Origin of the sequence: Streptococcus oralis (genome assembly GCF_964238205.1) — a bacterium.
Lineage (GTDB): Bacteria > Bacillota > Bacilli > Lactobacillales > Streptococcaceae > Streptococcus > Streptococcus oralis_CZ.
Map to the genome: position 1 here is coordinate 256,108 of NZ_CAXSLF010000002.1, position 44,605 is coordinate 300,712.

Consider the following 44,605-nt stretch of genomic DNA (forward strand, 5'->3'; position numbering starts at 1 on the left):
ACCCTTCTTGAGGAGGAAGAAATGGAAGTCAACATAAAAGATCTTCATCCGAGTCAACTATACTTATCAAAAAAGAAATTACAAAATATCCAGATGCTTTATCAATCGGTAGAAAAGCACAATATCAATCCAATCAGTGTTCTTGCATTTGGAGATTATTTGTTGATTACAGATGGGCATCACAGGGCTTATCAGGCTTTATTGATAGGCCAGAATACGATTTCTGCTGAGTGGGATAGAGATGGAGGTGATGAACTCTATCATCTCTATGCGCAGGCTTGTGAGAAAAGAAAGATATACTCTGTTCTGGATTTAAAAGATCATATCTTACCTCAAGATGAGTATGAAGCAAAATGGTATAACTGGTGTGATGGTTTTAATCAAGCAGCGGAGCTAGTATTAGGATTAGAAAATGATGACAAAAATCATTCAGATAGATGATTCCTTGCGTCTAGTTCCCTATTTTTTAGCGGATCATCATGATGCAGCTTTGGCCTGGTATCAAGATGTGGATTTGGTGGAACTTGTAGACGGTATTAGAATACCTTATAGTCCGGAAAAATTAAATGCCATGTATTCCTATTTAGAAAGACACGGGGATTTGTTCTGGATTGAGTTTCGAGAAAAGGGAGAGTGGCTTCCAATTGGGGATGTCACCTTATCTCAGGAGAATCTTCCTATTGTGATTGGCAATACAACTTATCAACATCAGGGACTTGGACGCAAGGTTTTGAAGGCTTTGATTGATCTAGCTCGGCAAAAGGGTTGGAAACAATTGAAAGTTCAAGAAATCTATACTTTCAATCGTATCTCTAGAAGATGTTTTGAGTCTCTTGGATTTGTGGAAAGAGGCGCTACTGAAAATGGAGTGAGTTTTGTACTGACTTTGATTGAATGAATTCACTCCATCGTGATAGAAGATTCTAAAGATTGATTTCACCAAAAAAATTGTAACAGAAAGAAATATCAAAAATAAAAATTTCTCTTGCATTTTTTTAAAAATAGTGTATAATAGATGGGTATGTGTAAAGCATACTTGTGGGAGGTAAAAATCTCTAAATTACCGCCAAAACCACAAAGGAGGATTTAAAAATGGCTAAAAAAGTCGAAAAACTTGTAAAATTGCAAATCCCTGCTGGTAAAGCTACACCAGCTCCACCGGTTGGACCTGCTCTTGGTCAAGCTGGTATCAACATCATGGGATTCACAAAAGAGTTCAACGCTCGTACTGCTGACCAAGCTGGTATGATCATTCCAGTTGTTATCTCAGTATACGAAGACAAATCATTTACTTTCGTTACAAAAACACCACCAGCTGCTGTTCTTTTGAAAAAAGCTGCAGGTGTTGAAAAAGGATCAGGTACACCTAACAAAACTAAGGTTGCTACAGTTACTCGTGCACAAGTACAAGAAATTGCAGAAACTAAAATGCCAGATTTGAACGCTGCAAACATTGAGTCTGCAATGCGTATGATCGAAGGTACTGCTCGTTCTATGGGATTCACTGTTGTTGACTAATCAATAACATCCCTATATAACCCGCAAGACTTCATCATTTCGAGAAGTGACGTGGGAGATGAAAATCGATTGAACCACTTACAAGGAGAATAGAAAATGGCTAAAAAAAGCAAACAACTTCGTGCTGCTCTTGAGAAGATCGACAGCACAAAAGCATACAGCGTAGAAGAAGCTGTAGCTCTTGCAAAAGAAACTAACTTTGCAAAATTTGATGCAACTGTAGAAGTTGCTTACAACTTGAACATTGACGTTAAAAAAGCTGACCAACAAATCCGTGGAGCAATGGTATTGCCAAACGGTACTGGTAAAACAGCTCGCGTTCTTGTATTTGCACGTGGTGCAAAAGCTGAAGAAGCAAAAGCTGCTGGTGCAGACTTCGTTGGTGAAGATGACCTTGTTGCTAAAATCAACGACGGTTGGTTGGACTTCGACGTAGTTATCGCTACACCTGACATGATGGCTCTTGTTGGACGTCTTGGACGTGTCCTTGGACCTCGTAACTTGATGCCAAACCCTAAAACTGGTACTGTAACAATGGATGTTGCTAAAGCAGTTGAGGAGTCTAAAGGTGGTAAAATCACTTACCGTGCAGACCGTGCAGGTATCGTACAAGCGATCATCGGTAAAGTTTCATTTGAAGCTGACAAGTTGGTTGAAAACTTCAAAGCATTCAACGAAACAATTCAAAAAGCTAAACCAGCTACTGCTAAAGGAACTTACGTAACAAGCTTGACAATCACAACTACTCAAGGTGTTGGTATCAAGGTTGACGTTAACTCACTTTAATTAGTAAAGAATCAAAAGGTTGGGACATTTTGTCTCAACCTTTTTCTATTCAAAAAATATAAATACGTATAAACTTTCTAATCTATTTGATATTGTAAAGTATCTAGATAGAAAATTCAGAAAATTTGCTCTTTTCTCTTGAAAATTTTTGAAAAAATGGTATGATAGTAACAAGCTATTTTTAAGATAAGAGAAAGGGGAACGATGGAGAAAATCATTTTAGACTCACCTAAGACGGGATCGGATCTTGTTTTGGAAACACTTCGCGACTTAGGAATCGACACGATTTTTGGTTATCCTGGTGGAGCAGTACTTCCTTTATATGATGCTATTTATAATTTTAAGGGAATCCGCCATATTCTAGGTCGCCATGAGCAGGGCTGTCTTCACGAAGCTGAAGGTTATGCTAAGTCAACAGGAAAACTGGGTGTTGCAGTCGTCACAAGCGGACCAGGAGCTACAAATGCCATTACAGGGATCGCAGATGCTATGAGCGATAGTGTTCCCCTTTTGGTCTTCACAGGACAAGTTGCAAGAGCGGGAATCGGTAAGGATGCTTTTCAAGAAGCTGATATCGTTGGTATCACCATGCCAATCACTAAGTACAATTATCAGGTTCGAGAAACTGCGGATATTCCGCGAATTATTACAGAAGCTGTGCATATTGCGACTACAGGTCGTCCAGGGCCAGTCGTCATTGACCTACCAAAAGATGTTTCTGCGCTTGAGACAGACTTCATTTACTCTCCAGAGATAGATTTACCAAGTTATCAGCCAACACTTGAGCCAAATGATATGCAAATCAAGAAGATCTTGAAGCAACTCTCTAAGGCTAAGAAGCCAGTTTTGTTAGCTGGTGGTGGAATTAGCTATGCTGAGGCTGCAGGGGAGTTAAATGAATTTGCAGAGCGTTATCAAATTCCAGTTGTGACAAGTCTTTTGGGACAGGGAACAATTGCAACTAGCCATCCACTGTTTTTGGGAATGGGTGGAATGCATGGTTCCTTTGCAGCAAATATTGCCATGACTGAGGCTGATTTTATGATTTCTATTGGTTGCCGCTTTGATGATCGTTTGACTGGAAATCCTAAAACCTTTGCTAAGAATGCAAAAGTAGCGCATATTGATATCGATCCTGCAGAGATTGGTAAGATTATCGCAGTTGATATTCCAGTTGTCGGTGATGCGAAAAAGGCCTTGCAGCAGTTACTAGCTGAGCCAATCGTTCGTAACAATACTGAAAAGTGGATTGAAAAAGTTACCAAAGATAAGAATCGTGTTCGTTCATATGATAAGAAAGAACGAGTTGTACAACCCCAAGCAGTTATTGAACGCGTCGGTGAGTTGACCAATGGCGATGCCATTGTCGTAACAGACGTTGGACAACACCAAATGTGGACGGCTCAATATTATCCTTACCAAAACGAGCGTCAATTGGTAACATCAGGTGGTCTAGGAACCATGGGATTCGGAGTCCCGGCAGCTATTGGTGCTAAGATTGCTAATCCAGATAAAGAAGTTGTTCTCTTTGTCGGAGACGGCGGTTTCCAGATGACCAATCAGGAATTGGCAATCTTAAATATTTACAAGATTCCAATCAAGGTCATCATGCTTAATAACCATTCACTCGGGATGGTTCGTCAGTGGCAAGAAGCCTTCTATGATGGTCGAACTTCAGAGTCGGTCTTTGATAGCCTTCCAGATTTCCAATTGATGGCTCAAGCCTATGGAATTAAGAATTATAAGTTTGATAATCCTGAAACTCTTGAGAAGGATTTGGAAGTCATTATGGAAGATGAACCAATGTTTATTGAAGTAGACATTTCTCGGAAAGAACATGTTTTACCGATGGTCCCAGCTGGTAAGAGTAATCATGAGATGTTGGGGGTGAAGTTTAATGCGTAGAATGTTAACAGCCAAACTTCAAAACCGTTCAGGTGTTCTCAATCGCTTCACAGGAGTCTTATCGAGACGTCAAGTCAATATCGAAAGCATTTCTGTGGGTGCAACGGAAAATCCTAATGTATCACGAATTACCATTATCATCGATGTTGCCTCACATGATGAGGTTGAGCAAATCATCAAACAACTTAATCGTCAGATTGATGTGATTCGTATTCGTGATATCACGGATCAGCCCCACTTAGAACGAGAAGTAATTCTTATAAAGGTTTCAGCGCCTGCTGAAAAACGTGCAGAAATTTTGGCTATTATCCAACCTTTCCGTGCAACAGTAGTCGATGTAGCTCCAAGTTCCATTACCATTCAGATGACTGGGAATGCAGAGAAGAGTGAAGCTTTGATTCGAGTGATTCGACCATATGGTATTAAGAATATCGCTCGTACGGGTGCAACTGGATTTACCCGCGACTAAAAATCCAACCTCAATTTGTTAAACTAGCCTAATAGGCAATAAAAATAGAAAAGAGAGAAAAAACTATGGCAGTTCAAATGGAATACGAAAAAGATGTAAAAGTAGCAGCACTTGACGGTAAAAAAATCGCCGTTATCGGTTATGGTTCACAAGGTCATGCTCACGCTCAAAACTTGCGTGATTCAGGTCGTGATGTGATCATCGGTGTACGCCCAGGTAAATCTTTTGACAAAGCAAAAGAAGATGGTTTTGATACATACACAGTAGCAGAAGCAACTAAATTAGCTGATGTTATCATGATCTTGGCTCCAGACGAAATCCAACAAGAATTGTACGAAGCAGAAATTGCACCAAACTTGGAAGCTGGAAATGCTGTTGGTTTTGCACATGGTTTCAACATCCACTTCGAATTCATCAAAGTTCCTGCAGATGTTGACGTCTTCATGTGTGCTCCTAAAGGACCAGGACACTTGGTACGTCGTACTTACGAAGAAGGATTTGGTGTTCCAGCGCTTTACGCTGTCTACCAAGATGCAACAGGAAATGCTAAAGACATCGCTATGGACTGGTGTAAAGGTGTTGGTGCAGCTCGTGTAGGTCTTCTTGAAACAACTTACAAAGAAGAAACTGAAGAAGATTTGTTTGGTGAACAAGCAGTACTTTGTGGTGGTTTGACTGCCCTTATTGAAGCTGGTTTTGAAGTCTTGACAGAAGCTGGTTATGCTCCAGAATTGGCTTACTTTGAAGTTCTTCACGAAATGAAATTGATCGTTGACTTGATCTACGAAGGTGGATTCAAGAAAATGCGTCAATCAATTTCAAACACTGCTGAATATGGTGACTATGTTTCAGGTCCACGTGTAATCACTGAACAAGTCAAAGAAAATATGAAAGCAGTTCTTGCGGACATCCAAAATGGTAAATTTGCCAACGACTTTGTAAATGACTACAAAGCTGGACGTCCAAAATTGACTGCCTACCGTGAACAAGCAGCTAACCTTGAAATTGAAAAAGTTGGTGCAGAATTGCGTAAAGCAATGCCATTTGTCGGTAAAAACGACGATGATGCATTCAAGATCTACAACTAATTTTTAAGAATATAAACAGAAGGCGAGTTGGGGGGAACCTAACTCGCTTTTTATCTTGAAAACTCATCTAGGAGGAGATTATGCTAAGTGCAAAAGATGTGGTGAAAGCCCACAAGGTTTTGAATGGTGTAGTAGCCAATACACCACTTGACTACGATCATTATTTATCCGAAAAATACGGAGCGAAAATTTATCTTAAAAAGGAAAATGCTCAACGTGTCCGTTCTTTTAAAATTCGTGGGGCTTATTACGCTATTTCCCAATTGACAAAAGAGGAACGTGAACGTGGTGTAGTGTGTGCTTCAGCGGGAAATCACGCTCAAGGAGTTGCCTACACATGTAATGAGATGAAGATTCCTGCAACAATCTTTATGCCAATTACGACACCTCAACAAAAAATTGGTCAGGTTCGTTTTTTTGGTGGTGATTTTGTAACCATTAAATTAGTAGGGGATACTTTTGATGCTTCAGCCAAGGCTGCTCAAGACTTTACCGTAGCTGAAAATCGTACTTTTATTGATCCCTTTGATGATCCCTATGTTCAAGCTGGTCAGGGGACAGTAGCCTATGAAATTTTAGAAGAAGCTCGTAAAGAATCTATTGAATTTGATACTGTCTTGGTACCTGTTGGAGGCGGAGGTCTCATTTCAGGTGTTTCTACTTATATTAAAGAAACAAATTCTCAGATTGAGGTCATTGGAGTAGAGGCTGAAGGTGCTCGTTCTATGAAGGCTGCCTTTGAAGCTGGAGGACCGGTTAAACTTAAAGAAATTGATAAGTTTGCGGATGGAATTGCAGTGCAAAAGGTAGGACAGTTGACCTATGAAGCAACACGCAAACATGTAGAAACTCTTATCGGAGTAGATGAAGGCTTGATTTCTGAGACCTTAATTGATCTCTACTCTAAACAAGGTATCGTAGCAGAACCTGCGGGTGCTGCTAGTGTTGCAGCTCTAGAAGTATTATCCGATTATATTAAAGGCAAGACTATTTGTTGTATCATTTCTGGAGGGAATAATGACATTAACCGTATGCCAGAGATGGAAGAACGTGCCTTGATTTATGATGGTATCAAGCATTACTTTGTAGTGAATTTCCCACAACGTCCGGGAGCACTTCGAGAGTTTGTAAATGATATCTTAGGACCTCATGATGATATTACTCGTTTTGAATATATCAAACGAGCTAGCAAAGGAACTGGTCCAGTACTAATAGGGATTGCACTTGCTGATAAACATGATTATGCTGGATTGATTCACCGGATGGAAAAATTCGACCCGTCTTATATTAACTTGAATGGGAATGAGACCCTATATAATATGCTTGTTTAATATGCTATGAAATTTTTATCATATTATTTGCCTAACCTATTTACTAGTGCTATAATGTAAGTGAAGAAAGGGGGAGATTCCCATGGTTTTAAAAGTTATACTTGTTCTAATTATTCTAATGCTTATTGTAGGAGCTATATTAATGAGCTCAATCTATGTTGTTCGACAACAATCAGTAGCTATCATTGAACGATTTGGTAAGTATCAAAAATTGAGCAATAGTGGTATTCACCTAAGAGCACCATTTGGGATTGATAAAATTGCAGCTCGTGTACAACTGCGTCTCTTGCAAAGTGAAATCGTTGTGGAAACCAAGACTCAAGATAACGTATTTGTGACGATGAATGTTGCGACACAGTACCGAGTAAATGAACAAAATGTTACAGATGCTTACTATAAACTAATGAGACCTGAGGCTCAAATCAAATCTTATATTGAAGACGCATTGCGCTCATCAGTTCCTAAGTTAACTTTGGATGAATTGTTTGAGAAAAAGGATGAAATTGCATTAGAAGTTCAAAAACAAGTAGCGGAAGAAATGTCAACGTATGGGTACATTATCGTCAAAACGCTCATTACCAAAGTAGAGCCGGATGCGGAAGTCAAGCAATCTATGAATGAAATCAATGCTGCTCAACGTAAGAGAGTAGCAGCACAAGAATTGGCCGAAGCAGATAAAATTAAGATCGTAACAGCGGCCGAAGCAGAGGCAGAAAAGGATCGCCTACATGGTGTGGGGATCGCAGAGCAACGAAAAGCAATTGTTGATGGACTTGCTGATTCTATTAAAGAGTTAAAAGGAGCCAATGTTGAATTAACTGAAGAGCAAATCATGTCAATCTTGTTAACTAACCAGTATTTAGATACATTGAATAATTTTGCAGAAAAACAAGGTAATAATACAATTTTCTTACCAGCAAATCCTAACGGAGTTGAAGATATACGAACCCATATATTATCGGCTTTGAAAGCTAAGTAAATGTAATCTTAACGTCTTATTTGATTGGATATATGTTTTTTTATTGACAAATGCCATAAAAACGTATACAATTAAATATCGTAAAGAATAAAATAGGAGAAAAACATGGCTAAGACTAACTTTGAAAAAGTAGAATCAGTTGTTAGCTGGGTTCGTGATAAGAAGATCACTGGTTATCGTATTTCTAAAGAAACGAATGCACGTGAAATGTCTATCATTGCTCTAGCTCAAGGACGTGCAAAAGTTAAAAATATTTCCTTTGAAACAGCCCTTGGATTAATTGATTTCTATGAAAAAAATCATGAAAAATTTGAAGATTAATCTTTGGATACAAGCAGACTCTAATTAGGGTCTGCTTTTATTTATGGAATGGAGAAATAGCCATACTATGACCTACTCAACAAATCTATTTGTTAGAATGAACTAGGTTGACAGGGAGCTGAGTGATCTCATACTCTTCGAAAATCAAATTCAAACCACGTCAGCTTCGCCTTGCCGTACTCAAGTACAGCCTGCGGCTCGCTTCCTAGTTTGCTCTTTGATTTTCATTGAGTATCACTCATGAAAATCAAATAAAAGATTAGTAATATAGCTACAAGTAATACTTGCTCAGGAAACAGAAGAAGGGATAAAAGTGATTTTTAAAGTATATAAAAAGAGGTCGGGATAAAAAACTCCGACCTTGATTTTTATGTTTATAAGCCTTTGACTCAATGTTGATTGGGGTTTGAATAGGAAAACAACTCTTGGTTTAAGAGGTTTATCCAATCGCTTTTATCTTATCCTAAATAGCGTTGTAAAAATTCTCTTGTACGTTCCTCTTTAGGATTTGTAAATAAATCTTCAGGTTTGCCTTCTTCTGCAATCACACCTTTGTCCATAAAGATGACACGGTGTGATACGTCACGAGCAAATTCCATTTCGTGGGTAACAACGATCATTGTCAAGCCTTCTTGAGCTAGTTCTTGCATGATTTTTAGAACTTCACCGACCATTTCAGGGTCAAGGGCTGAAGTAGGCTCGTCAAAGAGAATGGCATCAGGATTCATAGAAAGCGCGCGAGCAATGGCTACACGTTGCTTTTGACCACCAGAAAGTTGTTTTGGTTTAGCTTGCCAGTAGCGCTCTCCCATTCCAACCTTTTCAAGGTTTTCTTTAGCAATTTTCTCTGCTTCTGATCGTTCACGTTTGAGGACAGTAGTCTGTGCAACAATCGTATTTTCAAGAACATTGAGATTTTCAAAGAGGTTAAAGGATTGGAAAACCATGCCTAGTTTTTCACGATAGTGAGTGAGGTTATACCCTTTTTCAAGTACGTTTTCACCGTGATAAAGGATCTCACCTTCAGTTGGTGTTTCGAGAAGGTTGATAGAACGTAGGAAGGTTGATTTACCACTACCGGAACTACCGATGATAGAAATCACTTCTCCTTTATGAATAGTGAGAGAGATGTCTTTTAGGACCTCGTTTTGCCCGTAGGATTTTTTGAGGTGTTTGATTTCAAGGATTGGTTGACTCATTATTTCAAATCCTCCGTTTGCATTTGGTTAGCACCTGTTGTATAAGTATCCATATCCATACGTTTTTCGATGAAGCGTAGGATACGCGTTACTGTGAAGGTGAGGACAAAGTAGATAACTGCGATGATGGTAAAGGTTTGGAAGTACTGGTAGGTTTGTGTTGCTACTGTATTTCCTGAGAAGTAAAGTTCTACAACAGAGATAACGTTCAATACAGAAGTATCCTTGATGTTGATGACGAACTCATTACCAGTTGCTGGTAGAATATTTCGAACAACTTGAGGCAAAACAATCTTACGCATGGTCTGGTTATGAGTCATGCCAAGTGCAGTTGCTGCTTCAAATTGTCCCTTATCAACAGCCAGAATACCACCACGGACGATTTCGGTCATGTAGGCACCGGTGTTGATTGAAACGATAAAGATAGCAGCTAGCGTACGGTCTAGATTGATTCCGAAAGCTTGAGCAGTTCCATAGTAGATAACCATAGATTGTACAATCATAGGTGTTCCACGGAAAATTTCGATATAGATATTGAGAATCCAACCGATTAGTTTTTGGATGCCAAAGATAAATTGGTTTTCAGATAGAGGTGCCGTACGGAAGACACCGATAGCAAGACCGATAGCGAGACCAACGATGGTACCGATAATTGAAATGAGAAGAGTAATACCAGCACCACGCAAGAGTTGTTGCCAGTTTTCAGTCAGAATTTTAGCGACTTGACCAAAGAAATTACTGTTGCTTTCTTCTGTCGTTGTAGATTCTGCTGGCTGCTCTTTGATCATACGATCCATGAGCGCAACTTGTTCATCTTTAGAAATGGTTTCAATACTGGCATTGATTTGGCTGATACGTTCGTCATCCTTACGAAGACCGATAGCGATAGAGGTATCTTCTTCACCAGTTTTAAAACCAGGTTCAGGCTGAATCATTTTGAACTTAGCGTTTGCTGATTCGGCGGTGAGAGCTTCTGGTCGTTCAGAAACATAGGCATCAATGACACCAGCTTCAAGAGCTTGACGCATTTGGGCGAAATCTCCCATGGCAGTTTCCTTCTGAGCACCTGAGATTTGTGAAATCAAATCATAAAGGTAAACACCTTGTTGAGAAGTGATTTTTGCTCCGCTAAAGTCCTCTAGTGATTTGGCGTTTGCATAGGCAGAATCCTTTTTGACCAAAAGTACTGGTTCGCTAGTATAGTAGCTGCTTGAAAATGCAATTTCTTGTTTGCGTTCAGCAGTTGGGCTCATACCTGCAATGATCATATCAATCTTACCAGAAGTAAGGGCTGGAACAAGTCCTTCCCACTTGGTTTTAACAACCAAGGGCTCTTTGCCTAGGTCCTTAGCAATCTTTTTAGCTATTTGGACATCGTAACCATTAGCATATTGGTTGGTTCCATCGATTTTGACAGCGCCGTTACTGTCGTCATCTTGAGTCCAGTTAAAGGGTGCGTAGGCTGCCTCCATACCGATGCGTAAATATTCATCGGCTTGGACCTGGCTAACTAGTCCTAAAGTAAGGGCTAGGCTAGCAAGGATAGTTAAGCATAATTTTTTCATGATTTCTCCTATTTTTAGTCTAAAATTGCTTCTCTCTATTGTATCGAAAAAGCGGAACTTTTTCAATCTTAGTAAACCCTTACTTGTGAAAAATGATATAATAGTGAAAAAACTTGAAAGGGAGTATACGATGAAAAAAAGATGGCTATTTACTTTGGTGTTTACCTGTTTGCTATTGGTACCGCGCCTGGTCTTTGCTGTAGACTTTGATATCCTATCTTATAAGGGAGATTTGAATATTCATGCAGATAATACAGCAGTTTTCCAACAAACAATCACCTATCGTTTTAAAGACGATTTTAATGGTCAATCGGTCGGACTAGGAAAAGCAGGGAAAATGCCAGAAGGCTTTGAGATTGATGATGATCCAACTGTGCTAGTATCAAAGAATGGGGAAATTATAGAAGATGCCCTTTCCTACACAAAGGAAAATGGGAAAGGCTATCAAGTAATAATTTTAAATCCAGGAAAAGCTGGAGATACTGTACGTGTAACTATTACCTGGCAATTGAAAAATCTTCTTTTCTTATATCAGGATATTGCTGAGCTGAATTGGCAACCACTGACAGATAGTTCAGGAGACATCAAAGACTTAGAATTTCGAGTAACTTCAGATAGTCCGGCAGAGAAAGTCTTTTTTCATACTGGGAAGCTCCTCAATGAGGGTAGTATCGAAAAAGTAAATGATATTTATCGGGTGAAGATGAAAAATCTTCCTAGAAAACGTCAAGTTGAGCTACATGCCTATTGGCCCAGGGAGGCTTTCTCGGTAGCTCCAAGCCAAGGACTGGAAGAAGAGCGTTTAAGAGATTTTAAAAAAATTGAAATAGAAATAAAAGCTAGCAAAGTGCAAGCCAGCCTCATGATAAAGTGGATTTTTCCAATAATCTTTATCGTGTTATTGATGATGACCATCATGTATTATCGAGCATTTCGTAAACATACGGCCCTCAAAAAGGTACATCCCAAGGATCATCGACTCTACGAACCTCCAATGGACCTACCTCCAATGGTTTTGGCGGAGGCTATTTACTCTACCTCCTTGGAGGAAATCAGTCCCTTGAATAAGAAGAAGTTTGGCAAATTCTCTTTTGAACGATTGATTCAGGCGACTTTGCTAGACTTAGTTGATCGGGGGCATTTATCCATTTTTCAGGGTGAGGAGGAACCCTGTTTGAAAATCAATAGTGAAAAAGGCTTGTCGAATTTTGAAAAAGAATGCTTGCGGATGACTCTCTCAACTAATAAAGAACTAGCTCTTTCAGACCTTTTTCCAGAGTATCAAGTTTCTTCAGGACTATTCCATGGAGCTAAGGAAGCTGATGAGCAGCATATTCGAGAATTCGGCTTGCATCTCAAGCGTTCCTTCGAGAGACGGCTTGAACGTATGCAAAGTTGTGTTCGAGACAAGGTAAAAATTCTACGTCTTCCAAGCTATTATCGTCCTTTGACTGATAAAGAAAGTAGTCTTGTGAATGGGATGAAAGTCTGTTCAGCTATAACAGGTTTAATAGGCCTTCTTATCTTCTATTATAGCCTGCGAACACGTGGTTATTTTTCATTTCCTTTACTTTCCCTAGGTTTAATAGGCTTACTTGCCAGTGCCTTAGTTTATTTTGTGACTCGAGGTCCATCTCGTGATGGAGTCTTAAACGAAGAAGGGGCAGAAGCCTATTACCTTTGGACAAGTTTTGAAAATATGCTTCGTGATATTGCTCATCTTGATAAGGCTGAACTAGAGAGCATTGTACTTTGGAATCGTCTTTTGGTTTATGCAACTCTGTATGGATACGCAAAGAAAGTGAATAAGATCATGAAGCTCCACAATATTCAACTTGAAAACGAAACTATGAATCTTTATGTATCTTGTGGCTGGGATAAACAGTTTCATACATCTGCTGCTCACATTAATCAATACACTTCGGTCGCAAATACAGCAAGTACCTTCTCTGTATCATCTGGAAGCGGTAGCTCTGGTGGAGGTTTCTCAGGCGGTGGCGGTGGTGGAAGTATTGGTGCTTTCTAAAGAAAACTCAACACAGCCTTTAAAAGTATGATATAATGGAGGATAGAAAAAGGAGTTATCTATGTATCTTATTGAAATTTTAAAATCTATCTTTTTTGGGATTGTTGAAGGAATTACGGAATGGTTGCCGATTTCAAGTACAGGTCACTTGATTTTAGCAGAAGAGTTTATCCAGTATAAAGATCAAAATGAAGCCTTTATGTCTATGTTTAACGTAGTTATTCAACTGGGCGCTATCTTAGCCGTTATGGTTATCTACTTTAACAAACTTAATCCCTTCAAACCAGGTAAGGATAAAGTTCAAGTTCGTAGAACTTGGCAATTATGGTCTAAAGTATTTGTTGCGACTCTCCCTCTTCTTCTAGTCTTTAAGTTTGATGATTGGTTTGATACTCACTTCCACAATATGGTTTCAGTAGCCATTATGTTGATTGTTTATGGGGTTGCCTTTATCTATCTTGAAAAACGTAACAAAGCGCAAGCGATTGAGCCAACAGTCACAGAGCTAGACAAGTTGCCTTATAAAACGGCCCTCTATATCGGACTTTTCCAAGTCTTGGCTCTTTTACCTGGGACTAGCCGTTCAGGTGCAACTATCGTCGGTGGTTTGTTAAACGGAACCAGTCGTTCGGTGGTAACTGAGTTTACCTTCTATCTAGGAATTCCAGTTATGTTTGGAGCTAGTGCCTTGAAGATTTTTAAATTTATCAAGGCAGGAGAAGTTTTGAGTTTTGGTCAATTCTTCTTGCTCTTAGTAGCCATGGTAGTAGCTTTTGCAGTCAGCATGGTTGCCATTCGTTTCTTGACCAGCTATGTTAAAAAACACGACTTTACGATGTTTGGTAAATACCGCATTGTCCTTGGTAGTGTCTTGCTACTTTATACCTTTGTACGATTATTTGTATAAGAAAAAAACCTTGAGGGAAGATTCCTTCAAGGTTTTTAAAATCCTGTCATAGTGACTCCCAATAAGCGAACACCCTTGTCTTTATCGCTAAGTGTTTCGTAGAGTTGGATAATGCTTTGTGCGATTTCTTCAGAGTCTTGTGTTTGTTGGCTCAGTGTTTTTCGTTTTGTCAAAGTAGAAAAGTCAGCATAGCGGATTTTCAAAATGACGATTTTACCACTTTTTTCATGTTTTTGAAGACTAAGGGCCACTTTTTCCGAAAGGAGAGTTAGCTCTTTTTTTATATCTTCATCTAGACTTAGAATCTTACTGTAAGTTTTTTCTTTACCAATAGACTTACGGATACGATTTGATTTAACGGGAGAGTTATCTATACCTCGAGCTTTGCGATAAAGGTCAAAACCGAGTCTTCCGAAACGATCAATGAGAGTGATTTCAGAAATCTCTAAAAGGTCAGTACCCGTATATACACCCATTTGATGGAGTTTTTCAACTGTTTTCTTGCCAACACCGTGAAATTTAGCGATATCCATTTGTTGGAGAAAATCTACGGCTTCATCAGGAAGAATGACCGTCAAACCACGAGGTTTTTGATAGTCACTAGCCATTTTAGCTAAAAACTTATTATAAGATACACCGGCAGAAGCGGTCAGATGGAGTTCTTGCCAAATATCCTGCTGAATTAAGCGAGCAATCTTGACAGCAGACTTGATACCGAGCTTATTTTCAGTCACATCTAGATAGGCTTCGTCGATACTCATAGGTTCAATCCTATCCGTATAACGTTTAAAAATAGCTCGAATCTGTTGACCAACAGCAGTATATTTTTCGTAGTTTCCGGAAATGAAAACGGCTTGTGGACAACGTTCATAGGCCTCTTTGGAACTCATAGCTGAGTGGATGCCAAAGGTTCTCGCTTCATAACTACAAGTCGAAACAACTCCGCGACCTCCTGTTTTTCTTGGGTCACTACCGATAACAACGGGTTTCCCTTTTAGTTTGGGATTGTCTCGAATTTCTACCGCAGCAAAAAAGGCATCCATGTCAATATGGATGATTTTACGAGATAAATCATTCATTAGTGGAAAAATCAACATGGAGAAACCTCTCAGTGCTAGTTTGTTTAATTTTATTATACTCTTTTTCTGAAAAAATGAAAATCAAATAATCTCTTTCAAAAATATAATACAGTTTGCGGTATATTTTTAACTGTATTAGAAAAGAAAGTGTTAAAAAAGTGAGTTTTTAGTTGTTGAAATCGTTTACTGTGTGTTATACTGAATACATGAATGTAACAGATGACTGTTACTAGAAAGAAAAAAGAGGACATTAACATGGTTGTTAAGACAGTTGTTGAAGCACAAGATATTTTTGACAAAGCCTGGGAAGGCTTTAAAGGTGTTGACTGGAAAGAAAAAGCAAGTGTATCACGCTTTGTACAAGCTAACTACACACCTTACGATGGAGACGAAAGCTTCCTTGCAGGACCAACAGAACGTTCACTCCACATCAAAAAAATCGTAGAAGAAACTAAAGCACACTACGAAGAAACTCGTTTCCCAATGGACACTCGTCCAACTTCTATTGCTGATATTCCTGCTGGATTTATCGACAAAGAAAACGAATTGATTTATGGTATCCAAAACGATGAACTCTTCAAATTGAACTTCATGCCAAAAGGTGGTATCCGTATGGCTGAAACTACTTTGAAAGAAAATGGATATGAACCAGATCCAGCTGTTCACGAAATTTTCACTAAATACGTAACAACTGTTAACGATGGTATCTTCCGTGCTTACACTTCAAACATTCGTCGTGCTCGTCACGCTCACACTGTAACTGGTCTTCCAGATGCATACTCACGTGGACGTATCATCGGTGTTTATGCACGTCTTGCTCTTTACGGTGCAGACTACTTGATGCAAGAAAAAGTTAACGACTGGAACGCAATCGAAGAAATCGATGAAGAAACAATCCGTCTTCGTGAAGAAATCAACCTTCAATATCAAGCATTGCAACAAGTTGTACGCTTAGGTGACCTTTACGGAGTTGATGTTCGTAAACCAGCGATGAACGTTAAAGAAGCTATCCAATGGGTAAACATTGCCTTTATGGCTGTCTGCCGTGTTATCAACGGTGCGGCTACATCTCTTGGACGTGTGCCAATCGTATTGGATATCTTTGCAGAACGTGACCTTGCTCGTGGTACATTTACTGAATCAGAAATCCAAGAATTTGTTGATGATTTCGTTATGAAACTTCGTACAGTTAAATTTGCTCGTACAAAAGCTTATGACCAATTGTACTCAGGTGACCCAACCTTCATCACAACTTCAATGGCTGGTATGGGTAACGATGGTCGTCACCGTGTTACTAAGATGGACTACCGTTTCTTGAACACTCTTGACAACATCGGTAACTCTCCAGAACCAAACTTGACAGTTCTTTGGACTGACAAATTGCCATACAACTTCCGTCGCTACTGTATGCACATGAGCCACAAACACTCTTCTATCCAATACGAAGGTGTTACAACAATGGCTAAAGATGGATATGGTGAAATGAGCTGTATCTCATGTTGTGTATCTCCACTTGACCCAGAAAACGAAGAACAACGTCACAACATCCAGTACTTCGGTGCTCGCGTTAACGTTCTTAAAGCTCTTCTTACTGGTTTGAACGGTGGTTACGATGATGTTCATAAAGACTACAAAGTATTTGATATCGAACCAATCCGTGACGAAGTTCTTGAATTCGAATCAGTTAAAGCTAACTTTGAAAAATCTCTTGACTGGTTGACTGACACTTACGTAGATGCTTTGAACATCATCCACTACATGACTGATAAGTACAACTACGAAGCTGTTCAAATGGCCTTCTTGCCAACTAAACAACGTGCTAACATGGGATTCGGTATCTGTGGATTCGCTAACACTGTTGACACATTGTCAGCTATCAAATACGCTACAGTTAAACCAATCCGTGATGAAAATGGCTACATCTACGATTACGAAACAATCGGTGAATACCCACGTTGGGGTGAAGATGACCCACGTTCAAACGAATTGGCAGAATGGTTGATCGAAGCTTACACAACTCGTCTACGTAGCCACAAACTTTACAAGAATGCAGAAGCTACAGTTTCACTTTTGACAATCACATCTAACGTTGCTTACTCTAAACAAACTGGTAACTCACCAGTCCACAAAGGTGTATACCTCAACGAAGATGGTTCAGTGAACTTGTCTAAACTTGAATTCTTCTCACCAGGTGCTAACCCATCTAACAAAGCTAAAGGTGGATGGTTGCAAAACTTGAACTCACTTGCTAGCCTTGACTTTGGTTACGCAGCTGATGGTATCTCATTGACAACTCAAGTTTCACCTCGTGCTCTTGGTAAGACTCGTGACGAACAAGTTGATAACTTGGTAACAATCCTTGATGGTTACTTCGAAAACGGTGGACAACACGTTAACTTGAACGTTATGGACTTGAACGATGTTTACGAAAAGATCATGTCAGGTGAAGACGTAATCGTACGTATCTCTGGATACTGTGTAAACACTAAATACCTCACTCCAGAACAAAAAACTGAATTGACACAACGTGTCTTCCACGAAGTTCTTTCAATGGATGATGCATTGAGCTAAGATTCATAAATAGTAAATAAAAACCAGTCACTTTGACTGGTTTTTTTGCTATAAAAAAATATTTAAAAAAATGGTCAAAATTGGTCAAATCTCTTGACTAATACTGACCAAAGTGATATACTAAGAACATAAGGATAAGGAAATCCTTAGAAAACCTTGATTTTAAGGTGATTGTGTAATTTATCTTAAGGTCAAAGTGTGGGTAAAACCTAGAAAAGAGGTGCAACCTATGTTTAACATTAGTATTTTTAGAATTCCAATTACAAAATCTACATTGGATAAAGAAAAACCAGAAATTATACGTAGAGTAGCAAGTAGCTAGTCTAAATTTTTTAAAACAAAGGTCAGGGAAAGTCAAATTAATTTGACTAACTAATTTTGAAAACAAACGAGGTATGAAATATGAACAACAACTTTAATAACTTTAACAACATGGATGATTTATTTAACCAATTAATGGGCGGTATGCGTGGATACAGTTCTGAAAATCGTCGTTACTTGATTAACGGTCGTGAAGTAACACCTGAAGAATTTGCTATTTATCGTCAAACAGGACAACTTCCAAGTGAAGGAAGTGACCAAGCTCAGTATGTTCAAGGTAAAGCTATGAAACAAGATGGCATTCTTGCAAAACTTGGACGTAACTTAACAGCAGAAGCGCGTGAAGGTAAGTTAGATCCGGTTATTGGACGTAACAAGGAAATTCAAGAAACATCTGAAATCCTTTCTCGTCGTACAAAGAATAACCCAGTTCTTGTTGGGGATGCTGGTGTTGGTAAAACGGCAGTAGTTGAAGGATTGGCTCAAGCTATTGTGAATGGTGACGTTCCAGCAGCAATCAAGAACAAAGAAATCATTTCTATTGATATTTCTGGACTTGAAGCTGGTACTCAATACCGTGGTAGCTTTGAAGAAAACATTCAAAACTTGGTAAACGAAGTCAAAGAAGCTGGAAATATTATCCTCTTCTTCGACGAAATTCACCAAATCCTTGGCGCAGGTAGCACAGGGGATGGTCAAGGATCTAAAGGTCTTGCTGATATCTTGAAACCAGCTCTTTCACGCGGGGAATTGACAGTGATTGGTGCAACAACTCAAGATGAATACCGTAATACAATCTTGAAAAACGCTGCCCTTGCTCGTCGTTTCAACGAAGTAAAAGTTAATGCTCCATCTGCTGAAGATACTTTCAAGATTCTTCAAGGTATTCGTGATCTTTATCAACAACACCACAATGTTATCTTGCCAGATGAAGTATTGAAAGCTGCTGTTGATTATTCTGTTCAATACATTCCACAACGTAGCTTGCCAGATAAGGCTATCGACTTGGTCGATGTGACAGCTGCTCACTTGGCAGCACAACACCCAGTGACAGATGTACATGCTGTGGAACATGAAATTGAAGAAGAAAAAGCTAAACAAGAAGCTGCAGCTGCTAAAGAAGATTACGAAGCAGCCCTTAATGCAAAAATTCGTATCGAAGAACTTGAAAAACAAATTGCCAACCATACTGAAGATCATAAGGTTACAGCAACAGTTAATGATGTAGCTGAGTCTGTTGAACGTATGACAGGTATTCCTGTTTCACAAATGGGTGCAACTGATATTGAACGTTTGAAAGATATGGGCCACCGTTTGCAAACTAAGGTTATCGGTCAAGATAAAGCCGTTGAAGCAGTGGCACGTGCTATTCGTCGTAACCGTGCAGGTTTTGATGAAGGAAATCGCCCAATCGGTAGCTTCCTCTTTGTAGGACCTACTGGCGTTGGTAAGACTGAGTTGGCTAAACAATTAGCTCTTGATATGTTCGGAACGAAAGATGCCATCATTCGTTTGGATATGTCTGAATACAGCGACCGCACAGCCGTTTCTAAATTGATTGGTACTACTGCTGGTTATGTTGGTTACGATGACAATAACAATACCTTGACTGAACGTGTTCGTCGTAATCCATACTCAATTGTCCTTCTTGATGAGATTGAAAAGGCAGACCCTCAAGTGATTACTCTTCTTCTTCAAGTATTGGATGATGGTCGTTTGACAGACGGTCAAGGTAACACGGTAAATTTCAAGAATACGGTGATTATCGCAACTTCAAATGCTGGCTTTGGTTATGAAGCCAACTTGACAGAAGATGCAGACAAACCAGAATTGATGGATCGTTTGAAACCTTACTTCCGTCCAGAATTCCTCAACCGTTTCAACGCTGTGATTGAATTCTCACACTTGAGCAAAGAAGACCTTTCTAAGATTGTTGATTTGATGTTGATTGATGTCAATAAGACACTTTCTAAGAAAGAAATCGACTTGGCAGTGAGCGATGCAGCCAAAGAATACATGACTGAAGAAGGTTATGATGAAGTTATGGGTGTTCGTCCACTCCGTCGAGTAGTTGAACAACAAATCCGTGATAAAGTAACAGACTTCCATTTGGATAATCTTGATGCTAAACACCTTGAAGCCGACATGGAAGATGGTGTCTTGGTCATTCGTGAAAAAGCCTAAATCAAGAATTCGAAAATAAAAAAGGAACCAGCTGAAAAGCTGGTTCTTTTTCTATTGTTAAATAACATGACGTTCAAAGGCATCATCTGAAATTCCTTGTTCAAGAATCAATTTTGCCCACTCCTTAGCAGAGAAAAGGCTATGATCCTTGTAGTTACCACAAGACTCAATGGTTGTTCCTGGGACATCTTCCCAAGTTGTTGTTTCAGCGATTTCCTTTAATGAATCCTTGATGACAGTAGCGATTTCTGCGCTAGTATGACGTCCCCACATAATCATATGGAAACCTGTACGACAACCAAATGGGGAACAATCAATCATACCATCAATGCGAGTACGGATGAGCTTAGCCAAGAGGTGCTCAATAGTATGAAGGCCAGCAGTCGGGATAGAGTCTTCATTTGGTTGAACCAAGCGGATATCAAAGTTAGAAATGATATCTCCCTTAGGACCTGTTTCTTCCCCAATTAAGCGGACATAAGGTGCTTTGACAATGGTGTGATCAAGTTCAAAACTTTCAACAATAACTTCTTTTGACATGGTATTTCCTTTCAACTTTCTCCTTTCATTATATCATAAAGATTTACTTAAAAACTGCTAAGAAAGAGATTTTCCAAATATGAATACCATAAAAGAGTCTGACTGTAAAAAATAATTTTAAAATGGCAATTGTTTTCAATTCAATTGGAAAAATTCTGAAAATTGTATTGACACTTGGCTGAAAAGGGACTATAATGTATAAAAAGTCAAAAAGGAGTTTATTATGAAATTTTCAAAAGTAATGGCCCTAGCAGGAGTGACTCTGTTAGCGTCAGGTGTTTTGGCAGCTTGTTCAGGCTCAGGCTCTAGTGCAAAAGGTGAGAAAACTTTTTCTTATGTTTATGAAACAGATCCAGACAGCCTCAACTATCTGACAACTGGTAAGGCTGCGGTTGCTAATATCACAAGTAATGTCGTTGATGGTTTGATGGAGAATGACCGCTACGGTAACTTCGTGCCATCTTTGGCAGAAGATTGGTCAGTGTCTAAGGACGGGTTGACTTACACTTACACAATCCGTAAAGATGCTAAATGGTATACTTCTGAAGGCGAAGAGTATGCACCAGTTAAAGCGCAAGACTTTGTAACAGGTCTTAAGTATGCGGCTGACAATAAGTCAGAAGCCCTTTATCTTGTTCAAGAATCTATTAAAGGTTTGGATGCTTATGTAAAAGGTGAAGTTAAAGATTTCTCAGAAGTTGGAATTAAGGCTGTAGATGATCAAACAGTTCAATACACTTTGAACAAACCAGAAAGCTTCTGGAACTCTAAGACAACCATGGGAATTCTTGCACCAGTCAATGAAGAATTTCTTACTTCTAAAGGAAGTGACTTTGCTAAAGCAACAGATCCAAGCAGTATCCTTTATAATGGTCCTTTCTTGTTGAAATCATTGGTAGCAAAATCTTCAGTAGAATTTGAAAAGAATCCAAACTACTGGGATAAGGACAATGTTCATATTGATAAAGTAAAACTTTCATTCTGGGATGGTCAAGATAATAACAAACTTGCAGAAACCTTTAAAGATGGTGGTTTCTCAATGGCTCGTCTCTTCCCAACAAGTGGAAGCTACTCTGAACTTGAAAAAGAGTTTAAAGACAATATCGTTTATACACCACAAGATTCTTCAACCTTCTTAGTTGGTACAAATATTGACCGTCAGTCTTACAAATATACTTCTAAGACTACAGACGAGCAAAAGACTTCAACTAAGAAAGCTCTCCTTAACAAAGACTTCCGTCAAGCCATCGCCTTTGGTTTTGATAGAACAGCCTATGCTTCTCAAGTTAATGGAGCAAGCGGAGCAACAAAACTTCTTCGTAACTTGTTCGTACCACCAACATTTGTTCAAGCAGATGGTAAAAACTTTGGTGAATTAGTTAAAGAAAAATTAGTAACCTATGGTGATGAGTGGAAAGATGTCAATCTAGATGACGCTCAAGATGGTCTTTACAATCCTGAAAAAGCGAAAGCAGAATTTGCTAAGGCTAAGACAGCTCTCCAAGCAGAGGGTGTTCAATTCCCAATCCACTTGGATATGCCAGTTGACCAAACGAATACTACAAAAGTTCAACGTGTTCAATCATTGAAACAATCACTTGAAGCAACGTTAGGAACTGACAATGTTGTCATTGACATTCAACAACTTCAAAAAGATGAAGTCCTCAATGTTACTTACTTTGCTGAAACGGCTGCCGGTGAAGATTGGGACCTTTCAGATAACGTTGGTTGGTCTCCAGACTACATTGACCCATCTACTTACCTTGATATCATCAAACCATCAGTAGGTGAAAATACTAAGACTTACCTAGGATTTGATTCAGGCACAAACAATGCAGCTGCTAAACAAGTTGGTTTGGAAGATTACGAAAAGATGGTTGTTGAAGCTGGAAATGAAGACACAGATATTTCAAAACGCTATGATAAATATGCTGCTGCTCAAGCTTGGTTGACAGATAGTGCTTTGATTATTCCAACAACTTCTCAAACTGGACGTCCAATGTTGTCTAAGATGGTGCCATTCACACTTCCATTTGCTTACTCAGGTAACAAGGGAACAAGTGAAGCACTCTTGTACAAATACCTTGAACTTCAAGATAAGCCAGTAACTGCTGATGAATATCAAAAAGCTCAAGATAAATGGAAGAAAGAAAAAGAAGAATCTAATAAAAAAGCGCAAGAAGACCTTGCAAATCATGTTAAATAATAAAAAAGAGGCCGGACAAAAAGTCTGGCCTTTTGATACCCTTCCTGAGACTTTAGTTTAGCATGTTGATTATTGGTTTAATCCCTGCATTGAAGTAGTAGATTAGAATTTCTAAGTCATGCCCCTGTTCATAGATAATCTACGTAAACATAAGGTATCTTTTATCTATAATATTAAACAGTTTTCCCGACTATTTATCATGTGTTTGGGATAAGGTTGCGATTGAGGTATTTAACCTGTTCAGTTGTTTCTCTACATATTTTTAAAAAGTTTGATAGAAACTATATAGAAAAACTGAGGTGTTATTCTCAGTTTTTTCTATATTTTATTGCTGTCTTCGTGGATTTTGTTGGGGTTGGTTTTGTTGTTGAGAATTTGTAGATGAGTTTGGTTGCGTTGCATTTGGATTAGTAGTACCATTCGTATTTTCGTTTGAAGAGCTTTCACTTTCAGTTGTTGAAGTTGAACTTGAGCTAGAGCTCTCTGTTGTCGAACTTGCTTGAGTTGATTGTGGAATCCAGTTGCTACGTGCCCCATTCTTGAAGACGTAATCACCGCTTCTATAAAGTCCTTCTGGCATTGTCCAGTCATCAGGATGATCTTCCTCTGCTAGATACTGCATCATAGAACGATAGATACTAGTGGCAACGGTAAAGCCATCACCAACGATTGGAGTAAGGCGGTTTGAGTAACCAGTCCAGACTGCCATTGAATATTTACGGGTATAACCAACAAACATTTCGTCTGGAGCAACAAATTGACTTGTTTTAATGTGGTTTTCAATCTCTTCATCAGTGTAGTTTGATGTACCAGTTTTACCTGCTTGTGGAAGCCATGAAATATAAGCGTCTCGACCTGTACCAGAGTATAATACTGTTTTCATCATTTCTGTCATCATATAGGCGGTTGTTTCTTTCATAGCACGAGTACCTTGATCAGAAAACTCTTTTGAACTACCGTCGCTAAAGACAACTTTATTGATATACATTGGTTTGTGATAGATACCACCGTTAGCAAATGCAGCATAGGCGGCAGCCATTTTTTCACTACTTGCACCGTACTGTTTACCTGATTCAGTCGTGTTACTTGAAATTGCGTTTGCATATACCATGGTTGGATAATCAATGCCAAGTCCGTTTAAGAATTTTTGGGCTTTATCTAGTCCAACTCTATCGAGAGTTTCAACTGCTGGTACGTTACGAGATTGTTGGATAGCAGTTTGAAGAGTGATGTTACCATAATAGCTACGATCCCAGTTGTAGACTGGAGTGCTAGTACCTGGGAAGTTATATGGTACATCCTTAAGCATATAAGCAGTTGAGTCATAGATATCGTACTCAAGTGCAGGTGCATAGTCCGTAATTGGTTTCATAGTTGAACCCCAGTCACGGTTTGTTTCCACTGCTTGGTTAGTACCAAAGGATACATTGCTAGCTTGGTGACGAGACCCGAGTTGGGCAATCACTTTACCATTTGATACATCAATGATAGTAGAAGCTGCTTGGATATCATCATCAGGATAGTTTACGTATTGATCAGTATTATAGACGTCCCAAAGGTGTTTTTGTACCTCTGGGTCAACGTTGGTATAGACTTCCATACCTGTTGTTAATAGATTATAACCTGTTTCTTGCTCCACTTGATCAATAACCTCTTTAAGATAGTTATCCATGTACTGTGGATAGCTATTAAGAGATTTTAGACTTTGAAGTCCATCTGTGATTGGAGTATTGATGGCTGTTTCATATTGTTCGGCTGTAAGGTAACCTTGTTTTTGCATTTCTGACAAAACGAGGTTCCGTCTTTCAAGGGCTGCTTCAGGGTTAGAATAAGGATCGTATTGGTTTGGAGCCTGTGGCATACCTGCTAAGAGTGCTAGCTGAGGAATGGATAAGTCTTTGAGGTCCTTACCATAATAGTTTTCCGCAGCTGTCTGCATACCATAGTTACCATTTGACATGTAAACTTTATTGACGTAATAGGTCAAGATTTCTTGCTTAGTTGCAGTTCGCTCTAGCTGGATAGCTAACCAAGCCTCTTGAACTTTACGGGATAGAGTTTGATCAGCTGTTGATGTTGAAAAGTAAGTTAATTTAATTAACTGCTGAGTCAAAGTTGATCCACCTTGAAGACCACTATTGCTTCGAAGGTTACGAAGGAATGCTCCTGCTATACGAATGCTATCAATTCCTCTGTGGTTAAAGAAACGGTGATCCTCGATAGAGACAATCGCATTGACAAGATCAGTAGGAATATCACTACTTTGAGCATTAACACGACGTTCCGAACCTAAATCTGCGATTAGTTCATTTTTGCTATCATAAATTTTACTTGATGTAGTTGCAACAAGTTTACTCTCGGAAAGTTCAGGAGCCTTGTTTGCATAGTAAAGAAATACACCACCACCAAGTAGGAAAGCTGCGATAAATAAGCTAATTACACCAATGCCAAGGTATTTAGCGATGCGTAAGATAGTTTGTTTGTTCATATTGTTTTACCACCTAGTAAATGTTGTTTGACTGTATCAAGGTAAGGAATTTGTGGAAAGGCAGACTGCTCAATCACATAACCGAATTCTTTGATATAGTCAAGCGGCATTGACTTTTTCCCCATATCCTGATGATAAAAACGGATGAGGTCAAGTGCCGGCAATAAATACGTTTCTTGATAAGAAGAAAAATGAAGAAGGACAAAGCAAATCCCTTTTTGATCAAGGACTTGTTCCATATGCCGAATCTGATGAGGATGGAAGTTCTTCATCGGAATCGCATGTTTTTGCTTGGTTTCCTTGGCTTCGAAATCGATGTAAAACCCTTCATAAACTCCAGAATAATCGGTAGTTGATGCTTGTCTAAAATAAGCTTCAACAATCTTAGCACGACTACGCTGAGGATAGTCTACGCGGACAATCTGAACAGGAGTTGGTTTTTTATGGATAACAGCCAAACCGTGTGTCAGATAATACTCGTTTGTAGCATTGATCATCTTTTCAAAGGTCATCCCACGATTTGCGAAATTTTTAGTTTGTGAGGTGACTTGGTGTTTTTTTTTTGATGAAAGTTTATGAGGATAGTTGACCATAATTCTCCTTATTGGTACAATAACATCACTCTATTATACCATAAAAGTGAACAGAAAGGGTGAAAAAATGCATACAGCCTTGGTTTTAGGCTATTCTAGCTTTGATTTAGGATTGTTTAATGACAAAGATATTCGTTTAAAAATTATTAAAAAAGCCATTCGTAGAGATTTGGAAAAAATGGCTGACGAAGGGTTGAAATGGTTGGTGTTTACGGGAACTCTGGGATTTGAACACTGGGTTTTGGAGGTGGCCAGAGATATGAAAGAAGACTTTGGTTTCCAACTTGCGACTATCTTTGATTTTGAAACTCATGGGGAAAACTGGAATGAGGGAAATCAGGTTAAACTTAGTGAATTTAAACAAGTTGATTTTGTAAAATACGCCTATCCGAACTATGAACACAAGGGTCAATTACGAGACTATCAACTTTTCTTACTTGAAAATACAGATGGTGCCTATCTTTTTTATGATGAAGAAAATGAAACAAAACTGAAGTATTTTTACGAACTGATGAAAAAGAAAGACAACTATATTACAAAAAGATTAACATTTGAGGAATTAAACGAAGTAGCTGAAAATTTTTCCGAAAATTGAGCCTTTGACCTTGCTTTTTGTTTGCCTTTTTTTATATAATAATACTAGCAACTGAGAATGGAGAGAGACATGGCAAGTATTATTTTTACAGCAAAAGATATTTTTGAGCAGGATTTTGGAAGAGAAGTACGTGGATATAGTAAAGCAGAGGTTGATGAATTCTTGGATGACGTCATCAAGGATTATGAAACTTATGCAGCATTAGTAAAGTCACTCCGTTTAGAAATTGCAGAGTTGAAAGAGGAATTGGCGAAAAAACCTCAAGTGACTCCAGTAGCTTCTGAACCAGCAGAGCTTGGAAGTACAACTTCTATGACAAACTTTGATATTTTGAAACGTTTGAATCGTCTTGAAAAAGAAGTATTTGGCAAACAAATCATGGATAATTCTGATTTCTAAGAATACTTCTGTTGTGCAATTTTTGGATAATCGCGTGAAGAGAGTTTCTTTTCATGAGGAAAGTCCATGCTAGCACAGGCTGTGATGCCTGTAGTGTTTGTGCTAGGCGAAACCATAAGCCTAGGGACGAGAAATCGTTACGGCAGTTGAAATGGCTAAGTCTTAGGATATGTCAGAGTAGACTTGAAAGTGCCACAGTGACGGAGTCTCTCTGGAAACAGAGAGAGTGGAACGCGGTAAACCCCTCAAGCTAGCAACCCAAATTTTGGTCGGGGCATGGAGTGCGCGGAAACGAACGTAGTACTCTGACTGCTAGCAGCTAGAGCTGCTAGTGGTAGACAGATGATTATCGAAGGAAGTGGTCCTAGTCACTTCTGGAACAAAACATGGCTTATAGAAAATTGCATATAGGTTGGGGCTGAGATATATTCTCAACCTCATTTTTTAAAGTGAATAAAGAAAGGTCTATAAAAGACTGAAATGAAAACAACATTTAATTTAATTGCGACTGCTGCGGCGGGTTTGGAAGCTGTAGTTGGACGTGAAGTGAGAGATTTGGGTTATGATTGTCAAGTTGAAAATGGGCGTGTTCGTTTTCAAGGTGATGTTAAAGCGATTATCCAAACCAACCTGTGGCTAAGAGCTGCAGATAGAATCAAAATTGTTGTGGGAACTTTTCCTGCAAAAACATTTGAAGAACTCTTCCAAGGTGTTTTTGCTCTAGATTGGGAGAACTATCTCCCACTTGGAGCCCGTTTCCCAATTGCCAAGGCTAAGTGTGTCAAGTCAAAATTACACAATGAGCCAAGTGTGCAGGCAATTTCTAAAAAGGCAGTTGTTAAGAAACTACAAAAACACTATGCACGACCAGAAGGTGTTCCCCTGATGGAGAATGGTCCAGAGTTCAAGATAGAAGTTTCTATTTTGAAAGATATAGCGACTGTTATGATTGATACGACTGGTTCAAGTCTCTTTAAACGTGGTTACCGTACTGAAAAAGGTGGTGCTCCAATCAAGGAGAATATGGCAGCTGCGATTTTGCAACTGTCAAACTGGTACCCTGATAAGCCTTTGATTGATCCAACCTGTGGTTCGGGAACCTTCTGTATTGAGGCGGCTATGATTGCGCGCAAGATGGCACCAGGTTTGCGTCGTTCATTTGCCTTTGAAGAGTGGAACTGGGTTAGTGACCGCTTGATTCAAGAAGTCAGAACTGAGGCAAGCAAGCAGATAAATCGAGAGATTGAACTGGATATTATGGGTTGTGATATCGATGGTCGTATGGTGGAAATTGCCAAAGCCAATGCCCAGGCAGCAGGAGTATCTGGAGATATTCTCTTTAAACAGATGCGCGTACAGGATTTGCGTACGGATAAGATTAATGGAGTCATTATCTCTAATCCACCATATGGTGAACGTCTGTCAGATGATGCAGGAGTAACTAAACTTTATGCTGAAATGGGTGAGGTTTTTGAGTCGCTCAAAACTTGGAGTAAGTTTATTCTGACAAGTGATGAAGCCTTTGAAAGTAAATATGGTAGTCAGGCAGATAAAAAACGAAAACTCTATAATGGTACTTTGAAAGTTGATTTGTATCAATATTTTGGTCAACGTGTCAAAAGAAATTTGACAGATTAGAAAGGAGCTACCATGGATCAGAAGGATAAAAAAGAAGAAATGTTAGAACCGGAGAAAACATCTCAGGAACCTCAGTTTGACTTTGAGGAAGCTAAGGATCTGACAGTTGGACAAGTTATTCGAAAAAATGAAGAAATCGAAGCAGGTGTAACTCCTGATGATACGATTTTGGACAAATACATTAAACAACACCGTGAAGAAATCGAAGCTGATAAATTTACAAACATTCAGGCGAAGAAAGAGGAACTTCAAAGTCTCGATGATTTGATCCAAGATGCTAAAGAAACGATTGAAGAAGAGGTGGAACCAGTAGAAGAAGTCTCTGAATCAGAAAAGTTTGCTGAAGAAGAGGGAGTAGCAACTGAAGAAGTTCTCCTTTCGCCATTAGAAGAAACTTTAGTTATGGATAAAAATCTTGTAGAGGAAGTATTTGAACCAGAACAGGTAGAAAATGAGGAAACTTCACAAGAAGAACCCCAAATTCTAGCTCGCTCTCTTCAAGAAGAGGATGAGCCACGACGCAAAAAACTGTGGGTCATCTTGTCAGCTCTTTTAGCCATTGTTGTCTTGATTATTGGGGGTAGCTACTACGTTTATCGTCAAATTACGCGTTCTTCTCAAGAAATTCAGTCTCAGTCATCTGATGCAGGTTTAGTAAGCAATCAAGCAATACTCGATCAATTTAACAGTCTCTATGACACTTTTTATACTGATGAGAATAAAACTGCCCTAAAAAATAGTCAGTTTAGTCAATTGAATCAGCTCAAAGAACTTTTAGATAAACTTGAGGGAGCTAGAGAGCATACTCTTGCTAAATCAAAATACGATAGTCTTGAAACACAAATCAAGGCAGTACAAGATGTTAATGCTCAATTTGAAACGCCAGCTATTACAGATGGTGTTCTAGATACAAATGCTAAAGTAAAAGCAGATGCTAAATTTACCGAAGTTAAGACTGGGAATACTGAAATTGATAAACTGCTAGATAAGGCTATTAGTCTCGGTAAGAGTCAACTTTCAAGTTCTACAAGCTCAAGCAGTAGTCAGTCAAGTTCATCAAGCCAAACAGAGTCAAGCTCAGCAACTGAAAGCAATGCTAGCAGTTCTGCTAATGCATCAACTTCAGCGGGTGAAACAGCCTCAGCAAATAATATCCTAAATAGTGGACTAGCAAGCAATGGTGTGAACCTACAAAGAAGTGTCAGTCGAGTACCGTATAATCAAGCCGCTGTAAGTGATAGTAGTAATCCTGCTTGGACTTTTGCAGATGGTGTCCTTGAACGCATTCTTGAGACTTCACGTGCGCGTGGCTACATTACAGGTAACCAATACATTTTAGAACCTGTGAATATTGTTAATGGCAATGGTTATTACAACCTTTATAAACCAGATGGTACCTATCTCTTTACCCTTAATTGTAAGACAGGTTACTTTGTAGGGAATGGTTCTGGACATGCAGATGATTTAGACTACTAGTCAAATTGTTACAAAATTCTTTCTTTTCACAGATAAACATGATAAAATAAAACATATTAAACAAGAGGAGTGTCACATGACAAAAGCTAACTTTGGTGTTGTTGGTATGGCCGTAATGGGTCGTAACCTTGCCCTTAATATTGAATCCCGTGGTTATACAGTTGCTATTTATAACCGTAGTAAAGAAAAAACTGAAGATGTGATTGCTTGCCACCCTGATAAAAACTTCGTGCCAAGCTATGATATCGAAAGTTTCGTAAATTCAATTGAAAAACCACGTCGTATCATGCTTATGGTTCAAGCAGGACCTGGTACAGATGCGACGATTCAAGCCCTTCTTCCACACTTGGATAAAGGTGATATTTTGATCGACGGAGGAAACACTTTCTATAAAGATACCATCCGTCGTAATGAAGAATTGGCGAACTCAGGTATCAACTTTATCGGTACTGGTGTATCTGGTGGTGAAAAAGGTGCCCTTGAAGGTCCTTCTATCATGCCTGGTGGACAAAAAGAAGCTTACGACTTGGTGGCTGATGTTCTTGAAGAAATCTCAGCTAAAGCACCAGAAGATGGAAAACCATGTGTGACATACATCGGTCCTGATGGAGCTGGTCACTATGTGAAAATGGTCCACAATGGTATCGAGTACGGTGATATGCAATTGATCGCAGAAAGCTACGATCTTATGCAACACTTGCTTGGTCTTTCTGCAGAAGATATGGCTGAAATCTTTACTGAGTGGAACAAGGGTGAATTGGACAGCTACTTGATTGAAATTACAGCTGATATCCTTGGACGCAAAGACGATGAAGGTCAAGATGGACCAATCGTAGACTACATTCTTGATGCTGCAGGTAACAAAGGAACTGGTAAATGGACTAGCCAATCAGCGCTTGACCTTGGTGTGCCATTGTCACTCATTACTGAGTCAGTATTTGCGCGCTACATCTCTACTTACAAAGGAGAGCGTGTACATGCCAGCAAGGCTCTTCCAAAACCAGCTGCTTTCAAATTTGAAGGTGATAAGGCTGAGTTGATTGAAAAAATCCGCCAAGCCCTTTACTTCTCAAAAATCATCTCATACGCACAAGGTTTTGCTCAATTGCGTGTAGCTTCTAAAGAAAACGACTGGAACTTGCCATTTGCGGACATCGCATCTATCTGGCGTGATGGATGTATCATCCGTTCACGTTTCTTGCAAAAGATCACAGATGCTTACAACCGTGATGCAGATCTTGCTAACCTTCTTTTGGATGAGTACTTCTTGGACGTAACTGCTAAGTACCAACAATCAGTTCGTGATATCGTAGCTCTTGCTGTTCAAGCAGGTGTACCAGTACCAACATTCTCAGCAGCTATTACTTACTTTGATAGCTACCGTTCAGCTGATCTTCCAGCGAACTTGATCCAAGCACAACGTGACTACTTTGGTGCCCACACTTACCAACGTAAGGATAAAGAAGGAACCTTCCACTACTCTTGGTATGACGAAAAATAAGTAGGTCAGCCATGGGGAAACGGATTTTATTACTTGAGAAAGAAAGAAATCTAGCTCATTTTTTAAGTCTGGAACTCCAAAAAGAGCAATACCGAGTTGATCAGGTAGAAGAGGGACAAAAAGCCCTCTCCATGGCTCTTCAGACAGACTATGACTTGATTTTACTGAATGCTCATCTAGGGGATATGACAGCCCAGGATTTTGCAGAACAGTTGAGTCGGACTAAGCCAGCTTCGGTTATTATGGTCTTGGACCATCGAGAAGAATTGCAAGACCAACTTGAAACAATCCAGCGTTTCGCTGTTTCATACATCTATAAACCAATCATTATCGATGATTTGGTCAGTCGTATTTCAGCTATCTTCCGAGGTCGAGATTTCATCGACCAACACTGTAGTCAGATGAAAGTTCCGACAGCTTATCGCAATCTGCGTATGGATGTAGAACATCATACCGTCTATCGTGGCGAGGAGATGATTGCTCTGACACGTCGTGAATATGACCTCTTAGCTACCCTTATGGGAAGTAAGAAGGTTTTGACTCGTGAACAATTGCTGGAAAGTGTTTGGAAGTATGAAAGTGCGACCGAAACCAATATAGTGGACGTTTATATCCGTTATCTACGTAGTAAACTTGACGTCAAAGGTCAAAAGAGCTACATTAAAACCGTGCGTGGTGTTGGTTACACCATGCAAGAATAGAAAAGCAGTTGCAGTTTTGTAACTGCTTTTTTTGAGTCGTTGAAATGTTGACATATGATTTGATTTTTGCTATAATCATTTTGGAGGATACAAAAATGAAATTTTTGAAAAAAATGATGCAAGTCGGTCTAGCAGTCTTTTTCTTAAGTCTGTTAGCAACAAGTACAGTATTTGCAGATGATTCGGATTCTGAAGGCTGGCAATTTGTTCAAGAAAATGGTAGAACCTACTACAAGAAGGGTGATATCAAAGAAAAGGCCTGGAGAGTGATTGATGGGAAGTACTATTATTTTGATCATGTATCAGGAGAAATGGTTGTCGGCTGGCAATATATCCCGTTTCCATCTAAAGGTAGTACAATTGGTCCTTACCCAAATGGTGTGAGATTAGAAGGTTTTCCAAAGTCAGAGTGGTACTACTTCGATCAGAATGGAGTGCTACAAGAGTTTGTTGGTTGGAAAGCATTAGAGATTAAAACTAAAGACAGTGTTGGAAGAAAGTACGGGGAAAAACGTGAAGACAATGAAGAGAAGCGTTATTACACGAACTATTACTTTAATCAGAATCATTCTTTAGAGACAGGTTGGCTTTATGATCAGTCTAATTGGTATTATCTAGCTAAAACTGAAATTAATGGAGAAAACTTTATTGGTGGTGAAAGACGTGCTGGTTGGATTAACGACAATTCGACTTGGTACTATCTTGATCCAACAACCGCTGCAATGCAAACTGGTTGGCAGTATCTTGGTAACAAGTGGTACTATCTCCGTTCATCAGGTGCTATGGCGACCGGTTGGTATCTAGATGGTTTAACTTGGTATTATTTAGATGCTCAAAATGGTGATATGAAAACTGGCTGGATTTATGTCGATAATACTTGGTATTACCTCCGTTCATCAGGAGCTATGGTGACAGGCTGGTTCCAGGTCAATGGTAAATGGTACTATGCCTATAGTTCAGGTGCCTTAGCTGTAAATACCACAGTAGGTGGCTACCAGGTCAACTATAATGGTGAATGGGTACAGTAATGAAAACAAGCGATTGTGAAAGGAAACAATCGCTTTTTTTGTGAAAATATAATAAAATAGAAAGGAATAAAGTTCTAAAATTTTATCTAGAAAAAGACGGTTTTCGTCTGATAGAAGGATTAAATGACAAAAGAAGTTGGTGTCGGTCAGGCACATAGTAAAATTATTTTAATAGGAGAGCATGCAGTCGTTTATGGCTATCCAGCCATCTCTTTGCCTCTTTTAGAGGTAGAGGTGACTTGTCGGGTAGTTCCTGCAGCGACACCATGGCGTCTTTTCGAAGAGGATACCTTGTCTATGGCTGTCTATGCTTCTCTCGAGTATTTGAATATCAAAGAAGCTTGCATTCGTTGTCAAATTGACTCGGCTATTCCTGAAAAACGGGGGATGGGGTCCTCAGCAGCCATAAGTATTGCAGCCATTCGTGCAGTATTTGATTATTACCAAGCAGAACTTCCGCGAGATGTTTTAGAGATTTTAGTCAATCGGGCGGAGATGATTGCCCATATGAATCCTAGTGGATTGGATGCTAAGACCTGTCTTAGTGACCAACCTATCCGTTTTATTAAGAATGTTGGTTTTGAAGAATTAACCATGGATTTATCAGCTTATCTGATCATTGCAGATACAGGAGTTTATGGACACACTCGTGAAGCTATTCAAGTTGTAGAGAGCAAGGGTAAGGAAGCCTTACCTTTCTTGCATGCACTAGGAGAGTTGACCCAGCAAGCAGAAGAAGCAATAAAAACAAAAGATGCCGTGAAGCTGGGAGAGTTTTTAACAAAAGCACATGGAAATCTAAAAGAAATAGGAGTTAGTAGCCTTGAGGCTGATGCCTTGGTGGAAACTGCTCTTGAACATGGAGCCCTAGGAGCCAAGATGAGTGGTGGTGGTCTAGGAGGCTGTATTATCGCCCTGGTTTCTAATGTAAGCCAAGCGCAAGAACTAGCAGAAAGATTAGAAGAGAAAGGAGCTGTTCAGACATGGATCGAAAGCCTGTAACAGTACGTTCCTATGCCAATATTGCCATTATCAAATATTGGGGGAAGAAAGCAGAAAAAGAGATGGTTCCTGCAACTAGCAGTATTTCTCTAACCTTAGAAAATATGTATACGGAAACAACACTTTCTCCTTTACCAGCAGATGCAAGCTCGGATGCTTTCTACATCAATGGTCAGTTGCAAAACGAAGCTGAGCATGTCAAAATGAGTAAAATCATTGATCGCTACCGTCCCGAAGGAGCAGGTTTTGTTCGTATTGACACCCAGAACAATATGCCAACAGCGGCAGGTCTTTCTTCAAGTTCCAGTGGCTTATCTGCCCTGGTCAAAGCCTGCAACGCCTATTTCCAATTAGGATTAGATCGTAAAGAGTTGGCCTTGGAAGCTAAATTTGCATCGGGTTCTTCATCTCGTAGTTTTTATGGCCCCTTAGCAGCTTGGGACAAGGATAGTGGAGAGATTTATCCAGTCGAGACTGACTTGAAACTAGCTATGATTATGTTGGTTTTAGAAGACCAGAAAAAACCAATCTCTAGTCGAGATGGCATGAAACTCTGTATCGAAACTTCGACAACTTTTGATGAGTGGATTCGTCAATCTGAACAAGACTACCAGGATATGTTAGTCTACCTCAAGGAAAACGACTTTGAGAAGGTTGGAGAATTAACAGAGAAAAATGCTCTCGCTATGCATGCTACGACAAAAACAGCAACTCCATCCTTCTCTTACCTGACGGATGCGAGTTATGAGGCTATGGATTTCGTTCGTCAGCTTAGAGAACAAGGAGAATCTTGTTACTTCACCATGGACGCAGGGCCTAATGTAAAGGTTCTTTGTTTAGAAAAAGACTTGGAACATTTGTCAGAACTCTTAGGACAACGCTATCGCTTGATTGTATCAAAGACAAAGGACTTGAGCCAAGATGACGATTGTTAAAACTTGTGGGAAGCTCTACTGGGCTGGTGAGTATGCCATTTTAGAACCAGGACAGTTGGCACTGATAAAGGCTATTCCCATCTATATGATGGCTGAGATTAAAACATCTGATGCTTATCGACTCTACTCAGATATGTTTACCTATAGTGTAGATATGCGCCCAGATTCTTCTTATGCCTTGATTCAAGAAACAGTTGCCTTGGTGGAGGAATATTTGACTGCCCAAGGAGTTGACTTGCGTCCTTTTTCCCTAGATGTTCGTGGAAAAATGGAACGTGAAGGTAAGAAGTTTGGTCTGGGTTCTAGTGGTAGTGTCGTTGTTTTGGTTATCAAGGCTATGCTTGCTTTCTATGAAAGAACAGCTGAAAGAGACCTCTTGTTTAAACTGGCGAGTGCAGTCCTTCTCAAACGTGGGGACAATGGTTCCATGGGTGACATTGCCTGTATCGTTTCAAAAGACCTAGTCCTCTATCAGTCATTTGATCGGGAGAAAGTGGCACAATGGCTAGGAAAGGAAGACTTGCCAACTGTATTGGCACGTGATTGGGGCTTTTCTATTTCTAGTGTTGAACCTGCCTTGAAATTTGATTTTCTGGTGGGTTGGACCAAGGAAGTAGCTGTGTCTAGTCATATGGTCAAGCAAATCAAGAACAATATGAACGCTAGCTTTTTGCAGGCTTCAAAAGAAACAGTAAACTCTTTGGTGAAAGCATTGCAGGAAGGGCAAGAAGAAACCATTATTGCCTTGTTAGAACAAGCCAGCCAACTTTTAGAAGGCTTGAGTTCAGATATTTACACACCTTCGCTCAGACAATTAAAAGATGCCAGCAGAAACTTAAAAGCTGTTGCTAAAAGTAGTGGTGCTGGTGGTGGAGACTGTGGGATAGCCCTCAGTTTTGACCAAGATTCGACCACATTACTGAAAAAACGCTGGGCTGATCTTGGGATTGAGCTCTTGTATCAAGAAAGGATAGGACATGACGACAAATCGGAAGGATGAACACATCCGCTATGCCCTTGAACAAAAAAGTTCTTATAATAGTTTTGATGAAGTTGAATTGATTCATTCTTCGCTACCCTTGTATGATATAGATGAGATTGATCTTTCGACAGAATTTGCAGGGCGCAAATGGGACTTTCCTTTTTATATAAATGCCATGACAGGTGGTAGTGACAAGGGCAGAGAAATCAATCAAAAATTGGCTCAGGTGGCAGAGGCCTGTGGGATTTTATTTGTAACGGGTTCCTACAGCGCTGCCCTAAAGAATCCATCGGATGACTCTTTCTCTGTCAAATCAAATCACCCAGACCTCCTCTTTGGAACCAATATTGGCTTGGATAAACCTGTTGAACTGGGGCTACAAACGGTCCAAGAGATGAATCCTCTTCTCTTGCAAGTCCATGTTAATGTTATGCAGGAATTACTCATGCCAGAAGGCGAACGGCAATTTAGATTGTGGCAAAGCAATCTGAAAGATTATGCTGAGCAAATCTCTGTGCCCCTTGTTTTAAAAGAGGTCGGCTTTGGCATGGATGTGAAGACTATTGCTAAGGCGTATGAGATGGGGATACGTACGGTTGATTTGTCTGGCCGTGGGGGAACTAGTTTTGCCTATATCGAAAATCGTCGTAGTGGTCAACGGGACTACCTCAATGATTGGGGGCAATCGACCATGCAAACCCTTCTGAATGCCCAGGACTGGAAAGACAAGATGGACCTTTTGGTAAGTGGAGGTGTTCGCAATCCACTAGACATCATCAAATGCTTGGTCTTTGGAGCAAAGGCAGTTGGGCTGTCACGCACCATGTTAGAGTTGGTTGAAAACTACCCAGTGGATGTCGTTATTACTATTGTTGAAAGCTGGAAGGAAGACCTACGTCTAATCATGTGTGCCCTTAATTGTAAAAGAATTGAGGATTTGCAAGAGGTCGACTATCTCCTTTACGGAAAATTAAAAGAAGCAAAAGATCAACTATAAGGAGGTCGGGATTTTAGTCCCGGTCTTTTTATCATTCCTCAGACTGATGTGACATTTTGGTTTTGTGATACAATAAAATAGAGAGGACGGATACATGCGAAAATTTCAAATTTTTCTATTTATTGAAGCTTGTTTATTGACAGGAGCTCTGATTATGATGGTATCAGAGCATTTTTCCCGTTTTCTGCTCATTTTGCTCTTGTTCTTACTGCTGATTCGATACTATACTGGAAGACAGGGAAATAACCTCATATTAGTGGCAGTGAGCATCCTATTTTTCTTTATCATCATGCTCAATCCCTTTGTCATTTTAGCCATCTTTGTGGCCTTGATATACAGCCTGTTCTTGCTTTATCCTATGATGAACCAGGAAAGAGAAGATACCAATTTGATTTTTGAAGAGGTAGTGACAGTAAAGAGGGAGAAAAATCGCTGGTTTGGAGATCTCCACCACTTCTCAAGTTACCAGACCTGCCGCTTTGATGATATCAACCTTTTTCGTCTTATGGGGAAGGATACCATTCATCTAGAACACGTGATTTTGAGCAATCATGATAATGTCATCATCTTGAGAAAACTAGTCGGTACGACTAGAATTATTGTACCAGTGGATGTAGAAGTCAGTCTTAGTGTTAATTCTCTGTACGGAGATTTAACCTTTTTTGACCAGCCTAAACGAGCTTTGCGCAATGAGCAATTTCATCAAGAAACCAGGGATTATCTCAAGAGTCCAAAGAGTGTTAAGATTCTTTTGACAACTATGATTGGAGATGTTGAGGTGGTGCGAGGATGAAAAAGCAACCCTATATTTTAATCGGTCTCACCTCGTTTCTTTTTGTTGTCTTTCTCTTTCGAAGCATTTTTAAAGTTCTGGATTTAGAGTGGACTTCTCTCTTTCAAGATATAGAAAAGACAGAAAAAGTCGTATTTTTAGGCTTGATGTTTAGTCTTGCCCTGGCATTTTTATTAGTTCTATTCTGGACAATTGTTGACGAAATTTCAAAAAGAAGAATCCAAGCAAATCTCAAACGCCTGCTAGCTGGCAAAGATATTGAAAGTCTGGGAGATGCTGACTTAGACGCAAGTTTTAGAAACTTATCAGGAAAGCTTGGTTTGTTGACAGAAGCTATTCAAAAAGCAGACAATCAGGCCTTGGTCAAAGAAGAAGAAATTGTTGAAAAGGAGCGCAAGCGAATCGCACGTGACTTGCATGATACGGTTAGTCAAGAAATTTTTGCTGCCCATATGATTTTATCAGGACTCAGCCAACAAGCTTCCAAATTAGACAGAGAGAAGATGCAAACACAACTCCAAAGTGTGACTGCCATTTTAGAGACAGCTCAAAGAGACTTGCGCATTCTTCTTTTGCATCTACGACCGATTGAACTGGAACAAAAAAGCTTGGTGGAGGGGATTCAGCTACTCCTCAAAGAGCTAGAAGAAAAAAGTGAGCTGAAGGTAAGCTTTAAATATCAGGTAACTGCATTACCTAAAAAGATTGAGGAGCATGTCTTCCGTATTGTCCAAGAATTGATTAGTAATACACTTCGTCATGCACAAGCTTCCTGTCTAGATGTTTACCTTTATCAAACGGAAACAGAATTACAGTTGAAGGTTGCAGACAATGGTCGTGGTTTTCAGCTGGATGATGTTGATGAACTGAGCTATGGTCTGCGAAATATCAAAGAACGAGTGGAAGATATGGCTGGGACTATACAATTACTAACAGCTCCCAAGCAAGGTTTAGCAGTGGATATTCGCATTCCCTTGCTTGATTTGGATAGATAAGAGGAAGTAAGATGAAACTATTATTGGTAGATGACCACCAAATGGTGCGTCTGGGTTTAAAAAGTTATTTTGAATTACAAGATGATGTAGAGGTTGTAGGAGAAGCAACCAATGGTGCGGAAGGGATTTCCATGGCCTTAGAGCTTCGTCCAGATGTGATTGTCATGGATATTGTCATGCCTGAAGTCAATGGGATTGACGCGACACTAGCTATTCTCAGAGAATGGCCAGAGGCTAAAATCTTGATCGTGACATCTTACCTAGACAATGAAAAAATTATGCCGGTTTTGAATGCTGGGGCTAGAGGATATATGCTTAAGACTTCGAGCGCAGACGAATTGCTGCACGCTGTTCGTAAGGTGGCAGCCGGTGAATTTGCAATTGAACAAGAGGTGAGCAAGAAGGTAGAATATAACCGTAATCACGTCGAACTACATGAGGACTTGACTGCGCGTGAACGGGATGTCCTTCAACTAATTGCTAAGGGTTATGAAAATCAGCGGATCGCAGATGAATTGTTTATCTCCCTCAAAACTGTAAAAACTCATGTTTCAAACATCCTTGCTAAACTTCAGGTTAGCGACCGCACCCAGGCAGCAGTATATGCCTTTCAGCATCACTTAGTAGGGCATGAGGATTTTTAGATGAATCTTTTGGTGCCAAAGCAAGGTTTATTTTTCAAAAGTAATTCAAAAGATTTACTTTTAGTTAAGAACGTATCTATATAATTCATAAGTATAGAATAAATGGATCAGGAAAACTGGTCTATTTTATTTTATTTTTACGATTTTTTACTTATTCTATTAACACGCATAAAATGTTTCGTTTAAAGTTATTAAAGAACTAGGAAGATTATCTAAGTGATACATTCTGTAATATTTATGCCATATCTAATAAAGTTTTTTATTATAATGTATAAAGGAGTCTATTATTTTACAAAAAACATTTTTATTATTAAAAAAATCCACAGTTATAGTGGATAAAAATATTCCGACAAAAAAAAATCAGTTCTAAAAGACTATTAAAATATAAAAATAGTTGAAATATTAATTTGAAGTGCTATACTAGTATATGTAAAAAATTACAAATATTTTAAGGAGAATAAAATGAAGTATCATTTTAATGAACGCCAACGCTTTTCTTTACGTAAGTATAGCTTTGGTTTAGCGTCTGTTCTTTTGGGAACTGCCTTCTTTTTGAGTGGGCAAGTCGCTAGCGCTGATGAGACAAATGTTTCAGAAACTTTGTCCACTTCCGTAGTATCTGCTAGTCCAGATAGTTCAACTAGCACATCGGAATCTTCAGTGTCAGAAACTTCTGAATCAAAACCTACAGTAGCTGAAAAGCCTTCTGTAGTATCAGAAATTTCTGAGTCAAATTCTACACTTGCAGATAAAGCTGTTGTAAAACCAGAAACAACTGAAGTTTCTTCAGATTCTGAAAAAGGTACAACAGAAAGTCCAAAATCTGAGAAATCAGAAGCATCAGCTAAAGAATCAAGTGAAGATACGGCAAAAACAACTGAAGGTAAAGCTGAAGTTGCTGAAAAAGACGATAAGTCTACTGACAAAGCTTCAGATAAAGTCGCTGAAAAAGACGATAAGTCTACTGACAAAGCTCCAGCTGAAGTTGCTGAAAAAGACGATAAGTCTACTGATAAAGCTCCAGCTCCAGCTGAAGCACGCCGTTCAACACGTACACGTCGAGCTACTTCAGAAAATAAACGTGAAGTATCAAATTGGAGTGAGTTTGTTTCAGCCTTAGAGGATGGAAATGTCAGCGAAATCACTGTTAATGGTGATATCGTAGCTCAAGGTGACAATGGTAACACAGACAGACCAACTGCTGGTTCTGTAGACCGTAGAACTACCATTAATGCACCATCACGTCCAGTTACTATCCAAGGTAAGAACGACAATGCTCGTCTAGACCTCTTGTCGCATACTTTGGAATTGACAGGAGCTAGCTGGGAACTAAACCTCAAAAATCTTAAGATTGCTTCAGCAAACTCTAGAGGTCCAATTGAACTATCAAGAACTAGCGGTTCAAATACTGTCACTTTTGACAACGTAACCAGTGTTGGTTCATCACTTTATGGTGGTGGTGGTAACACAAATGTCGTTATCAAAGGAAATACAACTTCAACAGTTAGTGACAGTTATCAAGCAGCAAATGGTCAGACACAATACGTACAACGTAATGTTGGCGCTGCTGGACGTTCGGACCAACGTCGTGAGTCAAATATCCACGATGCCAAATCTGTAACAGTTGCTGAGGGAGCTAGCTTAACGCTTAATCGCTCTTCTCAAGGGGATGCTATTACTCTTGAAAGTGGAGCTAAAGTCAGTGTAAAAGATAAAGGTAGTCTTACTATCAATATGAACACTGATAACCGAACTGATAGTGCTCGCTACCATAATGCTGGTATTTTCATGGCTGATAGTGGTACCGTAGAAACTGGTAAAGGCTCTAAGTTAGTCTTAAATACTAGCATCGGTCAAGGTATTTCAATTGGTATAAACCGTCCAGGGGATGGAGTTACCGATAAGGATCGTTTCGGTGGTTACGGTCCTAATAACAACGGTCGTAAAAATGGTCCTAGCCGAGTTCTTATTGGCGAAGAAGGAACATTTGAGCTTAACGGCCGTGACGGTATTATGATGGGTAATAACTCAGAACTTGTCACAGGTCAGGATTCAAAAGTTCGCTTTGAAAATAGAGGACGCGGTGTAGCACTTGATTTCGGTAATGATTCAAGAGTAGCCTTTGGTAAACATTCGACAAATACCTTCCATTCAGATGGTAAAGGACCTAGGAGCGGTGGTGGACCTTCTGGTAGTTACGATGGTTACAACTATATTGGTCTAAATGAAAATGGTAAGATCTTAGTAGATGACTTTGCCACTTTCCGTGTGCAAATGGACAATCGTGGCGACAATGCCTGGGACGATGTCATTTCACTTGGTTCTCAGAGTGGTACTAAGTCTGAGCCACTTTTCCAAGCTAATAAGGGTTCTATCGTAGATATCCGAGACGATAATACGAACTTCTATGCGGAGTTGATTTCCGTAGCCTTGGGATCAAGTAAGAATACTGTCTTCCAGTTCAATAACCCACTTTATGTATCCTTCATGAGATATACAAACTCACAAGGTCTTTCAGCAGGGGAAATTACGGGTAAATTACCAGTATCTATTCCTCAAGGGAACAACCCACAGGACATTGGACACGGAAATATCCTTTATATCTCAGATAAATCAAAAACATCTGGAAACAGAATCGAATTTAACGGTCCAGCTAGTCAGAACGGTGGCTCTACTGTTGGAACTTATACCGTCTATTCTATGAATAAAGATGGTAGGGATAGCCAAACTAAAGATAAACAAAGTTCTGTTTGGACTAATATACGGAGCGGTTCAATGTCAATCGCTGGTTTCATAAGTGGAAGACCAGATATTCAACCTGCTAACGCTGCATCTGTTCAAACAGGCTCTTCTTCTGGTGGGGTAAGCGCTACAGATAGAACCTATGGTATTGACCCTGTTGATCATAACCGTCAAAACATTTGGGTTTCAAATGGTACTAAAATCAACCCGACTGGTGTTCATAAAAATATCATCAAATATGTCTACGAAGATGGAACTCCAGTTAAAGAAGATGTTATCCAGTCATCAGAATGGAACCGTACTTTGGATGTCTCAATCGATAAAGAAGGCTTCGAAAATATTTTGAGAAATTCAAGCGTTAGAAATGGTGATGAATTCTTAGCAGCTTATAGTAAAGCGAAGTATCACATTTCTGATGTCGATGGAGATAACATCGCTGATACAGGTTGGAAAGAAGCTGAAACAAATTCAGGTATCTATAATTATGGTACTATCGCTTCGCCAAAAGTCGAAGGCTATGAAGCAGAAATCAAGTCAACTAATGTTCCTGGATTAAAAGCTGGGGCTAACGCTGATTCAGTTTCTGTTTCATATGATTCAAGCAATGCACCAGAAACGCTTATTGATGCTCAAGCAGGTAAACGTACCGTTTCAGAAACTTATTGGCGTAATATTGTAGCCAAATCTGATTTGGGTGTCTATGAAACAGTTGTTGTCTATAAAAAAGTAAAACAAAAAGCTATTGTCAAATACATTGATACAAGTGATAATAATAAGGAATTAGCAAAAGATGAAGTTGAAGGTAAATCTGGTGAAGCCATTAACTACTCAACTGAAGCTAAGATTACTGATTTTGTTAATAAAGGTTACAAACTTGTAGAAGATGGATTTACAAACTCAACTGCAGATCAAAAGAAATTTGATGATGATAAAAACATTGATCAAGAATTCGTAGTTAAATTAAAACACGATGTAACACCGGTTGGACCAAATGATCCACATAACCCAACAGATCCAATCAATCCAGATGATCCAAACAGTCCTAAATACCCTGCGACAGATCAATGGAAGAAAGATGTAACGTCAACTGTTCATTATGTGGTATCAGACGGTAAGGCAACTGCCCCAGCTGATAATGTTCAAAATGCACAATGGACACGTACCTTAAATGTTGATAAGGTGACAGGTAAAGTTCTTAACCCTGATGCAACATGGACAGCGAATAAGACTAACTATGATGCAGTTCCAACACCAGGTTTGACAGGCTACTACGCTGATAAAGGAAGTGTTGCTTCTAAGACAGTCACTCAAGAAAATCTTGAAGAAACTGTAACTTACAAACCACTTGGAAACTTGGTTCCAAAACCAGAGACACCAAACGATCCAAACTTCCCATCAACACCAGAAGTGAAGTATCCAAATGATCCAACAGATCCAACTAAACCAGGTCAACCAGTTGTTCCAGATGTACCAGGTTATGAACCACATCTTCCAGATCCAAAAGATCCAACTAAACCAGGTAAATCAGTACCTCCAGGAACACCTGTAACACCTGACAAACCAGGGGAAGATACGCCAATCATCTATGTACCAAAAACAACTGAAGTTACAAAACCAACTAAACAAACGGTAACGTTTGAAGGAGCAGGAACAGCTACTCCAGCTGATAAGGTTCAAGATAACTTCACCTTTACTGGTAAACAAAAAAATGGTACAACAACATGGGATCAACCTAATCACACTTATGGCAAAGAAACAGTTCCAGTTGTTGAACATTACTATGCCGATAAGAAGGAAGCTGGATCTAAGACAGTTACTCCAGATCAACCAGAAGTTACGGATAAGGTTACTTATAAACCACTTGGTAAGATCATTCCAGTTGATCCAGAAGGAAACAAAATTCCAAGTGCACCAACTCCACAGTACAACAATGATCCACAAGATCCAACTAAGGGTGGCGAAACTCCAACTCCAGTCATCCCAGGTTATGTGACAGATACACCAAGTGTAACTCCTAACAAACCAGGAGAGGATACACCTGTTGTCTACCGTAAGGCAGAACAAAAAGCTATTATCAAGTATGTAGACCAAAATACTGGTA

At 39.4% G+C, this 44,605-nt stretch carries 36 protein-coding genes and 1 other RNA gene; 31 read left to right on the forward strand and 6 right to left on the reverse strand.

From position 1 onward, the window contains the following. Nucleotides 1-21: 21 nt before the first annotated feature. The 10 genes from ACESOD_RS04980 (at nucleotide 22) to ACESOD_RS05025 (ending at nucleotide 8,397) form a co-directional block, all read left to right on the forward strand. Entirely contained in the window at nucleotides 22-441 is a 420-nt protein-coding gene (locus ACESOD_RS04980) for a ParB N-terminal domain-containing protein (protein ID WP_373094367.1), read from the forward strand. Beyond that, on the forward strand, nucleotides 416-898 hold the full coding sequence (locus ACESOD_RS04985) for a GNAT family N-acetyltransferase (RefSeq protein ID WP_373094369.1): 483 nt from the start codon (nucleotides 416-418) through the stop codon (nucleotides 896-898). The genes ACESOD_RS04980 and ACESOD_RS04985 overlap by 26 nt, the downstream gene beginning before the upstream one ends. Before the next feature lie 194 nt (nucleotides 899-1,092). Continuing rightward, a complete protein-coding gene (gene rplK / locus ACESOD_RS04990; RefSeq protein WP_001085808.1) occupies nucleotides 1,093-1,518 on the forward strand; it encodes a 50S ribosomal protein L11 in 426 nt (141 codons plus the stop codon). Nucleotides 1,519-1,614: 96 nt separating this feature from the next. Beyond that, nucleotides 1,615-2,304: a 50S ribosomal protein L1 gene (gene rplA, locus ACESOD_RS04995; protein ID WP_001085672.1), complete on the forward strand. Its 690-nt coding sequence runs from the start codon at nucleotides 1,615-1,617 to the stop codon at nucleotides 2,302-2,304. Between the two features lie 204 nt (nucleotides 2,305-2,508). Further along, a complete protein-coding gene (locus ACESOD_RS05000) occupies nucleotides 2,509-4,209 on the forward strand; it encodes an acetolactate synthase large subunit (protein ID WP_061862727.1) in 1,701 nt (566 codons plus the stop codon). Continuing rightward, nucleotides 4,202-4,678: an acetolactate synthase small subunit gene (gene ilvN, locus ACESOD_RS05005; protein WP_001253809.1), complete on the forward strand. Its 477-nt coding sequence runs from the start codon at nucleotides 4,202-4,204 to the stop codon at nucleotides 4,676-4,678. The genes ACESOD_RS05000 and ilvN overlap by 8 nt, the downstream gene beginning before the upstream one ends. 65 nt (nucleotides 4,679-4,743) lie before the next feature. Continuing rightward, nucleotides 4,744-5,766, forward strand: a complete 1,023-nt coding sequence (gene ilvC, locus ACESOD_RS05010) for a ketol-acid reductoisomerase (protein ID WP_045763621.1) — start codon at nucleotides 4,744-4,746, stop codon at nucleotides 5,764-5,766. 80 nt (nucleotides 5,767-5,846) lie between these two features. Next, nucleotides 5,847-7,097: a threonine ammonia-lyase IlvA gene (ilvA, locus tag ACESOD_RS05015; RefSeq protein ID WP_373094371.1), complete on the forward strand. Its 1,251-nt coding sequence runs from the start codon at nucleotides 5,847-5,849 to the stop codon at nucleotides 7,095-7,097. 82 nt (nucleotides 7,098-7,179) lie between these two features. Continuing rightward, on the forward strand, nucleotides 7,180-8,076 hold the full coding sequence (locus tag ACESOD_RS05020; RefSeq protein WP_000243418.1) for an SPFH domain-containing protein: 897 nt from the start codon (nucleotides 7,180-7,182) through the stop codon (nucleotides 8,074-8,076). A gap of 105 nt (nucleotides 8,077-8,181) precedes the next feature. Further along, nucleotides 8,182-8,397, forward strand: coding sequence for a capsule biosynthesis transcriptional regulator (locus tag ACESOD_RS05025; protein ID WP_001140700.1), 216 nt, complete (start codon nucleotides 8,182-8,184; stop codon nucleotides 8,395-8,397). A gap of 458 nt (nucleotides 8,398-8,855) precedes the next feature. On the opposite strand, the gene ACESOD_RS05030 is transcribed toward ACESOD_RS05025, so the two are convergent. Then, a complete protein-coding gene (locus ACESOD_RS05030; RefSeq protein ID WP_000081949.1) occupies nucleotides 8,856-9,596 on the reverse strand; it encodes an amino acid ABC transporter ATP-binding protein in 741 nt (246 codons plus the stop codon). Beyond that, complete coding sequence (locus tag ACESOD_RS05035; RefSeq protein ID WP_373094372.1) at nucleotides 9,596-11,161, reverse strand: ABC transporter substrate-binding protein/permease; 1,566 nt, start codon at nucleotides 11,159-11,161, stop codon at nucleotides 9,596-9,598. Before ACESOD_RS05035 ends, ACESOD_RS05030 begins: the two co-directional genes overlap by 1 nt. Nucleotides 11,162-11,291: 130 nt before the next feature. Here ACESOD_RS05035 and ACESOD_RS05040 point away from each other — a divergent pair, with 130 nt between their 5' ends. Then, on the forward strand, nucleotides 11,292-13,187 hold the full coding sequence (locus ACESOD_RS05040; protein WP_373094373.1) for a DUF2207 family protein: 1,896 nt from the start codon (nucleotides 11,292-11,294) through the stop codon (nucleotides 13,185-13,187). 61 nt (nucleotides 13,188-13,248) lie between these two features. Next, nucleotides 13,249-14,094, forward strand: a complete 846-nt coding sequence (locus tag ACESOD_RS05045) for an undecaprenyl-diphosphate phosphatase (RefSeq protein ID WP_373094374.1) — start codon at nucleotides 13,249-13,251, stop codon at nucleotides 14,092-14,094. Between the two features lie 35 nt (nucleotides 14,095-14,129). Here ACESOD_RS05045 and dinB read toward each other — a convergent pair whose 3' ends face one another. Further along, nucleotides 14,130-15,191: a DNA polymerase IV gene (gene dinB / locus ACESOD_RS05050; RefSeq protein WP_070460088.1), complete on the reverse strand. Its 1,062-nt coding sequence runs from the start codon at nucleotides 15,189-15,191 to the stop codon at nucleotides 14,130-14,132. 237 nt (nucleotides 15,192-15,428) lie between these two features. On the opposite strand from dinB, the gene pflB reads away from it, so the two are divergent. Continuing rightward, nucleotides 15,429-17,744, forward strand: a complete 2,316-nt coding sequence (pflB, locus tag ACESOD_RS05055; RefSeq protein ID WP_223140630.1) for a formate C-acetyltransferase — start codon at nucleotides 15,429-15,431, stop codon at nucleotides 17,742-17,744. 402 nt (nucleotides 17,745-18,146) lie between these two features. Next, nucleotides 18,147-20,249, forward strand: a complete 2,103-nt coding sequence (locus ACESOD_RS05060) for an AAA family ATPase (protein WP_373094375.1) — start codon at nucleotides 18,147-18,149, stop codon at nucleotides 20,247-20,249. Between the two features lie 57 nt (nucleotides 20,250-20,306). On the opposite strand, the gene ACESOD_RS05065 is transcribed toward ACESOD_RS05060, so the two are convergent. Next, the gene (locus ACESOD_RS05065; RefSeq protein ID WP_000032545.1) at nucleotides 20,307-20,789 is read right to left on the reverse strand and encodes an S-ribosylhomocysteine lyase; all 483 of its coding nucleotides are present in this window, start codon (nucleotides 20,787-20,789) and stop codon (nucleotides 20,307-20,309) included. A 223-nt stretch (nucleotides 20,790-21,012) separates the two neighbouring features. On the opposite strand from ACESOD_RS05065, the gene ACESOD_RS05070 reads away from it, so the two are divergent. Continuing rightward, entirely contained in the window at nucleotides 21,013-22,995 is a 1,983-nt protein-coding gene (locus ACESOD_RS05070; RefSeq protein ID WP_316108874.1) for a peptide ABC transporter substrate-binding protein, read from the forward strand. Between the two features lie 325 nt (nucleotides 22,996-23,320). On the opposite strand, the gene pbp1a is transcribed toward ACESOD_RS05070, so the two are convergent. Both pbp1a and recU read right to left on the reverse strand, forming a co-directional pair. After that, complete coding sequence (gene pbp1a / locus ACESOD_RS05075; RefSeq protein WP_373094376.1) at nucleotides 23,321-25,483, reverse strand: penicillin-binding protein PBP1A; 2,163 nt, start codon at nucleotides 25,481-25,483, stop codon at nucleotides 23,321-23,323. Next, nucleotides 25,480-26,076 carry a Holliday junction resolvase RecU gene (gene recU, locus ACESOD_RS05080; RefSeq protein ID WP_373094377.1) on the reverse strand — a complete coding sequence of 199 codons (597 nt, stop codon included), beginning with the start codon at nucleotides 26,074-26,076 and terminating at the stop codon, nucleotides 25,480-25,482. The genes pbp1a and recU overlap by 4 nt, the downstream gene beginning before the upstream one ends. A 67-nt stretch (nucleotides 26,077-26,143) precedes the next feature. Between recU and ACESOD_RS05085 the strand changes: the two genes are divergently transcribed. The 16 genes from ACESOD_RS05085 to ACESOD_RS05160 form a co-directional block, all read left to right on the forward strand. Then, entirely contained in the window at nucleotides 26,144-26,671 is a 528-nt protein-coding gene (locus tag ACESOD_RS05085) for a DUF1273 domain-containing protein (RefSeq protein ID WP_373094395.1), read from the forward strand. A gap of 69 nt (nucleotides 26,672-26,740) precedes the next feature. Further along, nucleotides 26,741-27,070 carry a cell division regulator GpsB gene (gpsB, locus tag ACESOD_RS05090; RefSeq protein ID WP_000146538.1) on the forward strand — a complete coding sequence of 110 codons (330 nt, stop codon included), beginning with the start codon at nucleotides 26,741-26,743 and terminating at the stop codon, nucleotides 27,068-27,070. Between the two features lie 18 nt (nucleotides 27,071-27,088). Then, nucleotides 27,089-27,469: RNase P RNA component class B (rnpB, locus tag ACESOD_RS05095), an RNA gene on the forward strand. An 81-nt stretch (nucleotides 27,470-27,550) separates the two neighbouring features. Next, nucleotides 27,551-28,708, forward strand: a complete 1,158-nt coding sequence (locus tag ACESOD_RS05100; protein ID WP_373094378.1) for a THUMP domain-containing class I SAM-dependent RNA methyltransferase — start codon at nucleotides 27,551-27,553, stop codon at nucleotides 28,706-28,708. 12 nt (nucleotides 28,709-28,720) lie between these two features. After that, nucleotides 28,721-30,184, forward strand: coding sequence for a cell division site-positioning protein MapZ (mapZ, locus tag ACESOD_RS05105; protein WP_373094379.1), 1,464 nt, complete (start codon nucleotides 28,721-28,723; stop codon nucleotides 30,182-30,184). Between the two features lie 76 nt (nucleotides 30,185-30,260). Further along, a complete protein-coding gene (gene gndA, locus ACESOD_RS05110) occupies nucleotides 30,261-31,685 on the forward strand; it encodes an NADP-dependent phosphogluconate dehydrogenase (RefSeq protein WP_373094380.1) in 1,425 nt (474 codons plus the stop codon). Nucleotides 31,686-31,696: 11 nt separating this feature from the next. Further along, nucleotides 31,697-32,386 (forward strand): response regulator transcription factor, encoded by a 690-nt coding sequence (locus ACESOD_RS05115; protein ID WP_373094381.1) that lies wholly within the window; start codon nucleotides 31,697-31,699, stop codon nucleotides 32,384-32,386. 95 nt (nucleotides 32,387-32,481) lie between these two features. After that, the gene (cbpJ, locus tag ACESOD_RS05120) at nucleotides 32,482-33,414 is read left to right on the forward strand and encodes a choline-binding protein CbpJ (RefSeq protein ID WP_373094382.1); all 933 of its coding nucleotides are present in this window, start codon (nucleotides 32,482-32,484) and stop codon (nucleotides 33,412-33,414) included. Nucleotides 33,415-33,537: 123 nt separating this feature from the next. Then, the gene (mvk, locus tag ACESOD_RS05125; RefSeq protein ID WP_373094383.1) at nucleotides 33,538-34,416 is read left to right on the forward strand and encodes a mevalonate kinase; all 879 of its coding nucleotides are present in this window, start codon (nucleotides 33,538-33,540) and stop codon (nucleotides 34,414-34,416) included. Continuing rightward, entirely contained in the window at nucleotides 34,398-35,351 is a 954-nt protein-coding gene (gene mvaD / locus ACESOD_RS05130) for a diphosphomevalonate decarboxylase (RefSeq protein ID WP_373094384.1), read from the forward strand. The genes mvk and mvaD overlap by 19 nt, the downstream gene beginning before the upstream one ends. Then, on the forward strand, nucleotides 35,338-36,351 hold the full coding sequence (locus ACESOD_RS05135) for a phosphomevalonate kinase (RefSeq protein WP_373094385.1): 1,014 nt from the start codon (nucleotides 35,338-35,340) through the stop codon (nucleotides 36,349-36,351). Before mvaD ends, ACESOD_RS05135 begins: the two co-directional genes overlap by 14 nt. Beyond that, entirely contained in the window at nucleotides 36,329-37,330 is a 1,002-nt protein-coding gene (gene fni / locus ACESOD_RS05140) for a type 2 isopentenyl-diphosphate Delta-isomerase (RefSeq protein ID WP_373094386.1), read from the forward strand. Before ACESOD_RS05135 ends, fni begins: the two co-directional genes overlap by 23 nt. A gap of 94 nt (nucleotides 37,331-37,424) precedes the next feature. After that, the gene (liaF, locus tag ACESOD_RS05145) at nucleotides 37,425-38,123 is read left to right on the forward strand and encodes a cell wall-active antibiotics response protein LiaF (protein WP_373094387.1); all 699 of its coding nucleotides are present in this window, start codon (nucleotides 37,425-37,427) and stop codon (nucleotides 38,121-38,123) included. Then, nucleotides 38,120-39,118, forward strand: a complete 999-nt coding sequence (locus ACESOD_RS05150; RefSeq protein WP_373094388.1) for a sensor histidine kinase — start codon at nucleotides 38,120-38,122, stop codon at nucleotides 39,116-39,118. The genes liaF and ACESOD_RS05150 overlap by 4 nt, the downstream gene beginning before the upstream one ends. A gap of 11 nt (nucleotides 39,119-39,129) precedes the next feature. Then, nucleotides 39,130-39,762: a response regulator gene (locus ACESOD_RS05155; RefSeq protein WP_373094389.1), complete on the forward strand. Its 633-nt coding sequence runs from the start codon at nucleotides 39,130-39,132 to the stop codon at nucleotides 39,760-39,762. Between the two features lie 462 nt (nucleotides 39,763-40,224). Continuing rightward, the coding region (locus ACESOD_RS05160) for a mucin-binding protein (protein ID WP_373094390.1) at nucleotides 40,225-44,605 on the forward strand (4,381 nt) is incomplete at its 3' end.

What these genes read in the sequence shown, in the direction of transcription:
- gndA (WP_373094380.1), top strand. Translation starts at nt 30,261, where the DNA reads ATGACAAAAGCTAACTTTGGTGTTGTTGGTATGGCCGTAATGGGTCGT.
- recU (WP_373094377.1), bottom strand. Translation starts at nt 26,076, where the DNA reads ATGGTCAACTATCCTCATAAACTTTCATCAAAAAAAAAACACCAAGTC.
- ACESOD_RS05040 (WP_373094373.1), top strand. Translation starts at nt 11,292, where the DNA reads ATGAAAAAAAGATGGCTATTTACTTTGGTGTTTACCTGTTTGCTATTG.
- ACESOD_RS05060 (WP_373094375.1), top strand. Translation starts at nt 18,147, where the DNA reads ATGAACAACAACTTTAATAACTTTAACAACATGGATGATTTATTTAAC.
- ACESOD_RS05000 (WP_061862727.1), top strand. Translation starts at nt 2,509, where the DNA reads ATGGAGAAAATCATTTTAGACTCACCTAAGACGGGATCGGATCTTGTT.
- ACESOD_RS05085 (WP_373094395.1), top strand. Translation starts at nt 26,144, where the DNA reads ATGCATACAGCCTTGGTTTTAGGCTATTCTAGCTTTGATTTAGGATTG.
- ilvN (WP_001253809.1), top strand. Translation starts at nt 4,202, where the DNA reads ATGCGTAGAATGTTAACAGCCAAACTTCAAAACCGTTCAGGTGTTCTC.
- ACESOD_RS05025 (WP_001140700.1), top strand. Translation starts at nt 8,182, where the DNA reads ATGGCTAAGACTAACTTTGAAAAAGTAGAATCAGTTGTTAGCTGGGTT.
- mvk (WP_373094383.1), top strand. Translation starts at nt 33,538, where the DNA reads ATGACAAAAGAAGTTGGTGTCGGTCAGGCACATAGTAAAATTATTTTA.
- ACESOD_RS05155 (WP_373094389.1), top strand. Translation starts at nt 39,130, where the DNA reads ATGAAACTATTATTGGTAGATGACCACCAAATGGTGCGTCTGGGTTTA.
- mapZ (WP_373094379.1), top strand. Translation starts at nt 28,721, where the DNA reads ATGGATCAGAAGGATAAAAAAGAAGAAATGTTAGAACCGGAGAAAACA.
- mvaD (WP_373094384.1), top strand. Translation starts at nt 34,398, where the DNA reads ATGGATCGAAAGCCTGTAACAGTACGTTCCTATGCCAATATTGCCATT.
- fni (WP_373094386.1), top strand. Translation starts at nt 36,329, where the DNA reads ATGACGACAAATCGGAAGGATGAACACATCCGCTATGCCCTTGAACAA.
- ACESOD_RS05035 (WP_373094372.1), bottom strand. Translation starts at nt 11,161, where the DNA reads ATGAAAAAATTATGCTTAACTATCCTTGCTAGCCTAGCCCTTACTTTA.
- ACESOD_RS05150 (WP_373094388.1), top strand. Translation starts at nt 38,120, where the DNA reads ATGAAAAAGCAACCCTATATTTTAATCGGTCTCACCTCGTTTCTTTTT.
- ACESOD_RS05135 (WP_373094385.1), top strand. Translation starts at nt 35,338, where the DNA reads ATGACGATTGTTAAAACTTGTGGGAAGCTCTACTGGGCTGGTGAGTAT.
- pbp1a (WP_373094376.1), bottom strand. Translation starts at nt 25,483, where the DNA reads ATGAACAAACAAACTATCTTACGCATCGCTAAATACCTTGGCATTGGT.
- ilvC (WP_045763621.1), top strand. Translation starts at nt 4,744, where the DNA reads ATGGCAGTTCAAATGGAATACGAAAAAGATGTAAAAGTAGCAGCACTT.
- ilvA (WP_373094371.1), top strand. Translation starts at nt 5,847, where the DNA reads ATGCTAAGTGCAAAAGATGTGGTGAAAGCCCACAAGGTTTTGAATGGT.
- ACESOD_RS05045 (WP_373094374.1), top strand. Translation starts at nt 13,249, where the DNA reads ATGTATCTTATTGAAATTTTAAAATCTATCTTTTTTGGGATTGTTGAA.
- pflB (WP_223140630.1), top strand. Translation starts at nt 15,429, where the DNA reads ATGGTTGTTAAGACAGTTGTTGAAGCACAAGATATTTTTGACAAAGCC.
- ACESOD_RS05100 (WP_373094378.1), top strand. Translation starts at nt 27,551, where the DNA reads ATGAAAACAACATTTAATTTAATTGCGACTGCTGCGGCGGGTTTGGAA.
- gpsB (WP_000146538.1), top strand. Translation starts at nt 26,741, where the DNA reads ATGGCAAGTATTATTTTTACAGCAAAAGATATTTTTGAGCAGGATTTT.
- ACESOD_RS05020 (WP_000243418.1), top strand. Translation starts at nt 7,180, where the DNA reads ATGGTTTTAAAAGTTATACTTGTTCTAATTATTCTAATGCTTATTGTA.
- ACESOD_RS05065 (WP_000032545.1), bottom strand. Translation starts at nt 20,789, where the DNA reads ATGTCAAAAGAAGTTATTGTTGAAAGTTTTGAACTTGATCACACCATT.
- ACESOD_RS05070 (WP_316108874.1), top strand. Translation starts at nt 21,013, where the DNA reads ATGAAATTTTCAAAAGTAATGGCCCTAGCAGGAGTGACTCTGTTAGCG.
- ACESOD_RS04985 (WP_373094369.1), top strand. Translation starts at nt 416, where the DNA reads ATGACAAAAATCATTCAGATAGATGATTCCTTGCGTCTAGTTCCCTAT.
- cbpJ (WP_373094382.1), top strand. Translation starts at nt 32,482, where the DNA reads ATGAAATTTTTGAAAAAAATGATGCAAGTCGGTCTAGCAGTCTTTTTC.
- dinB (WP_070460088.1), bottom strand. Translation starts at nt 15,191, where the DNA reads ATGTTGATTTTTCCACTAATGAATGATTTATCTCGTAAAATCATCCAT.
- ACESOD_RS04980 (WP_373094367.1), top strand. Translation starts at nt 22, where the DNA reads ATGGAAGTCAACATAAAAGATCTTCATCCGAGTCAACTATACTTATCA.
- rplK (WP_001085808.1), top strand. Translation starts at nt 1,093, where the DNA reads ATGGCTAAAAAAGTCGAAAAACTTGTAAAATTGCAAATCCCTGCTGGT.
- liaF (WP_373094387.1), top strand. Translation starts at nt 37,425, where the DNA reads ATGCGAAAATTTCAAATTTTTCTATTTATTGAAGCTTGTTTATTGACA.
- rplA (WP_001085672.1), top strand. Translation starts at nt 1,615, where the DNA reads ATGGCTAAAAAAAGCAAACAACTTCGTGCTGCTCTTGAGAAGATCGAC.
- ACESOD_RS05115 (WP_373094381.1), top strand. Translation starts at nt 31,697, where the DNA reads ATGGGGAAACGGATTTTATTACTTGAGAAAGAAAGAAATCTAGCTCAT.
- ACESOD_RS05030 (WP_000081949.1), bottom strand. Translation starts at nt 9,596, where the DNA reads ATGAGTCAACCAATCCTTGAAATCAAACACCTCAAAAAATCCTACGGG.